Annotated in this window: 48 protein-coding genes (1 of these 48 running past the window's edge); 38 read left to right on the top strand and 10 right to left on the bottom strand. The window is 48.4% G+C overall.

Annotation, left to right across the window (positions count from 1 at the left end):
- From ABNS04_RS03890 to ABNS04_RS03815, 16 genes are all read left to right on the top strand, one after another.
- Positions 1 to 1,326, top strand: partial view of a sodium:proton antiporter gene (locus ABNS04_RS03890; RefSeq protein WP_006955070.1) — the 3' portion only. 483 nt of this gene lie to the left of the window's left edge; 1,326 of the gene's 1,809 nt are visible here — the last part of the coding sequence; its start codon lies beyond the left edge, outside the window; the stop codon is at positions 1,324 to 1,326.
- On the top strand, positions 1,310 to 2,533 hold the full coding sequence (locus ABNS04_RS03885; protein ID WP_272977299.1) for a PqiA/YebS family transporter subunit: 1,224 nt from the start codon (positions 1,310 to 1,312) through the stop codon (positions 2,531 to 2,533). Before ABNS04_RS03890 ends, ABNS04_RS03885 begins: the two co-directional genes overlap by 17 nt.
- Entirely contained in the window at positions 2,530 to 4,149 is a 1,620-nt protein-coding gene (pqiB, locus tag ABNS04_RS03880) for an intermembrane transport protein PqiB (protein WP_272977298.1), read from the top strand. The genes ABNS04_RS03885 and pqiB overlap by 4 nt, the downstream gene beginning before the upstream one ends.
- Entirely contained in the window at positions 4,121 to 4,660 is a 540-nt protein-coding gene (locus ABNS04_RS03875) for an ABC-type transport auxiliary lipoprotein family protein (RefSeq protein ID WP_006955073.1), read from the top strand. Before pqiB ends, ABNS04_RS03875 begins: the two co-directional genes overlap by 29 nt.
- 89 nt (positions 4,661 to 4,749) lie before the next feature.
- Positions 4,750 to 5,244, top strand: a complete 495-nt coding sequence (locus ABNS04_RS03870) for a hypothetical protein (RefSeq protein ID WP_272977297.1) — start codon at positions 4,750 to 4,752, stop codon at positions 5,242 to 5,244.
- Positions 5,244 to 5,558, top strand: coding sequence for a BolA/IbaG family iron-sulfur metabolism protein (locus tag ABNS04_RS03865; RefSeq protein ID WP_006955075.1), 315 nt, complete (start codon positions 5,244 to 5,246; stop codon positions 5,556 to 5,558). The genes ABNS04_RS03870 and ABNS04_RS03865 overlap by 1 nt, the downstream gene beginning before the upstream one ends.
- A 67-nt stretch (positions 5,559 to 5,625) precedes the next feature.
- Complete coding sequence (gene fabV, locus ABNS04_RS03860) at positions 5,626 to 6,804, top strand: enoyl-ACP reductase FabV (protein ID WP_006955076.1); 1,179 nt, start codon at positions 5,626 to 5,628, stop codon at positions 6,802 to 6,804.
- 172 nt (positions 6,805 to 6,976) lie between these two features.
- Entirely contained in the window at positions 6,977 to 8,317 is a 1,341-nt protein-coding gene (locus ABNS04_RS03855; RefSeq protein WP_006955077.1) for a Na(+)-translocating NADH-quinone reductase subunit A, read from the top strand.
- 2 nt (positions 8,318 to 8,319) lie between these two features.
- Positions 8,320 to 9,522 carry an NADH:ubiquinone reductase (Na(+)-transporting) subunit B gene (locus ABNS04_RS03850; RefSeq protein WP_006955078.1) on the top strand — a complete coding sequence of 401 codons (1,203 nt, stop codon included), beginning with the start codon at positions 8,320 to 8,322 and terminating at the stop codon, positions 9,520 to 9,522.
- Positions 9,515 to 10,291: a Na(+)-translocating NADH-quinone reductase subunit C gene (locus ABNS04_RS03845; RefSeq protein ID WP_272977296.1), complete on the top strand. Its 777-nt coding sequence runs from the start codon at positions 9,515 to 9,517 to the stop codon at positions 10,289 to 10,291. The genes ABNS04_RS03850 and ABNS04_RS03845 overlap by 8 nt, the downstream gene beginning before the upstream one ends.
- Positions 10,284 to 10,916, top strand: coding sequence for an NADH:ubiquinone reductase (Na(+)-transporting) subunit D (locus ABNS04_RS03840; protein WP_006955080.1), 633 nt, complete (start codon positions 10,284 to 10,286; stop codon positions 10,914 to 10,916). The genes ABNS04_RS03845 and ABNS04_RS03840 overlap by 8 nt, the downstream gene beginning before the upstream one ends.
- Positions 10,917 to 10,921: 5 nt before the next feature.
- On the top strand, positions 10,922 to 11,530 hold the full coding sequence (gene nqrE, locus ABNS04_RS03835; protein WP_006955081.1) for an NADH:ubiquinone reductase (Na(+)-transporting) subunit E: 609 nt from the start codon (positions 10,922 to 10,924) through the stop codon (positions 11,528 to 11,530).
- Positions 11,531 to 11,575: 45 nt separating this feature from the next.
- A complete protein-coding gene (nqrF, locus tag ABNS04_RS03830) occupies positions 11,576 to 12,802 on the top strand; it encodes an NADH:ubiquinone reductase (Na(+)-transporting) subunit F (protein WP_272977309.1) in 1,227 nt (408 codons plus the stop codon).
- A 3-nt stretch (positions 12,803 to 12,805) separates the two neighbouring features.
- A complete protein-coding gene (locus tag ABNS04_RS03825; RefSeq protein ID WP_272977295.1) occupies positions 12,806 to 13,846 on the top strand; it encodes an FAD:protein FMN transferase in 1,041 nt (346 codons plus the stop codon).
- 19 nt (positions 13,847 to 13,865) lie between these two features.
- Positions 13,866 to 14,078, top strand: a complete 213-nt coding sequence (nqrM, locus tag ABNS04_RS03820; RefSeq protein ID WP_006955084.1) for a (Na+)-NQR maturation NqrM — start codon at positions 13,866 to 13,868, stop codon at positions 14,076 to 14,078.
- A gap of 80 nt (positions 14,079 to 14,158) precedes the next feature.
- Positions 14,159 to 16,246 carry an aminotransferase class V-fold PLP-dependent enzyme gene (locus tag ABNS04_RS03815; protein WP_272977294.1) on the top strand — a complete coding sequence of 696 codons (2,088 nt, stop codon included), beginning with the start codon at positions 14,159 to 14,161 and terminating at the stop codon, positions 16,244 to 16,246.
- Here ABNS04_RS03815 and ABNS04_RS03810 read toward each other — a convergent pair.
- Together ABNS04_RS03810 and ABNS04_RS03805 are read right to left on the bottom strand one after the other, a co-directional pair.
- The gene (locus ABNS04_RS03810; protein WP_242603650.1) at positions 16,194 to 17,285 is read right to left on the bottom strand and encodes a hypothetical protein; all 1,092 of its coding nucleotides are present in this window, start codon (positions 17,283 to 17,285) and stop codon (positions 16,194 to 16,196) included. The two genes, ABNS04_RS03815 and ABNS04_RS03810, sit on opposite strands and share 53 nt — an antisense overlap.
- Complete coding sequence (locus ABNS04_RS03805; RefSeq protein ID WP_006955088.1) at positions 17,285 to 18,037, bottom strand: YciK family oxidoreductase; 753 nt, start codon at positions 18,035 to 18,037, stop codon at positions 17,285 to 17,287. Before ABNS04_RS03805 ends, ABNS04_RS03810 begins: the two co-directional genes overlap by 1 nt.
- Before the next feature lie 182 nt (positions 18,038 to 18,219).
- Here ABNS04_RS03805 and ABNS04_RS03800 point away from each other — a divergent pair, with 182 nt between their 5' ends.
- The 3 genes from ABNS04_RS03800 to ABNS04_RS03790 all read left to right on the top strand — a co-directional run bounded on the left by ABNS04_RS03800 (position 18,220) and on the right by ABNS04_RS03790 (position 23,098).
- Positions 18,220 to 20,613, top strand: coding sequence for a VolA/Pla-1 family phospholipase (locus ABNS04_RS03800; RefSeq protein WP_272977293.1), 2,394 nt, complete (start codon positions 18,220 to 18,222; stop codon positions 20,611 to 20,613).
- 97 nt (positions 20,614 to 20,710) lie between these two features.
- Positions 20,711 to 21,706, top strand: coding sequence for a protease SohB (sohB, locus tag ABNS04_RS03795; RefSeq protein WP_272977292.1), 996 nt, complete (start codon positions 20,711 to 20,713; stop codon positions 21,704 to 21,706).
- Between the two features lie 108 nt (positions 21,707 to 21,814).
- The gene (locus ABNS04_RS03790) at positions 21,815 to 23,098 is read left to right on the top strand and encodes a dicarboxylate/amino acid:cation symporter (RefSeq protein WP_006955091.1); all 1,284 of its coding nucleotides are present in this window, start codon (positions 21,815 to 21,817) and stop codon (positions 23,096 to 23,098) included.
- A 40-nt stretch (positions 23,099 to 23,138) separates the two neighbouring features.
- Here the strand turns inward: ABNS04_RS03790 and miaE are convergent, their stop codons facing one another.
- On the bottom strand, positions 23,139 to 23,912 hold the full coding sequence (miaE, locus tag ABNS04_RS03785) for a tRNA isopentenyl-2-thiomethyl-A-37 hydroxylase MiaE (RefSeq protein WP_348671194.1): 774 nt from the start codon (positions 23,910 to 23,912) through the stop codon (positions 23,139 to 23,141).
- Between the two features lie 287 nt (positions 23,913 to 24,199).
- On the opposite strand from miaE, the gene ABNS04_RS03780 reads away from it, so the two are divergent.
- Entirely contained in the window at positions 24,200 to 24,799 is a 600-nt protein-coding gene (locus ABNS04_RS03780; protein WP_272977290.1) for a Yip1 family protein, read from the top strand.
- A gap of 54 nt (positions 24,800 to 24,853) precedes the next feature.
- Here ABNS04_RS03780 and ABNS04_RS03775 read toward each other — a convergent pair whose 3' ends face one another.
- On the bottom strand, positions 24,854 to 25,573 hold the full coding sequence (locus ABNS04_RS03775) for a UDP-2,3-diacylglucosamine diphosphatase (protein ID WP_272977289.1): 720 nt from the start codon (positions 25,571 to 25,573) through the stop codon (positions 24,854 to 24,856).
- A complete protein-coding gene (locus ABNS04_RS03770; protein ID WP_272977288.1) occupies positions 25,570 to 26,073 on the bottom strand; it encodes a peptidylprolyl isomerase in 504 nt (167 codons plus the stop codon). Before ABNS04_RS03770 ends, ABNS04_RS03775 begins: the two co-directional genes overlap by 4 nt.
- Positions 26,074 to 26,211: 138 nt before the next feature.
- Between ABNS04_RS03770 and cysS the strand changes: the two genes are divergently transcribed.
- The 3 genes from cysS (at position 26,212) to ABNS04_RS03755 (ending at position 30,985) form a co-directional block, all read left to right on the top strand.
- The gene (gene cysS, locus ABNS04_RS03765) at positions 26,212 to 27,594 is read left to right on the top strand and encodes a cysteine--tRNA ligase (RefSeq protein ID WP_272977287.1); all 1,383 of its coding nucleotides are present in this window, start codon (positions 26,212 to 26,214) and stop codon (positions 27,592 to 27,594) included.
- 15 nt (positions 27,595 to 27,609) lie between these two features.
- Positions 27,610 to 29,154 carry a leucyl aminopeptidase family protein gene (locus tag ABNS04_RS03760; RefSeq protein ID WP_272977286.1) on the top strand — a complete coding sequence of 515 codons (1,545 nt, stop codon included), beginning with the start codon at positions 27,610 to 27,612 and terminating at the stop codon, positions 29,152 to 29,154.
- 124 nt (positions 29,155 to 29,278) lie between these two features.
- The gene (locus ABNS04_RS03755; protein ID WP_348671193.1) at positions 29,279 to 30,985 is read left to right on the top strand and encodes a GNAT family N-acyltransferase; all 1,707 of its coding nucleotides are present in this window, start codon (positions 29,279 to 29,281) and stop codon (positions 30,983 to 30,985) included.
- 66 nt (positions 30,986 to 31,051) lie between these two features.
- On the opposite strand, the gene ABNS04_RS03750 is transcribed toward ABNS04_RS03755, so the two are convergent.
- Positions 31,052 to 32,704 carry a M28 family metallopeptidase gene (locus tag ABNS04_RS03750; protein WP_272977283.1) on the bottom strand — a complete coding sequence of 551 codons (1,653 nt, stop codon included), beginning with the start codon at positions 32,702 to 32,704 and terminating at the stop codon, positions 31,052 to 31,054.
- A 181-nt stretch (positions 32,705 to 32,885) separates the two neighbouring features.
- On the opposite strand from ABNS04_RS03750, the gene ABNS04_RS03745 reads away from it, so the two are divergent.
- The 3 genes from ABNS04_RS03745 to ABNS04_RS03735 all read left to right on the top strand — a co-directional run bounded on the left by ABNS04_RS03745 (position 32,886) and on the right by ABNS04_RS03735 (position 37,802).
- Positions 32,886 to 35,033 carry a TonB-dependent receptor gene (locus ABNS04_RS03745; RefSeq protein ID WP_348671192.1) on the top strand — a complete coding sequence of 716 codons (2,148 nt, stop codon included), beginning with the start codon at positions 32,886 to 32,888 and terminating at the stop codon, positions 35,031 to 35,033.
- An 82-nt stretch (positions 35,034 to 35,115) separates the two neighbouring features.
- Positions 35,116 to 37,359 carry a DPP IV N-terminal domain-containing protein gene (locus ABNS04_RS03740; protein WP_272977308.1) on the top strand — a complete coding sequence of 748 codons (2,244 nt, stop codon included), beginning with the start codon at positions 35,116 to 35,118 and terminating at the stop codon, positions 37,357 to 37,359.
- A gap of 50 nt (positions 37,360 to 37,409) precedes the next feature.
- Positions 37,410 to 37,802 carry a hotdog domain-containing protein gene (locus tag ABNS04_RS03735; RefSeq protein WP_006955104.1) on the top strand — a complete coding sequence of 131 codons (393 nt, stop codon included), beginning with the start codon at positions 37,410 to 37,412 and terminating at the stop codon, positions 37,800 to 37,802.
- Positions 37,803 to 37,868: 66 nt separating this feature from the next.
- Here ABNS04_RS03735 and ABNS04_RS03730 read toward each other — a convergent pair whose 3' ends face one another.
- Entirely contained in the window at positions 37,869 to 40,271 is a 2,403-nt protein-coding gene (locus ABNS04_RS03730; RefSeq protein ID WP_272977281.1) for a zinc-dependent metalloprotease, read from the bottom strand.
- A 19-nt stretch (positions 40,272 to 40,290) separates the two neighbouring features.
- Positions 40,291 to 40,815, bottom strand: a complete 525-nt coding sequence (gene fldB, locus ABNS04_RS03725; protein ID WP_207328202.1) for a flavodoxin FldB — start codon at positions 40,813 to 40,815, stop codon at positions 40,291 to 40,293.
- Positions 40,816 to 40,903: 88 nt separating this feature from the next.
- Between fldB and ABNS04_RS03720 the strand changes: the two genes are divergently transcribed.
- Positions 40,904 to 41,179: a YfcL family protein gene (locus ABNS04_RS03720; RefSeq protein ID WP_006955107.1), complete on the top strand. Its 276-nt coding sequence runs from the start codon at positions 40,904 to 40,906 to the stop codon at positions 41,177 to 41,179.
- Between the two features lies 1 nt (position 41,180).
- Here the strand turns inward: ABNS04_RS03720 and mnmC are convergent, their stop codons facing one another.
- Positions 41,181 to 42,998, bottom strand: coding sequence for a bifunctional tRNA (5-methylaminomethyl-2-thiouridine)(34)-methyltransferase MnmD/FAD-dependent 5-carboxymethylaminomethyl-2-thiouridine(34) oxidoreductase MnmC (gene mnmC / locus ABNS04_RS03715; RefSeq protein ID WP_272977280.1), 1,818 nt, complete (start codon positions 42,996 to 42,998; stop codon positions 41,181 to 41,183).
- A 210-nt stretch (positions 42,999 to 43,208) separates the two neighbouring features.
- On the opposite strand from mnmC, the gene fabB reads away from it, so the two are divergent.
- From fabB to purF, 10 genes are all read left to right on the top strand, one after another.
- Complete coding sequence (gene fabB, locus ABNS04_RS03710) at positions 43,209 to 44,423, top strand: beta-ketoacyl-ACP synthase I (RefSeq protein ID WP_272977279.1); 1,215 nt, start codon at positions 43,209 to 43,211, stop codon at positions 44,421 to 44,423.
- A gap of 24 nt (positions 44,424 to 44,447) precedes the next feature.
- Positions 44,448 to 45,593, top strand: a complete 1,146-nt coding sequence (locus tag ABNS04_RS03705) for a 4-phosphoerythronate dehydrogenase (RefSeq protein WP_337877728.1) — start codon at positions 44,448 to 44,450, stop codon at positions 45,591 to 45,593.
- Positions 45,594 to 45,608: 15 nt separating this feature from the next.
- Positions 45,609 to 46,625, top strand: coding sequence for an aspartate-semialdehyde dehydrogenase (locus ABNS04_RS03700; protein ID WP_006955131.1), 1,017 nt, complete (start codon positions 45,609 to 45,611; stop codon positions 46,623 to 46,625).
- Between the two features lie 78 nt (positions 46,626 to 46,703).
- Positions 46,704 to 48,947 carry a FimV/HubP family polar landmark protein gene (locus ABNS04_RS03695; protein WP_348671191.1) on the top strand — a complete coding sequence of 748 codons (2,244 nt, stop codon included), beginning with the start codon at positions 46,704 to 46,706 and terminating at the stop codon, positions 48,945 to 48,947.
- Positions 48,948 to 48,968: 21 nt separating this feature from the next.
- Positions 48,969 to 49,754, top strand: coding sequence for a tRNA pseudouridine(38-40) synthase TruA (gene truA / locus ABNS04_RS03690; protein ID WP_272978107.1), 786 nt, complete (start codon positions 48,969 to 48,971; stop codon positions 49,752 to 49,754).
- Positions 49,755 to 49,852: 98 nt separating this feature from the next.
- Complete coding sequence (gene accD, locus ABNS04_RS03685; protein WP_006955128.1) at positions 49,853 to 50,734, top strand: acetyl-CoA carboxylase, carboxyltransferase subunit beta; 882 nt, start codon at positions 49,853 to 49,855, stop codon at positions 50,732 to 50,734.
- 14 nt (positions 50,735 to 50,748) lie between these two features.
- Positions 50,749 to 52,011: a bifunctional tetrahydrofolate synthase/dihydrofolate synthase gene (folC, locus tag ABNS04_RS03680; protein WP_272978106.1), complete on the top strand. Its 1,263-nt coding sequence runs from the start codon at positions 50,749 to 50,751 to the stop codon at positions 52,009 to 52,011.
- A gap of 9 nt (positions 52,012 to 52,020) precedes the next feature.
- Positions 52,021 to 52,554 carry an SPOR domain-containing protein gene (locus tag ABNS04_RS03675; RefSeq protein WP_272978105.1) on the top strand — a complete coding sequence of 178 codons (534 nt, stop codon included), beginning with the start codon at positions 52,021 to 52,023 and terminating at the stop codon, positions 52,552 to 52,554.
- Between the two features lie 74 nt (positions 52,555 to 52,628).
- A complete protein-coding gene (locus tag ABNS04_RS03670) occupies positions 52,629 to 53,123 on the top strand; it encodes a CvpA family protein (RefSeq protein WP_272978104.1) in 495 nt (164 codons plus the stop codon).
- Positions 53,124 to 53,138: 15 nt separating this feature from the next.
- A complete protein-coding gene (gene purF, locus ABNS04_RS03665; protein WP_272978103.1) occupies positions 53,139 to 54,656 on the top strand; it encodes an amidophosphoribosyltransferase in 1,518 nt (505 codons plus the stop codon).
- 58 nt (positions 54,657 to 54,714) lie between these two features.
- On the opposite strand, the gene astB is transcribed toward purF, so the two are convergent.
- Positions 54,715 to 56,055: an N-succinylarginine dihydrolase gene (gene astB / locus ABNS04_RS03660; protein ID WP_272978109.1), complete on the bottom strand. Its 1,341-nt coding sequence runs from the start codon at positions 56,053 to 56,055 to the stop codon at positions 54,715 to 54,717.
- A 302-nt stretch (positions 56,056 to 56,357) separates the two neighbouring features.
- Between astB and topA the strand changes: the two genes are divergently transcribed.
- A partial coding sequence (topA, locus tag ABNS04_RS03655; protein WP_348671190.1) for a type I DNA topoisomerase occupies positions 56,358 to 57,671 on the top strand: 1,314 nt, incomplete at its 3' end.

The following is a 57,671-nucleotide window of genomic DNA, read 5'->3' as shown; positions in this document are numbered from 1 at the left end:
TTACTCGCAGTATTGGTCTATGAATTTATTATCGCCAGCCAAGATGTCGCAATGCTACACGCGTTGCAGGCTTTTGCGAAAACTATCGGGATCGGTTTCTTCTTTGGTTGGGCGGCGGCTAAGCTGCTAGGCCTCGCGCTAGGTCGAGGTTGGTTCCCGCATTACTTACAGAATGTCGCGACCCTGACCATCGTTTTGGGTGTTTTTGCATTGTCGAATGCCATTCAACATGAATCCGGTCTACTCACCGTCACCGTTATGGGGATGGCGATGGCGAATACCAAAAATCTTAATCTTGATGAGATTTTGGAGTTCAAAGAAACCCTCTCTGTGCTGTTGATATCGGCATTGTTTATTCTACTCGCTGCGCGATTGGATTTTGCTGATTTTGATGCCTTGGGTGTGCCGTCTATTATTTTACTCGCTGTCATTATGTTCCTTGTGCGTCCATTAAGCGTATGGCTGTCAGCTATCGGCACCGAGTTGCGCTTTAAGGATAAGTTGCTACTGTCGTGGATTGCTCCCAGAGGTATTGTTGCCGCAGCGGTATCGGCTTTGTTTGCGTTGAAGATGGAACAGTCGGGATGGACGGATGCATCGGCTATCGTGCCCTTGGTGTTCTTAGTCATCATGACAACGGTGGTGTTACAAAGCTTAACCGCTAAACCGCTAGCGCGACTGCTTGGATTAATTGAACCTCCGGCGCGTGGATTCTTGATTTTTGGTGCCAACCAGATGGCACGTGCGGTGGCATCGGTTCTGAAAGAACATGAAATCCCAGTCCGGTTGGCTGATACCAACTGGGAGAATATCCGTCTTGCGCGGATGGATAACTTACCTGTTTACTTTGGTAATCCCGCTTCGGAACATGCTTCGAATAATATCGACTTAACTGGTATTGGCCGCTTATTGGTGATGTCACCGTATAAGCAGCTCAACCCGCTGGTTTCTGTTTATTACCAGGACTGGTTTGGCAGTTCAAAAGTCCACGGCTTGAATAGTGGCGAGTCGGATTTCAGAGCTAGCCATCAGTTATCCGAAAACTATAAAAATACGCTCAATTTGTTTGGCGATAGCATTACTTACTCTAAATTGGCGAGTTTGCACTTCCAAGGTGCCAAAGTTAAGTCAACGCCGATTACTGAAAACTTTGGTTTTGAAGAGTATCAACAACAGTATGGTGCACGTGCGGTACCGATGTTTGCGTTGGATGATCAGAAAAAGATCCATATCTTTACGACTGAGCGCGAGCTTAAACCAGCACCGGGTTGGGTTGTTATTGCAATGATCACACCGGAGAAAAATACGGATGAGGGAGGCGAGTAACGCCGAGGATGTGCGAGTTTGTCCCGATTGCGATCAGATCAATTGGGTTAGTGGCCGCACATCCATTCGTTGTAAGCGTTGTGGCCACCTTCTTGGTGGTCACCCGCTGAGTGCTCAACACACGCTTGCGCTGATCATCGCTGCACTTATTTTACTCATCCCCGCGACAGAAATGACCTTTGTTGGTTACCGTGTTTCCGGTCAAGGTCAGCAAATCACGCTCCTTGACAGTAGCTTGACGTTATCTGCCTTTCATGAACAGTGGTTAGCGATTGTGGTGCTTCTTTCGGTGGTGATTCTACCGGCGCTTTTTTTGCTTGCTTCTGGCGTCATCCTTATTTGGCATAATCGAACTCACTATAAAATGGGACGCTGGCTGGTGCGAGCGGTTAAGTACATTCGCGTTTGGATGATGGCCGATGTGTTTTTGATTGGTGCGCTGATCAGTTTTATAAAATTAGCGGGCTATGCCACGATCGACTTTGGTTTTGGCGTGATTGCGTTCGCTGGCTTCGTGACGTTGTTGATGATGGTGGTTGATCGTATGAAGCGTCATCCATTATGGCCTGCGGATGAACGGGCGGTTAATTACCGTGCCATCGTCGGTGAAAGTGCGCGACAACATCAGGTGGTGGGATGTCCGGTCTGTTATGCGGCGAACCCAGCGCATCAGACGACATGCTGGCGTTGTCACGAACCCCTTTGGACTGTTCAATTTCGGCGCACCTCGCTGACGTTCGCGTTGTTGCTTGCGGCAGCATTAATGCTTATTCCTGCTCAGGTGTTGCCCATTATGGAGACCGTGGCGCTGGGTTCGACACAACCTCAAACCATCGTAGGAGGCGTATTATCGTTGTGGCAAAGCGGCGATATACCGATTGCGATTATTGTATTTGTCGCGAGCCTGGTCATTCCAATCGCTAAAATCCTTATTTTGGCGACACTCGCTATCTTGGCACGACAGGATACTTCAAAGCGCCCTAAAAGCGCGCTATGGTTGTACCGTATAACCGACTGGATCGGGCGTTGGTCGATGATCGATATCTTTGTTGTCGCAGTACTTGTTGCTTTAGTAAGAAACGGCGCCTTGATGTCGGTTTACCCGGGACATGCCGCAATCGCTTTCGCCAGTACAGTCATACTCACCATGCTGGCTGCGATGAGCTTTGATACCCGACAATTTTGGGTAAGGAAATCAACTGAATGACACATTGGACACGCAAACTTGCTTCACCGATTTGGCTAGTACCGATTCTGGCTGCGTTTATTGCCGGCTGGATGGTGTGGCAAGAGCGTGATCAGAGCGGGCCGGAAATTACTGTCCAGATAAAGGACGCAGAAGGCCTGCAAGCAGGAAAAACAGCGGTGCGAGTGCGTAATGTTGATGTCGGTCAGGTCACTCAGATCACATTATCGGACAATTTTGAGGCCGCTGAATTACATATTGAAATGAACGCCGGCACAGCGGACATGTTAGTCGAGGACTCCCAGTTCTGGGTGGTCAAACCGCGTATCGGGCGGCGTGGCATCTCTGGCCTTAACACCTTGCTGTCGGGCGCTTATGTTCAGCTCGAACCGGGCGAGTCGTCGCAGTCGCGCAATCAGTTTACCGCGCTTGAGCAACCGCCAGTAACGGATGCGGATACGGACGGTAAACGTATTGTATTAGAGAGTGATAGTGCCGCTAATATTGTGGTGGGAGATAGCGTTCAATATCGTGGTGTTACCGTCGGTATTGTTGAACAAGTTGACTTCTCGGTCGAGGCGCGAGCAACGACCTACCATGTGCTCATTAAGTCCCCTTACGATGAGCTGCTAACCGAAAATACCCGTTTTTGGCTACAGCGCGGCGTTTCGTTCCGTTGGAAGCCGGATGGCGTGGATGTCTCCGTGGGATCGATAGAGTCGTTATTGGGGGCCGGCATCAGTTTTGGCGTACCTAATGGTCAGCCGTTAGGAAAACCGTTGCAAGCGATGGCTGTTTTTGAGCTGTTTGCGAGCGAGGAAGAAGCCGAACAACAAGGATACTCACGGGGTATTGATTACGTGTTGTTGTTGGATGAGTCTGTCGATGGTTTGGCGGTCGGCTCGCCGGTCATGTTCAAGGGCATTCGCGTGGGAACTGTGGTCGAAGTACCTTTTCGTTGGCAACCGGATGAGAACTCCGGTCAACCCTTACGTTTGATTCCCGTATTGATACGCTATGAGCCTGATCGTCTAGAGGGCTTGGTCGCTTCAACGGAATTAGAGCAATGGCGACAACATTTGCAGCACTTTTTCGAACAGGGTCTGCGCGCTTCGATTCGCGCCTCGAATATTTTGACCAATACGTTGTACGTGGACTTGCGTTTCTATCCAGATGAGGAAGCGGTAAAGCAAGACACCTTCGCGGGTTACCCTGTGATGCCGACGATAGTAAGCAACTTTAGTAGGCTCGAAGAGAAGCTCAATTCGATTTTGGATACCTTAAATAGTTTACCACTGAATCAAAGTGTTAATCAGTTTACTGAAGCGATGGCATCCACGGATGAAACCGCTGAAGAAATAAAAGTGCTCACCGAGCAATTGAAAAAGATTGTTGCGCAACCAGGTTGGGAAGCGCTACCGCAATCTTTAGCGCAGTCCGTTGAGCGGCTTAACAGTATCCTCGCTGATTTTGATGCCGGCTCAACAAACCGAGATCAGTTAGAGCGAACGCTACAAAATCTTGAGCGTATGTCACGAGACCTCCAGCCATTAGTCGAAACGCTTCGACGTAAGCCCAATGCATTATTGTTTAATACGGAAACAGAAAATGATCCAGAGCCTAAAGCAAAAGATTAATGTGCTATGCATTGCCGTCAGCACGGTGCTGCTTGTCTGCGCTTGCAGTGCGGTACCTGCCGATCAGGTAAAACACTATCGACTGCCTCATTTAAATCAGTCAAGCAACGGCTATTGCGATGCTCAATCGCGTCGTGTGCGTATTGACGCTGGCATTGGACAAGATGGTGTGATGGTTCAAAAATCAGATTTACTGATGGTGGAAGCTAAGAATAATCGTTGGTTAGGTGGCTTGGATTCGCAGTTACAGAATAGTTTGCAGCGGCGATTAACGGAGCAATGTGGGCAGACGCTGCAACTATCGCTCATGCAGTTTTACGGTAATAATCAGGGGGAAGCCGTGGTGGCTGGCTATTGGCATTACCGTGCTGAGTCGAACGATGTTTTGAGTGGTCACTTTGAACAACGAATTCCGCTCTCGAGCGACGGCTACGATGGCTTAGTGCGTGCACTTGATCGTGCATGGTTAGCCAGTTTGGACGAAATCGAGCAAGCCATTAATAACCAGTAACCATTGATATCGGCATCAATGGAATACGGCTGAAGTATATAGGCGTAGTTGCTATACTCCTGTTAGACATATCTGATAGGAGTGTATCTGTGCATCCAGCATTGAGTCGATTAGGGGTTCTCATTTTAGCTATGAACACGGTCGTGCTAACGGCCTGTAGTCCATCCTCTTCACGCACAGTCGCGCAAAATAATCCAATTGCGCAACTCGATTTAAAACAGTTACCCAATGCTGAATGGCGTTTAAGTCGTGCCGTGATTGAGGTAAGCTTCTGCCGCGATCGCACCAATGAGGCGTTATTGGCAAGCGAGTCAGAGCTTAATGGCTGGCGTTTAACGGGCGATATCAGTGCTTTTCCGCCTTACCGACAAGAAGGGTTAAACGCACTGAATGAAGTCATGGGTGAGCAACCCTTTATTCTGTATCAAATTGATGGTTCGGTGAGTGCCTCTCGCTATCGTTTAGCGATGCCAGCATCGAAATCCGCGGGAGCGGTGGCAGAGCAGGTGTTCCCTGCTGTTGCAACCTTAGCCGGATCCGAACGCGTGTGCTTAAGTGCAGTTGACGAAGGAGCGACGTATTAATGAGTCAAATTAAGCCAATGATTGAGAATGCGCTTAAAAGTGCATTTCGACCCAAGTTATTAGATGTTAAAGATGAGAGTTACATGCATGCAGCGGGTGCTGATGCACAGTCACACTTTAAAGTGACTATCGTAAGCGATGAATTTGAGGGTAAGCGACTGATTCAGCGTCATCGTTCAGTGAATCGCGTGTTGGCCGAGGTACTTGGGCAGATACATGCTTTGGCGTTGCATACGTACACCGAGAAAGAGTGGCAAGCGCAGGGGCAAGCGCCTGATTCTCCTCATTGTATGGGCGGAGGCGGTTCAGTTTAAGCAGGTAAGATATGTTCTTTATAGCAGAACCCGTACAATAGCGAAAAATTTAAATTAGGGAATCACTATGATCATTAAACCAAAAATTCGTGGATTTATTTGCACCAACGCACACCCGGTAGGCTGTGCAGAAAACGTTCATCGTCAAGTGGAGTTTGTTAAGCAACAAGGCTCAGTTGCTGGCGGCCCGAAAAATGTTTTGGTCGTGGGTTGCTCAACAGGATATGGGTTGGCATCACGAATCACCGCCGCTTTTGGCAGCGGTGCACATACGTTAGGTGTGTGTTTTGAGAAGGAGCCTACCGAAAAGCGTACGGGTACTGCGGGTTGGTATAACACGGCGGCGTTTCATCAAGAGGCTGAAAACGCCGGCCTGCAATACCACAGTATTAATGGCGACGCGTTTTCTGATGAAATCAAGCAAGAAACAATCGATTACATCAAGCAAAACATGGGCAAAATTGACCTGGTTGTTTACAGTTTGGCGTCGCCAAAACGTAAAGACCCAGAATCAGGTGAGGTGTACAGTTCGACACTGAAACCCGTAGGACAGGCTTATACCACCAAGACTTATCATACCGACAAAGATGAGGTGCATGATATTTCGCTCGAGCCGGCTAACGACGAAGAAATCGCCAACACCGTTAAAGTCATGGGTGGCGAGGACTGGGAACGTTGGATTAAACAATTGCATGATGCCGGTGTACTCGCCGAGGGTTGTCAAACCACCGCTTATACTTATATTGGCAAGAAATTAACGTGGCCGATTTATGGTCATGCCACTATTGGTCGAGCTAAAGAAGATTTAGACCGTGCCGCAGCAGCGCTTCGTGAGCAATACAGTGATATTGACCTGTCTGCCTATGTGTCTTCTTTAAAAGCGTTAGTGACGCAAGCAAGTTCCGCTATCCCTGTGATGCCCCTTTATATTTCGCTTATTTATCGCGTAATGAAAGAAGAGGGGACTCATGAAGGCTGTATTGAGCAGATTTATCGTTTGTTCACCGAAGGCTTGTATCAGGACAACCCAACCTTAGATGAGGCGGGGCGACTGTATATGAATGGTTACGAAACCAACGAAAAGACCCAAGCCAAAGTGGAAGCCTTGTGGGATCAGGTGACACAAGACAATTTCCATGAGCTGGCTGACTATGCGGGCTATCACCAAGACTTCCTGCGCCTGTTTGGCTTTGGTTTTGACAACGTCGATTACGACGCAGATGTAAATCCCAAAGTAAACTGGTAAGCGGAGTGTAAAAAGTGTTAAAATCCAGACGATAAGTGTGGATTACGTTTTCTAGTCACTGGTATCGGTTTTACTAGAAGTGAGCCCTTATCAGTAACTTATTGATTTCTCAGGTTTCCAGTTATTATAGCTGGTTGTGATGAATCTTCCCTAACGAGTAGTGCAAACGCATATGATTACGATCAAAAAAGGGCTGGATATCCCAATTAAGGGTGCTCCCCAGCAGCAACTATCCGACGGTAAGGCCGTGACGACGGTCGCTACCTTGGGTGAAGAGTATGTCGGTATGCGCCCGACCATGCACGTGAAAGTGGACGATCGTGTAAAAAAAGGTCAGGTGATTTTCGAAGATAAAAAGAATCCAGGCGTGAAATACACTGCCCCTGGCGCAGGTAAGGTGAAAGACATCCTTCGTGGTGCTCGCCGTGTGCTGCAGGCAGTTGTAGTTGAGCTTGATGGCGATGAGCAAGTGACCTTTGAGTCGTTTGACAGTGCCAAGCTTGATGGTTTGGGTCGCGAAAAAGTGCAAGAGATTCTAGTCGAATCGGGTCAATGGCCAGCATTGAGAACGCGCCCATTCAGCAAAGCACCTGCTTTAGACGCTGAAGCTACCGCAATCTTCATCAATGCAATGGACACCAATCCATTGTGTGGCGATCCGACTGTTTATATTAATGAGCATAAACAAGCATTCATCGATGGTTTGAAAGTGCTTTCAAACCTGACTGAAGGCAAATTGTTTGTGGTTAAAGCTGCCGATGCAGAAGTGGATATCGGCGACACTAACGCACAGTTAGAGTCGTTCAGTGGTCCACACCCAGCCGGATTGGTGGGTACTCATATGCATTTCTTGAACCCAGTCAGCTTGAAGCGTCCCGCTTGGCATATTGGTTATCAAGACGTGATTGCCTACGGTAAGCTGTTTACAACGGGTGAAATTTTCACCGAGCGCTTCGTTGCGTTAGCGGGTGAAGGTGTTAAAGAGCCTCGGTTGTTACGTACCCGTTTAGGTGCTGATATCGTTGAGTTAACAGACGGTGAGCTTGCCGGTGACAACAACCGCGTTATTTCCGGTTCTGTATTGAACGGTCACACAGCAGATGATGCGCATCGTTGGTTGGGTCGTTTCCACAATCAGGTGAGTGTTATTCCAGAGGGCAATCATAAAGAATTGTTCGGCTGGATCCGCCCTGGTTCAGATTTACACTCGGTCACGCGTGCTTATGCGGGCCACTTCAATCCGAAGAAGCTATTCAGCATGACCACTTCATTGAATGGGTCTGCGCGCTCAATGGTACCGATTGGTAACTACGAACGCGTGATGCCGCTGGATATCGTACCAACGCTATTATTGCGTGACTTATTATCAGGCGATACTGATGAAGGTCAGCAACTTGGCTGCTTGGAGCTGGATGAGGAAGATCTGGCATTGTGTACCTACGTATGCCCTGGAAAGTATGAATACGGACCAGTGTTGCGAGACTGTCTCACTAAGATTGAGAAAGAAGGCTAACCATGAGCTTGAAAGATACACTCGAGCGTATTGAGCCGCAATTTGAAAAAGGCGGCAAATACGAGAAGTGGTACGCGCTTTACGAAGCGGTAGCCACTATTCTTTATACACCAGGTACGGTGACTAAGTCGACGACTCACATTCGTGATCGTATCGACTTAAAACGCATCATGATCTTGGTATGGATGATGACATTCCCAGCGATGTTCTGGGGTATGTATAACGTGGGTAACCAAGCCGCGATGGCGTTGGCTGAAGGTTATCAATTAGGTGACGCATGGCAGGTGGGCTTATTCCACTTGTTGGGTGGCGACTTTGGCGGCGATGCTGGCTGGGGCACTAAGATGTGGTACGGCGCGTGCTGGTACCTACCTATCTATGCTGTTACCTTTATTGTTGGTGGCTTCTGGGAAGTACTATTTGCTTCTGTGCGTAAGCACGAAGTAAACGAAGGCTTCTTCGTCACCTCGGTACTGTTCTCGTTGATCCTGCCTGCGACCACGCCACTTTGGCAAGTTGCACTTGGTATCACCTTTGGTGTTGTCATTGGTAAGGAAATCTTCGGCGGTACGGGCCGTAACTTCTTGAACCCTGCGTTAACAGGTCGTGCATTCTTGTACTTTGCTTATCCAGCAAGTATGTCGGGCGACTCTATCTGGACAGCTGTTGATGGCTTCTCTGGTGCCACTAACCTAGGTAAAGCTGCGATGGGTCAAATCGACTACAGCAACACCGCTCTTTGGTGGGACGCTTTCTTAGGTAACATCCAAGGTTCAGTGGGCGAAGTCTCAACTCTGATGATTTTGATTGGTGGTCTTGCACTGATTTACTTCCGTATCGCCTCTTGGCGCATCGTCTCAGGCGTGTTCCTCGGTATGGTCGTATTCTCAAGCCTGCTTAACCTGATTGGTAGCGATACCAACCCAATGTTTGCAATGCAGTGGTACTGGCACTTAGTACTGGGTGGTTTTGCCTTTGGTATGATGTTTATGGCAACCGATCCGGTTTCAGCGTCATTTACGAATAAGGGTAAGTTTGCCTACGGTTTCTTGATTGGTTTCATGACCGTGATGATTCGTGTCGTCAACCCGGCGTTCCCTGAAGGCATCATGCTGGCAATCTTGTTCTCGAACGTCTTTGCACCATTGTTTGACTACTTCGTAGCACAAGCCAACATTAAACGGAGGTTAGCACGTAATGTCTAAGAAGAATGAAAGTTTAGGCAAAACGGTCGGTGTAGTGCTGGCGCTGTGTTTGGTTTGTTCTATCGTTGTATCAGGTGCGGCGATTGGTCTTAAACCAATGCAAGAGCGCAACGCTGCGCTAGCTATGCAGGAAAACATCCTTGATGCAGCCGGTATTCTAGAAAAAGGTATGGATGTGCCAGCTGTTTATAAAGAGCGCATTCAACCACTGGTTGTGAGTCTGAAAGACTATCAAGTCATGCAGGATGTTAACCCATCAGACTTTGATAACCGTAAAGCGGCGGGCGACCCTGAGCGTAGCACTAAACTACCAAAATCAGATGACCCTGCTGGCTTGGGTACGCGCGAAAATATGACCGAAGTTTACCTTATCAAAGACGGCAACGGTGGCACTAATGGTGCCGTGTTACATATCCGTGGCCAAGGTCTTTGGGGTACTATATACGGCTTAATCGCGCTTGAAGACGACTTTAATACAGTTAAAGGCGTTAAATTTTATGAGCACTCGGAAACACCTGGTCTCGGTGGTGAAATCACCAACCCGGCTTGGGTTAAAACTTGGCAAGGTAAAGAGCTCTATGGCGATGACGGTCAAGTCCAATTCGACTTGGTGAAGGGCGGCGCTTCAGGCGAACACGAAGTCGACGCGCTGTCGGGTGCAACGTTAACCAGTAACGGTGTAGACGCACTGATTCAATTTTGGATGGGCGACGACGCCTACGGTCCGTTACTCGACAAATTGCGCAAAGGAGAGCTGACCAATGGCTAATGCAAAAGAAGTGAAGTCCGTACTCTTTGGACCGATATTTGCAAACAACCCAATTGCGTTACAGATCTTAGGTATCTGTTCAGCATTGGCGGTCACATCAAAAATGAGCAATACACTGGTTATGTGTATTGCTTTGACCGCAGTTGTTGCGTTTTCAAACTTTTTTATCTCGATTATCCGAAACCACATCCCTTCGAGCGTACGTATCATCGTTCAGATGACCATCATCGCGAGTTTGGTTATCGTGGTTGACCAAGTGCTGCGTGCTTACGCATACGAAATCTCGCGCGAGCTTTCGGTATTTGTTGGCTTGATTATTACCAACTGTATCGTTATGGGTCGCGCCGAAGCGTATGCAATGAAAAGCAGTCCAGGCATGTCGTTCTTAGATGGTATCGGCAATGGCTTAGGCTATTCATTAGTATTGCTCGTCGTTGGTTTTGTGCGTGAACTATTTGGTTCAGGTAGCCTGTTTGATGTGCAGATCTTACCTTTGGTTTCAGAAGGCGGTTGGTATGAGCCTGTGGGCTTGTTGTTAATGCCACCGAGCGCGTTCTTTATCATTGGCGGATTTATCTGGGTACTGCGTACCTTCCGCACTGAACAAGTCGAACCTAAGGAGTAAGCACAATGGAACAGTATATTAACCTGTTTATTCGTGCCGTATTCATTGAGAACTTGGCACTGTCATTCTTCTTAGGTATGTGTACCTTTTTGGCGGTATCTAAGAAAGTTAAAACGGCTTTTGGTCTGGGTGTAGCGGTTATTGTTGTATTGGGTATTTCGGTACCTGCTAACAATCTCATCTATCACAACATTCTTGCACCTGGCGCGTTGGGCTGGGCAGGATTTCCTGATGCAGACCTAAGCTTCTTGCGTTTCTTGACCTTTATCGGTGTTATTGCAGCGATTGTTCAGATTCTTGAAATGGCGTTGGACAAATTTGTGCCTGCACTTTACAACGCGCTCGGTATTTTCTTGCCGCTGATCACGGTGAACTGTGCCATCTTTGGTGGCGTATCGTTCATGGTAGAGCGTGATTATAACTTCGGTGAATCGGTTGTTTACGGCATCGGAAGTGGCGTGGGCTGGGCACTTGCAATTGTTGCTTTGGCCGCAGTGCGTGAGAAACTGAAATACGCCGATGTGCCTGATGGCCTACGTGGTCTCGGTGCAACGTTTATGTCAGTGGGTCTGATTGGTTTGGGCTTTATGTCGTTTTCCGGCGTATCTCTATAACCAGTGTGTTGAATCGATAAAAGTTAAAGGTACGAATCGATGGATATTCAACTGATTTCACTCAGTGTAGCGATGTTCACCATCATCGTACTAATTTTGGTCGCGATTATTATGTTTGCGAAATCAAAATTGGTACCTCAGGGTGATGTGGAAATCCTGATTAACGACGACGAAGACAAGAAAATCGTGACCCAGCCTGGCACTAAATTGTTGGGCGCACTCGCCAATGCTGGCATCTTCGTTTCGTCTGCGTGTGGTGGTGGTGGTTCATGTGGCCAGTGTCGCGTAACCATTAAAGACGGCGGTGGCGATATTCTACCGACCGAGCTCGACCACATTACTAAGAAAGAAGCGCGTGAAGGCGTGCGCTTGTCTTGCCAAGTCAATGTTAAGCAAGACATGAAAATTGAATTGCCAGAAGAAGTCTTTGGTATTCGTAAATGGGACTGTGTTGTTAAATCAAATGATAACGTGGCGACCTTTATTAAAGAGTTCGTTGTACAGTTGCCAGAAGGCGAAGAAGTACCGTTCCGTGCCGGTGGTTATATTCAAATCGAATGCCCGCCGCACCACGTGAAGTATAAAGACTTTGATATCGGTCCAGAATACCGTGGCGATTGGGAACGCTTTGGCTTCTTAGATGTTGAGTCTAAAGTCGACGAAGAAGTGGTACGTGCATACTCCATGGCGAACTACCCTGACGAGAAGGGTATCATCATGCTGAACGTACGTTGCGCTACACCGCCACCGAACGATTTGAGCTTGCCAGCAGGTAAGATGTCTTCATACATCTTTAGCTTGAAGCCAGGTGATAAAGTGACAATTTCAGGACCGTTTGGTGAGTTCTTCGCGAAGGAAACTGAAGCGGAAATGGTCTTCGTTGGTGGTGGTGCAGGTATGGCGCCGATGCGTTCGCATATCTTTGACCAACTGCGTCGCTTGAACACCGATCGTAAGATCTCGTTCTGGTACGGTGCACGTTCTAAACGTGAGATGTTCTACACCGAAGACTTTGACATGCTAGAAGAAGAAAATGACAACTTCGAATGGCACGTTGCATTGTCGGATCCGCAGCCTGAGGACGATTGGGATGGCGACACAGGCTTTATCCACAACGTTCTATATGAGCGCTATCTGAAAGATCATGATGCGCCAGAAGACTGTGAATTCTACATGTGTGGTCCACCAGTGATGAACGCTGCGGTCATCAACATGCTCAAAGAGTTGGGCGTCGAAGATGAAAACATTATGTTGGATGATTTCGGTGGCTAATTAATGAACGTTTCTACAGTGAAACATGCATTAGCAAGCAAACTGTGGCTAGCCCTTTTGGGGCTAGCCTTTTTGGTTTCTTGCTCTGATGCGCCGCGTGTTATCAAAATGCAGGGCGCGACCATGGGAACCAGCTATCACATTACTGTGTTTAGTAAGGATCCTCGCTATGGTAAAGAAGAGATTCAGCGTCGTGTGGATACGGTGTTGGAGCAGGTCAATGCTCAGATGTCGACTTATGATCCTACATCAGAGTTGTCGCTATTTAACCAGCACCAGTCGACTGACCCTGTTGTGATTTCTCGCGCGCTGGAAAAAGTCGTTTCTCGCGCCATTGAGATTGCCGATGAAACGGATGGAGTGCTTGATGTAACTGTCGGACCTTTGGTGAACCTGTGGGGGTTCGGTCCGCAGAATCGTCCCGAGCAAACGCCAACAGCGGCACAGCTGGAACAAATCGAAGCTTATGTGGGCTATAAAAAACTCGCGATTGAGAACCATCAGTTGAGTAAGTCGCATCCTAAGGTTTATGTCGACTTATCGACTATTGCCAAAGGCTACGGCGTTGATAGGGTCGCGAGTTTGCTAGAAGACCTTGGGATCAGTCAGTACCTGGTTGAAATCGGTGGCGAAATCGTCGCTTCGGGTGGTAAGCCTGATAATGAGCCTTGGCGCCTCGCAATAGAAAAACCGGTTTCTACGGAACGTGCGGTGCAAGAAGTTGTCTCATTTAAAGAGGGCGCGTTAGCTACCTCCGGTGACTACCGAAATTTTTATGTTGAAGATGGACGTCGGTACTCGCATATTATTGACCCAAGAACTGGCGAGCCGATTCAACATAAACTGGTTTCAGTGAGCGTTTATGCTGATGATTGTATGTCTGCAGACGCCTATGCGACCGCACTTATGGTCATGGGACCCGAGCGCGCCAAAGCGTTTGCTCAGCAACATAAGCTGGCGGTGATGCTCGTATTTAAAACCGATGACGGTTTTCAGGAGTTTGTCAGTCCACAGTTTGAGCCTTTGCTGCAAAAAACGCATTAAGGACTGAGAAGGAGTACTCATGCAAACATTTTTACTTGTATTTGTTCTATTTGTGGTTGTCGTATTGGCAATGGCAGTCGGTTATATCATGCAGAAGAAGTCCATTTCGGGAAGTTGTGGTGGTATCGGCGCACTCGGGATGGAGAAAGCCTGCGACTGTGACGAACCGTGCGATAAGCGAAAAGATCGTATGCGTAAAGAAGCGCAATGGAAAGAAAACGAAATTCGTTGACCCTCAACAGTTATATCGTTATAACATTATGTGATTAGGGGCGCGGCAAGCGCCCTTGTTGTTTCGAAGGAGGGCTCTCAGTGAAACCGTTTGCACTAAATAGCGACAGTAAAGAAATTTATCTCGATTGCAATGCCACCACTCCTGTACTTCCGCAAATTGCGGATGCGGTGTCGCATACGATGGAGACGATATTTGGCAACCCCAGCAGCAGCCATGTGACCGGCCTCAAAGCGCGCTATATCCTCGATACAACTCGTCAGCTTGCCCGTAGTGTCGTCGGCGCGTCTTCTGGTAAACTGATTTTTACGAGTGGTGCAACAGAGGGTATTCAAACGGCCGTCGTATCGGCGATTCGAGCGGCTGTCGATAACCCACAATCGCCACGTCGTTACCTCCTGTATGGCGCTACCGAACATAAAGCCGTGCCGCAGGCGCTGCAACATTGGAACCAGTTGCTCGGTCTTAATGCCGAGCTGAAAGCGATACCTGTGAATGAGCAGGGTATTCTTGACCATGAATTTATTGCGGAACATGTTGGACAGGCTGCAATGATATGCACCATGGCGGCTAATAATGAAACCGGTGTAAAGCAGGATCTGAGCGCACTTGAGCAGACTATTCGAACTCATGCGCCCGAAGTTCCTTGGATGGTCGATTGCGTACAGGCGCTCGGTAAGTTACCCCTTGCGCTCGACGATATCTCGATAGACTATGCACCATTTAGCGGACATAAACTGTATGGCCCTAAAGGTATCGGTTTCATGGCGGTGCGCGAAAGTGCGCCGTTTACACCGCTTATTATCGGTGGTGGTCAGGAGTCAGGTTATCGCTCGGGTACAGAAAACTTGCCTGGTATCGCGGCGCTTCATGCACTGTTTGAATTGATGCTGGACCCGACGCAAACCACGTTTGTTGATCCGACAACGCTGGAGCACTATCGAGAGCAATTAGCGCGTACTTTGCGACGAGCTTTCCCGAGTATCGTATTTAACCATGACTTTTCGGTGTCGGTACCGACAACCCTTAATTTTTCGGTAAAAGGTGTGTCATCTAAAGATATTATGGATGTCTTGGATGCCAGCCATATCCGAGTGAGCTCTGGCTCCGCGTGTAGCTCGAAAGTGACGCGCAGTTTTGTGTTAGATGCGATGGGCTTAAGTGATTGGCAGAGTGAGTCTGCGATTCGCATGTCATTTGGCCCAGCGACAACTCAAGCAACCGTTGATAAGGCGTGTGAGCGTATTCAATTGGTTGCTCAAGCGCTTCAACAATCTTGTTTGATCGTGGCTGATACTAATAATGATCACGATGCGCAATTGGACGGTGTGGTTCAATTGAAGTATGACGATCATTGTTGTTATGTATTGATTGATCGAGAAGCCCGAGAAGTGGCTATTATTGATCCGCATCCCGCCTTAGCGGGCCGGTTAGAAAACCTTGTACGGTGTCAGAACTATGATGTACAAGGTGTATTGGTTAGCTCTGATGACAGCGATGTTCAACAAGCAGCATCGATGCTCCGGGCGATGTTGATCGGTGCTGAGCCGAACACCGATATGTGGGGTTGGCCTGAACATGCCATTGCAGGATGCGACGCGGTGCCGGCGGAGTGTGACTGCGGTGTTCAGGGTTGCTTGTCGGTCGGTCAACGACGTTTATTTAAACTCGGTGATGAATTGCCGACATTTTTACTGAGTGAGCCCGTCAAAGCCGCTGAGAGTTTGCGTGTTGATTTTGCGTTCTTAGGTGGACATCAAGCTATCCGTGATATTCAGCATTGTATTAGCGATACGACTTTGGTGTGTCCGCGCAAAGATGGCGAGCATCAATTGGTGTTAGCAAAGTCAATGCAAAGCGGTGCGGCGAGTATAGTAGAGGATACCCAAGCGTTATGGGAACGAGATGACATCACGATTATTGATGTACGTGAACGGCAAGAGCACGTTGTCGATGACTTACCGGCGCACGCGAGCGTCGTTAATGTTCCACTCACCGAAGCGATTCAGTTTATTCATGAGCATCCGCAGCTAAAATCGTCGCCTTTAGTGTGTGTTTGCCGCTCAGGTCAGCGCAGCGGCGTGATGGCCGATGCGCTTACGCGATTAGGTTTTACTAAGGTACAACATTTGTCGGGGGGGCTTGCGCTGGCTTCCACACCAGTTTAGCAATGTAGCCTTCTTTACCCGCGAGCCAACATGCGGCATCACCGTGACACTGGATGTTCCAAATGTTGGCATCGCTGAGTTTATGCCATGTTTTACTTTGTAGATGAAATGCGGCAGCGCCCGAGGGGTTTGATGTGAGTAACCACTCTCCGTTATGGTCGACCTTATCAAGGCTGTATAACGTCCCGTCTAACGGCGGCTCTGGTAAAGCAGTAAACTTTCCTGACTGATAATGCCACAAGCGAGGCTGGTCATTTTGCTCTGCTTGCAGATGCCCACCAGCGATATAAAAGTTATCTTTACTTTCGGGATATACTGCAAAAATGCCAGCGCCAGGTCCTGATTGCATCGGCGTCTCGATAACATCAAAACGAATACCAAAACGGGCTTTAATGAGCACTCTTGCCACATCGGCATTGCCCGTCCCGATCATCCAAGTATCGTTGTGATAACGCACACAACTGCCGCTTGAGGCAAAGCCACCCTCGTTACTTTGCGGTTTTGCGCTCACTGCGCTGTTGGTTTTGATCCAGTTGCGGCCACTTGGACTGCGTACCATCCGCCATTCATCTCCTACGCTGTCCCCGGTAACCCAAGCTTCGCCCTGCGGTGAAATAGCCATGCAGTTTAAAAATGTATCGTTAGCGGCACCATAACGTAGGCGCCAATCGGCACCACCATTTTCCGTGAAGTAGATACGCGACTGACCATTGTCACCGATGCTGAGCGCGTAAGCACGTCGGTCGTCGATGGCTTCAATATCACGAAACTGCAAATCGCCGGGGCCCGGTTGTGAGTAGTCCCAACTGAAGCCCGCATCAGTTGAACGGGCGACACGGCCATCGACTCCGGATACCCAAATCGTGTTGCGACTTATCGGGCTGATGCCTATCCATTGTTGCGATTCAATCGATGTGACGACTTCAACTTTGGGCGGCTCCGGCGCATTAGACTGCGCGAAAACGGTCGTAGTAACAAAGGCGAAGGGCAACATTGATTTCTTGGCTATCGAAGCAATCATACTAACCTCAGGTTGCATTACTGTGCGTCAAAGCACAGATTATTCTCATTTTTACTATCATCGCCCATGAGATACAAATAAGTTGGCATAATATCTAACGCTGTCTTTAACGTTTTTGGATCTTCAGCCGGATACGCTTTAGAGCGCATCTTTGTACGGGTCGCTCCGGGATTTATGACGTTGGTGCGTACCGATGTGGTTTCATATTCATCCGCTATCACCTGTGCTAAGCCTTCAGTCGCAAACTTTGATACCGCATAGCTGCCCCAATAAGCGCGACCTTTACGACCTACACCCGATGACGTAAATACCACTGACGCAAATGGTGCTTTTTCTAATACCGGCATTAACGCCTGAGTCATTAGCATTGGGCCGGTGACATTGATTTGCAGCGCGTCATTCCAATCGTTTTCGTCAATATGAGTAAAGGGTGACAGAATCGAAAGAATACCTGCGTTGTGCAACACGCCGTCGAGATGGCCAAACTGCTGTTCGATGGTAGACGCCATGTCTTTATAGTGCTGTGCGGTAGCTCCTTTCAAATCGAGCGGCACAATCGCGGCCTGCGCATAACCGGCGGCTTCAATTTCGTCATAGACAGCTTCAAGCTTGGCGGTGGTGCGGCCTAGTAGAATGACAGTCGCCCCATGTTGGGCAAAACTTAATGCGGCCTGGCGACCAATACCTTCACCTGCACCTGTGACCAATATCGTTTTGTTCGCCAGTAGATCAGCCGGCGCCTGATAGTCGTGTACCGTTTTGATTTGCATATTTACTTGATTCCATTGGACTGTTTGTAGATCGTTAAGCTATTGTACGTATATTCGAGTAACTTCTCAGCAAACGAATAGAATTTCTGGAAAAAACCTTTCATATTGATTCATACAGGTGTATAAAAATCGTTAAGCTGAAAGCGAATAACAATAATGCAAAAAAGGACTGGGGAATCCACATGAAAAAATTATTACTCCCATTGGCGATAGGCAGTGCCTTAGCACTTGTCGGCTGTGGTAGCGGTGACAGTGCACCGGTTTCTGAACAAGAAGTCAGTGTCGCAGCGACGCGTGTCGCTTTTGATCCGTCTAACAGTGTTATCCCTGTACCAACAAATATCCTATTGAGTGGTACAGTTGACGGCACCTTGAACATTCCAGTTGCCGATCCATCCGACATCAGTAATCCGCAAGTTGCTTTAAATGGTCTCGATGGTTGGGGCACTCACTCAACACTCACGTTTGATTTTTCTTTGCCGGTTGACGAAAACGGCGATTCTGTCACTGTGACGCCTGCTAGTTTGGAAGCGCAGGGTTCCATTCGTATTTTTGAAACGGTGCAGGGTGGAAGCGCAGTATCAGAAGCTTGTGCGGCGGCAAGCCCTGCGGCGGCATGTGCCGTTGTTGGAGAGCTTGAACACGGCACCGACTTTACCGTAAAAGCCGTTGATAGCAATACCGTGGCTATTGTTCCATTGCGTCCACTGAAGCCTAAAACCGGTTACATTGTCGCGTTAACAAATAATATCCAAGATTCTTTAGGTCGTGATGTAAAAGCCTCACAGACCTATACGCTGATGAAGCGTAATGCTGACGAGAACCCGGTGTCTGGTGATGCGTCGGCAGTGTCACTGCAACGTCTGATCAATAGCTATGAAGGCGCGCTTGGTCAATATGGTGTCGATACCGACGGCGTTATTTATACGTCGAACTTCACCACTCAATCCGTTGGGGACGTGCTAAACGTCACTAAACAGTTGCTTGCACAACAAATCGCAGCACAGAATCCACCTGCGTTGGTTGCGCAAAATCAGGGCGTTTCGCTTGCTCAGGTATTGCAAGGGAACGGTGTGACTGATCCGCAAACCCTACAAATTGCTGCAGCTGCGCGCGTTTACGGTGGTCAGGTTACATTACCTTACTACTCGCCACTGCCTTCTCAATCGAATCCTCAGGCACCCGTTAATGGACGCTGGCGCGCGCAGTGCGATAGCCCCGCTTCAATTTTAGGTGCGATTCAACAGGGTGTGATTGACCCCGCTGGTGCGGGTATTCCAGCCGGCGCTATTGAAGATCCCAGTTTGTTGTTGCCACCCAACGCTTGCTTTGATTTCCCTGGGGTTGATGAAGAGCGCCACTTAACTAAGTTTAACCCCGTACCAGAAAAGCAGGATGATGTTGATGTACCGGCATTTGTGACTATTCCAGACCTCGCCGTTGTTAATCAAATTCGTCAGGCACGCGGTATGCCAACGCTTGATGGGGTGCCAGCGGGCGGCTGGCCTGTGGTCATCTTCCAACACGGTATTACAGGTAATAAGTCGAACGCAGCGGGTATCGCCGGTTCGCTAGCTGCTGCCGGTTTCGCGACGGTAGCGATTGATCATCCGTTACATGGTGACCGTGGCTTTGATTTGAACAATGATGGTACCGATGAAATCAATGCATCGGACAACGTGACTGCGTACATGAATCTGTCTAACTTATTAGCGGCTCGTGACAACGTTCGTCAGTCGATTGCTGATTTGATGGGTCTTCGTGTCAGCTTGAATTATTTCCAAGCAAGCGATGGCGCGCAGATAAACGGTCAAAAAGTGTTCTTCGTTGGTCACTCGCTAGGTGCTATCGCTGGTGTTGGCTTTACGGGTATCACTAATACACCGTTCCCTGAACAGTCGCCTCTCAGCGCACTGAATGGTCAATTTGCTGTACAAGCCACCTCACTGGCTATGCCAGGTGGCAGTGTTGCTAACTTCTTGCTTGCATCTCCGGCGTTTGAGAAAACAATTAAGAGCCAGTTGCTTTACTCAGGTAGCGAAGAGTTTGCCGCTGCGGTAAACGCTCAAGCAGAGCAGGCGGGTATTATTCCTGGCGGCGAAGGCTTCGACGCATTATTAGCGCAAGTTTATGATGGCTTTATTGCGCAAGCCTCTGAAGCTCAATTGGCGCAGATTAACTCAACCTTTGAACAGTTTGCTTTTGCAGCGCAGTCGGTATTGGATTCTGCAGATCCGGTCAACTACTCAGCAGCGGTTGTCGCGAATGACTCACCTGTTCACCTGATTGAGGCGGTCGGTGATAGCGTAATTCCGAATAATGTAGCTGGTAAGCCGTTAGCAGGTACTGAGCCACTGATTCGTTTGATGGGCTTGCCGAGTGTATCAGCGACAGTGACTTCAAGCGATGGAACGCCTGTATCCGGCGCGGTTCGTTTCCCAGAGGCGACTCATGGTTCAATTGTTGACCCATCTGCTTCACCTGCTTCAACGCAAGAAATGCAAACGCAGATCTTTAGCTGGTTTGGTTCGGGAATGTTACAACTTCCTGTAACCAACGAAGAAGTGGTACAGTAAGCGACTGGTAATGAGTCGACTAAACTGAACGCAGACATTTGCGTATAATAAAGGCCAGCAACTTTGCTGGCCTTTTGTTTTGGAAATAGGAGAAGTTATGGAGTTTCTCGCCGATATTGGTGGCTTTATTATAAAAGCAGGTGTCATCGTTGTCGCACTTGTAATTATTTTAGGTGTTGTGGCACAGACTGCACAAAAGCAAAAGCGCGGTAAGGGTGAGCTTGATGTCACTGACGTGTCGAAAGAACTTAATGAAATGCGAGATAGCTTGCGTATTGAGCTTCTTGACGGTAAGGCGCAGAAAAAAGCACAAAAGGCGCTGAAGAAGGCCCGTAAAGGCGAGCACAGTCCGCAGTCAAAACTGTTTGTTATTGACTTTAAAGGCTCGGTTGATGCCAAAGAAGTTGATAGCCTCAAGCGTGAAGTAAATGCGATCGTTAGTATCGCGACTGATCAGGATGAAGTGCTTGTTCGCTTAGAGAGCGGTGGTGGTGTTGTCCACGGCTACGGTTTGGGGGCTGCACAGCTACAACGACTGATTGACCATGGTTTAAAGGTGACTATCGCGGTTGATAAAGTCGCTGCTAGCGGTGGTTATATGATGGCCTGTGTGGGCAATAACATTCTATCGGCGCCGTTTGCGTTCATCGGTTCGATTGGTGTAGTTGCGCAACTACCGAATGTTAACAAGTGGCTTAAAAATCATGATATCGACATTGAGCAGATCACGGCTGGTGAATATAAGCGAACATTAACGGTACTGGGTGAGAACACCGAAGAAGGACGTCGTAAATTCAAGCAAGACTTGGAGTCGATCCATCACCAGTTCAAAGAGCATGTCCAGCGTCACCGTCCTGAATTAGATATAGAAAAAGTGGCCACGGGAGAAGTTTGGACAGGTACTGAAGCGCTTGAATTGGGTCTGGTTGATGAAGTGATTACCAGCGATGCGTGGATGTTGAAGCAATTGGACACACACCGTATTCTTAAAGTGGAATACAGTATTAAGAAACCGCTCAGCGAACGTTTTGCAAAAGGCGCCGCGACGTTGGTCAATACGCTGAAATCTTCGTTTACACGCAGCGACGTGTAACCACTCGGCAGTTGCTGTGCGTTTAACGCATGGCAACTACCCCTTGATTTGCTTTTCTGCTAGGCTATGGCGGTTTTTTTAGTCCGATAGACAACAAAAAGGACGCTTATGAGCGATAATAAAAAATTAAGTCTGACGACCCGCATTGTCATCGGTATGGTGGCAGGTATCGTGCTGGGTATGGCGCTACGCTATTTTGCAGGTGATTCGGCATGGGTCGATAGTTATTTGACCAATGGTTTGTTTAATGTCATTGGTCAAATATTTATCACATCATTGAAGATGCTAGTGGTACCACTTGTGTTGGTGTCCTTGGTAGTGGGCACGTGCTCGTTAAGTGATCCAAGCAAATTGGGACGTTTAGGCGGTAAAGCGGTCGGTATGTATTTAATAACCACCGCTATTGCGATTTCGATTGCTATTTTCTCGGCGATTTTGATTCAACCCGGTAGTGGTGTCGAACGTGCAAGTGACGCGACCTTTGAGCCCTCTGAGGCGCCTTCGTTGTCGCAAGTGATTATTGATCTATTCCCGGATAACCCAATTACTGCGATGGCAGAAGGCAATATGCTGCAGATTATCGTGTTTGCCTTATTACTGGGTATCGCGATGGCATTGGTAGGGAAGCCTGGGGAGCGCATCAAGGGACTGTTTGAGGACTTTAATGAAGTCATCATGAAGCTAGTGGTGATTTTGATGAGCATTGCGCCTTATGGTGTTTTCGCTTTGATGGCTAAGCTCTTCACCGAAACCGGACTGGGCATGATATCCAGTCTGGCGAAGTACTTCTTCTTAGTGCTCATCGTGCTACTGATTCATGGGTTTATTATTCATCCATTCTTATTAGGCGTGCTGGCGCGTGTTAAACCGGGCATCTTTATTCGGAAAATGCGTGATGCACAACTCTTTGGTTTTAGCACTGCCAGTAGTAATGCAACCATGCCGATTACGCTTGAAACCGTGACTAAGCGTTTAGGCGTGAGTAACTCTGTCGGTTCGTTTACCGTGCCGCTTGGAGCAACCATTAATATGGATGGCACTGCCATCATGCAGGGCGTGGCGACGGTATTCATCGCCCAAGTGTATGGACTGGATCTGTCAGTCGCTGATTATCTCATGGTGATTCTCACCGCAACACTCGCATCGGTGGGTACGGCGGGGGTGCCTGGGGTCGGCTTAATCATGCTCGCGATGGTTTTACAGCAGGTGGGTCTGCCCGTCGAGGGGATCGGCTTAATCATCGGTGTTGACCGGTTATTGGATATGACTCGTACCGCAGTCAATGTGACCGGCGATGCCATGGTCAGTTGTGTGGTTGCTAAGTCGGAAGGCGACTTCGACGAAGAAGTCTTCTACGACAAAGAAGCTGGCAAAAAATTGGAAGAACTGTAGGTCGCGCCTTAGGCGCGACAATCCGGTTCATTTGAATCGATTAAACGGGCATACCACTATGAAACTTAAAGTCGCCATCCGGCGACTTTATTAATTCCGCCTCAATATTTGCGAAGAAAGCAATTCGCTCACTGATATCCTCTCCGGCAATTTGCTGTGCCAAGGTTAGATAGTCTTGATAATGACGTGCTTCAGAACGCAACAGTGAAATATAGAACTGCCCTAAGCGCTCGTCTACGTGGGGTGCGATGGCGGCAAAGCGCTCGCAGGAACGCGCTTCGATGTAGGCACCACAAATTAACTTATCGATCAGTGCGGCAGGTTCGTATGTCCGTACGTGTGTCAGCAGGCCACGCGCATAACGACTCGAAGTAAGCTTGTCGTATTCGATGCCCAGTTCCTGTGTTATCTCCAATACTTGGTAAAAATGATGCAACTCCTCCTTGATCAACATGACCATTTTGTCGATCAACTCCTGACTGTATGGACGGTCTGATTTTGGCACCATACGCTTATTGAGTTTGTTATGGTCAGCCAGTGCTCGCCAGTCACCTACAAGACGATAGGTGTAGTCTTCATAAGGTTTAAGCCATGCCAATAGCGCTTGACCACTGGCTTCATCAACCGCGTAGCGGCGGATCAACAACATGGCACTTTGGGCCGCTTTCAACTCGCACACCATGTGATCACGCAGTAGCACAGGGAGTTGTTCAGGAGCCTTTGCTTTTTCTATCCATGCTTGCGGTGTGGCGCAAGGCAGGAAAGCGTGAATCGGTTCGAGTAACTGGGCAATATCGGGACTCATGTGAGACATGTTAAAGGCTATACTTCGTTTCTAAATAAAGGGATATTTTACGTGCTTACGAGGAAAACGAAAACCTCAACTTGAGCTGGATCGGGTTTTGTTAAGAAAACGTATTAAAAAATATCAGTGCGATCTTGACAGTATGAGAAATGTTCTTGATATTAGTGTAAAGCGTTGAATTTTTAGCCATATCAGACGGTCTTATAAGTGGCCTTAACAATGAAAAGTTAGCCGACAATAACAACAAGGTATGGTGCGTTTTCGAGGCCAACGCCTTAACACAAGGGGAAGCGATTATGTTACTTAATCATATTTGGGGCTTGTATGCTCACCCAATGGAAGAGTGGAAAACAATCGATGCACGTCATGAGAGCTTGAGTCACTCATTCACACACTTATTGTTTGTTGCACTACTGCCGTGCTTAGCAGCTTATTATTCCTCAGTCCACGTGGGATGGAGTATCGGTGCACGCGAGTCGATATCACTGACGCAAAGCAGCGGTGTGATGCTCGCTGTCGCGATGTATGTTGGCATTCTCGCAGCAGCGTTTGCATTAGCTTATTTAGTCTTTTGGATGGCAAAAACCTTTGGTGCGGATCCGAGCTTTACGCAGTCGCTTGAGCTCGCCGCGTATACGGCGACACCCGTCATTATGTCCGGTGTTGCCGCGCTTTATCCAGAGCTATGGTTCGTTTCGTTGGTCTTTTTGGCGGGCGTGGGCTATTCGGTATATCTTTTGTATGCGGGCATTCCCGTTCTCATGCATATTCCTGAAGAACGCGGCTTTCTATACGCAAGTTCGGTTGTAACCGCCGGTCTTATCTTAATGGTCATTTTGATGGTTGCAACGGCGATTCTTTGGACTAATGGCTTTGGTCCTCGCTTTATGTCTTGATGGCGATGCGACGGAAGCGTTGAATCATAAAAAAAGAGCCTGCGGGCTCTTTTTTTATTCCATATAAATACCGACGTACGTGTTTTGTTGCTGAATTTTTTGTGCGTCGTACCAGTCGCCCAGCACAATACGTTTGGCAGGACGTTCGGGTGCGAGTTCAAAACAGTGTATTGCCGCGCGGTGTGTATGACCATGAATAAGCTGTTGAACTTGGTGATTATTCATCGCCTTAACGACAGCAGCGTGCTGAGCATCCATCTGCTGTAAACGTTGATGGGACAGCGCTCGTTGAGTCCCCGAATTGGCGCGCAGTTTCTTGGCAATACTCATGCGCGTTTTAAGCGGTAAACGTGCCAGTAAAAATCGCGTGATAGGGTGTTGAATGACGGCGCGGTAGCGTAAGTAGCTTTGATCCGCCGTACAGAGCGTGTCACCGTGCATCAACAAAGTGCGTACACCATTGAGCTCGATAACCGTTTCATCTTTGAGCAGCGTCAGTCCCACTTCCCGTGCGAATTTTTTACCCAGCATAAAATCGCGGTTGCCGGGCATAAAATACACTTGCACACCGTGGTCTACCAGTTGTTTGAGTAACGACTTAATGTGCACAGCAAACTCACTGGGGTCGTCGTCACCTAACCAAGCCTCAAACAGATCACCGAGGATATAGAGCTTATCTAGACAGGCATTGCGCTCACAAAAAGCCTCGAACGCCGCGGTGATATCCGGGCGTTCAGGGCTCAAATGAAGGTCAGCAATAAACGCTGTGGTCATGCGTCCTCTTGGACGGTAACGCTTGTAATAACGACGTCTTCAACTGGAACGTCGGCGTGGAAGCCAGCCGTTGAAGTTTTGACACCTTTGATATTGTTAACTACGTCCATGCCTTCAACCACTTCAGCAAATACACAATAACCAAAGCCGTTAGGTGTTTCGTTTTGGAAATTAAGGAAGTGGTTGTCGTTCACATTGATAAAGAACTGTGACGAGGCTGAATGTGGAGCCGGGGTGCGTGCCATAGCGACCGTACCAGTCAGGTTCGGCTTTGCTGTTTTGGCTTCGTTTTCGATAGTGCCACGGGTGTCTTTTTGTGACATGCCGGGCTCAAAACCGCCACCTTGCACCATGAAGTTATCGATAACACGATGAAATAGCGTGTTTTCATAAAAACCGTCGCGTGCATACTGAAGAAAGTTTTCGACCGTTTTAGGAGCGGTCTCAGTGTGCATGGCTAAGGTGATGTCACCATAATTGGTATGTAAAACAACCTGCATTTTGGGTTCCTTAATACTACGACTAATCGGTCGCTAGTGTACCAGAGCCGACCGTTCAGTGGTATCATTAGTGGTTGAATCATAAAAACTGAATCGGTTTGTTCGTTTTGTCGACTAAAGCCAAATTACGGAGATACTATGGCACTGACACTGTTTAATACCCTGACCCGCGAGAAAGAAACCTTTACACCAAGAGAAGCAGGCCGTGTGGGTATGTACGTGTGTGGCGTGACCACATACGATTTGTGTCATATTGGTCATGCACGCACCTATGTAGCATTTGACGTGGTGGTCCGTTATTTAAGAAAAATTGGTTACGACGTGACTTATGTTCGCAATATTACCGATTTGGATGACAAAATTATTAAGCGAGCAGCTGAAAACGGTGAGCCTTTTGATGCATTGACCCAACGTTATATTGATGAGATGCATCGTGACTTTGCCGCCTTAAATTTGCTGGAACCCGATGTTGAGCCGCGTGTTACACAGCATATGGATGACATTATTCGTATGATTGAATCGTTGGTAACACAAGGCTACGCTTATCAAGCAGACAATGGCGATGTGTTGTTTGATGTATCAACCTTTGACGATTACGGTCGTTTAAGCCGCCAAAACTTGGAACAGTTGCAGGCAGGCGCGCGTGTTGACGTGGAAGCCAGCAAACTGGACCCGCTGGACTTTGTGTTATGGAAAAAGGCGAAGGCGGGCGAGCCGAGCTGGGATTCACCTTGGGGTGAGGGACGTCCAGGTTGGCACATTGAGTGCTCAGCGATGAATAAGGCACACTTAGGTGAAACCTTTGATATCCACGGTGGTGGGTCGGATTTAACGTTTCCACACCATGAAAATGAAATCGCCCAAAGTTGCTGCGCGAATCAAACCAACTATGTAAATTATTGGATGCACAGCGGTATGGTGCAGGTGGATGATGTGAAGATGTCGAAGTCATTGGGCAACTTCTTTACCATACGTGATGTATTAAACGCGTACGATGCTGAAACGGTGCGCTACTTCTTGCTATCAAGCCACTATCGTTCGCAACTGAACTACACGCAAGATAACCTAGAGCAGGCGCATGCGGCACTTGAACGACTCTACACTTCGTTGCGCGGGCTTACACCAGAGCAGCCCGACGAGAATCTGCGTTTACCTTACTGGAATCAGTTTACCGATGCGATGAATGATGACTTCAACGCGCCCGAAGCCATGAGTGTGCTATTTGAATTGGTGCGTGAAATTAACAAGGCGCGTGATAATGATGTTGTGCGTGCTGCACAGCTGGCTCATGTACTGGTTGAGCTTGCTGATGTATTGGGACTTTTACAGCAGTCACCGGAGAGTTTCCTGCAAGGTGGCGCTGATGATGAAGTTGCGTTGATCGAGGCATTGATTGCCCAGCGTAATAAAGCAAGAGCCGAGAAAGATTGGGCCGCTGCCGATGAAGCCCGTGACCGTCTTACTGAGATGGGGATTGTGCTTGAAGATGGTGCAAACGGCACGCAGTGGCGACGTTCATAAAAAAGAGAGGAAATTATGGCATTTGCAACCTTGCATTGTGTTGATGAACTTCAGCAAGCCATTGATAACGAACAGACCGATGCACTGATTGTTATCGGTCATTTTGCACATATTGAAAACACGCAGTTGAGCGAAACGATTCGTGCTGCTCAGGGCACAGACCAACGCGTGGGTAAAGAGGCACTGCTTATCAGTGCAAATGATGTGCCTGGCAACCGCATGGTAGTTGCACCAACAGGACCTTTAAACCGAGACTATGACGATGTTCGTCAAGTCTTTGATGCCGCGCATAAAGCTGCAAAAATCGCGCAAGATGCAGGCGCACGTCATCCGGTCATTTTGCTCAACGGTGTTAACGTTGAAGACGAACGTTATCAGCAGGCTTTTCTCGCCGCTTATTTAGGCTTCTGCCAAGCACTTTATCAACCGCTCGAAGCGCGCGAGTATCATGGCGAGGATGAAATCGAGCCAACGCGTGATGTGACTTTAGTGGGCGCATTAGATGCCGAGTGGGCAATGGCGATTGAAGCGGGCAAGCGTGTGGCGCGTGATTTGGCTGGCACTGAACCCGAGCGCATGGCGCCACCGCGTTTTGCCGAGTACTGCCGCAATGCGTTTGCGCACACGGCGGTTAAAGTGACTGTAATCGATGATTTTCAGCAGCTCGAACACGAGTATCCACTTGCAGCCGCTGTAGGACGCGCATCGGTGAGTGTTGAACGTCATCGTCCGTGTGTTATCCGTTTAGAATACAAAGGCAGCCAGCCAGAACGTCAAGTGATGTTCGCGGGTAAAGGGATTGTTTACGATACCGGTGGCGCCGACCTTAAAGTCGGTGGACACATGGCGGGCATGAGTCGTGATAAAGGTGGTGCGGCTGCAGTCGCTGGGTTTGTGAAAACCGTCGCTGAACTTGAACCGGCTAACTTACATGTGATCGCTGAAATTGGGGCGGTCCGTAACAGCATCGGCTCAGATGCTTTTGTTGCCGACGAAATCATTACTGGGCATAGCGGCAAACGAGTACGTATTGGTAACACCGATGCCGAAGGGCGCCTAGTGATGGCCGATTTACTCTCGCACTTGCGTGAGGAAGCGGCGGCAAGTGATTTACCAAGTGAGCTATACACTGTAGCGACGTTAACGGGCCACGCTGCGTTAGCAAAAGGGCCATACACAGCGTTAGTACCGAATGGTCCTGCGCGCCGTGGTCAACTTGCGCAGCAACTGTTTGATGTGGGCGAAGTCTATGGCGATCCAGCAGAGATTTCATGGTCACGTCGTGAAGACTTTGATTTTGTGAAGGGACACACCCTGTGCGATGACCTTTTATCGTCTAACAATGGGCCTTCGGCGACCACTGCACGCGGACACCAGTTCCCAATGGCGTTCTTAGTCGGTGTGTCGGGATTGGATGCACACGGTATCGATAGCGATAAACCGCTCAGCTATGTGCATGTTGATATCGCTGGTAGCGGTGTTGAGGGAGGCGATTGGCAGCATGGTAAGCCCACCGCTGCGCCTGTGACCTGCTTATCTGCGCATTACTTAAAACGTTAAGTGTGAAGCGCTAACGCGTTAGTTTGAGGGTGGGCTACAGCCCACCTTTTTGTGTCCATTAATTCATCAATTCGTCACAATTCAACGTTAGCCTCTAACCATGTTGCACATGGAGGCACCTGTAATGTTAAACGTTGAACAAGTTGTTAAAGAACGACTTCCCAAGCTAGAAAACAAACCTTGGCTCTACAAGCCGACCACCTGGCTACTTAAAAATTTACTCCACGAAAGCGATATCAAAGATTTCAGTCAGCGTTATCCCAACCTACAAGGCATTGATTTTGTCGAGCAAGTTCTCGACTACTTCAACTTTACTTACTCTTACCGTAGTGCAGAGCTCGATAATATTCCGACCACGGGACGGGTGGTGATCATTGCCAACCATCCGATTGGCTCGCTCGATGGTCTCGCCTTATTAAAAATGGTCAGTGAAGTGCGTAGTGACGTGAAAATCGTTGCCAATGACTTGCTGATGAAACTGCCGCCACTGCAGAGTATGTTGTTACCGGTGCGGGTGTTTAACGGGCGTACGAGCCGAGACGATGTTAAAGCCATTCATCAGCACCTACATGACGAGGGTGTGGTGATTGTTTTTCCTTCGGGTGAGGTGTCTCGATTGCGCCCTCAAGGCGTGCGCGATACACAGTGGCAAGCGGGGTTTTTAAAGTTAGCTAAAGCCACACAGTCGGATATATTGCCGATCCGCCTGGAAGCACACAACTCGGCACTATTTTATACGGCATCAATGGTGTACAAGCCGTTAGCGACGCTATTGTTGGTGAAGGAGATGTTTCGCCAGCAAACCAAACAGGTCAGTTGTCGTATTGGTCAGTTGATTCCTCATAAGACTATTACGCAACATCAACACCTTGCCATGAAACAGCAAGTGAAGCTGTTTAAGAAGCACTTGTATCGTGTGGGTACGGCTAAACCGACTATCTTGCCGACCTTGACACCGATTGCGCGGCCTGAGCCTAGACAAGCGCTCAAGCAAGCGATAGAGGCATGTGAACATTTAGGCAACACGCCTTGTGGTAAAGCGATTTATTGCTACCGCTTTGATGGCAGTTCACCATTATTGCGCGAAATTGGGCGTTTGCGAGAAGTGGCGTTTCGTGCGGTAGGAGAGGGTACATGGCAGCGCCGCGATTTGGATGACCATGACTTATACTATATGCACCTTATTGTTTGGGACGCAGAAGACCTGGAAATTGCTGGTGCTTACAGACTCGGTGAGTGTGCAAAAATCATTCAGAAAGTGGGTCCCAAGGGACTTTATAGCCGTCATTTTTACCAATTTGAACGGGGCATGGATGATATTTTTGCTGAGGGATTAGAGTTGGGCCGTTCGTTTGTGCAGCCGCGCTATTGGGGGAAACGGAGCCTGGAGTATCTTTGGATGGGGATCGGAGCACTACTGAACCAGCACCCTGAGTACCGTTATCTATTTGGTTCGGTCAGTATTAGCAATACCTTGCCCGAGCCGGCTAAGCAGGCATTGGTGGCGTTTTACCGTCATTATTTCCCGGCTCAACAGCGCTTGGCCGTTGCTAATCATGCGTTTCGGGTGACTGAACATCCGGGCTTTGAGCTCAAAGGTGATCATTATGATGATGACTTTAAAGCGTTAAAGTCGTATTTGAGTAGCTTGGGGGCGAGTGTACCGACGCTCTATAAGCAGTATTCTGAGTTATGCGAGCAAGGCGGTGTGCAGTTCTTAGAGTTTGGTGTGGACCCTGATTTTAGTGACTCAATCGACGGTTTGGTGTTAGTGGACATCCACCGTTTAAAAGCGCGCAAACGTAAACGCTATTTGGGCGTGGGCGCATAACTCGTCGATTATTAGACACAAAAAAAGGCCTCGCATTAGCGAGGCCTTTTCATTTAGGCGACTATTTTAGTCTTTAAACTGCTTACCGAAGTAAGAGTCTTTTAACCAATGTGGACGCTGCGGATCGTTAGCGATTTCTTTACCGATTTCGTAGTTAATATCAGTAAAGCGCGTTGCTGATTCGTAGTTCACTTCTAAATTGTGAAGGTCATCACTTGGACGGTGATAGTTTTCAGCGAAGAATTTACCCCACACTTCGCCACCATCTTCACCTTCGGTGCGTGACGTAAATCCGGTCATTAAGAATACCGCAGGGATACCTTTCTTAACCAGCGTGTAGTGATCTGAACGAGTAAAGATCGCCTGCTCTGGCATTGGATCAGGGCTTTGCTCAATATTGAACTTAGCCGCTGCTTTTGAAACCGTCTCACCTAACGTTGAGTGTGATGCACCAAACGCAATGACGTCTGCAAAATCATACAGCAGTACCGGCATATCTAGGTTCACGTTAGCGACGATGCTATTAAGGGGAACTGTTGGGTTATTAGCGAAGTAATCAGCACCCAATAGGCCTTTTTCTTCTGCCGTTACTGCCAAGAACATGATAGAACGTTTGTTGTCTAAACCTGAGTCAACAAACATACGTGCTGTTTCTAGCATGACGGAGACACCCGATGCGTTATCCATCAAACCGTTATTGATGGTGTCATCGCTACTCAAGTCTTTAACAACGCCGATATGGTCAGCGTGTGCGGTGTATACCACATACTCGTCTTTCAGCTTCGGATCGGTCCCCGGTAAGACAGCTGCCACGTTAGGGCTGGTGGTTTCTTCGTGGTTAGATTCTTTCGCCAAAGAAACTGAGCCGTTAAGCGCAAAACCTTTTGGTGAAGCGTTTGGATCTTCTTCGATCTGCTTAAAGATATCTTCCAGCGGTTTCTCAGCACCTTCAAACATCGCTTTTGCGGCATCGATATTGACGTAGGCAGAACCCATTAATTGCTGTTCTTCACCTTGTGGCAGACCGTTTGGACCAATCCACGTCATACGAGGGGTTTTAGTGTAGTAGACACTGGTTTCAAACTTGCGTACTTTTTCGCGCTCTGGCGTGTGCAAGGTGATAATACCTACAGCCCCTTTTTCACGCGCGATATCGCCTTTAATGTTAGCTAAGTGAGCGCCTTCTTCACTTGGTAGATCAGCTGGACGACCTGTTAGCATAACCACGATTTTGCCTTCAACATCAAGGCCCGCATAATCGTCTAAGCCAAATTCAGGCGCTTCCATGCCATAGCCAACGAAGACCAAGGGTGCAGTGACTTCGCTACGTTGACTATAGTGACTTGGACCTGTGATAAATTGTTTACCAAAAGTGAACTCAGTGGTTTCGCCATCAACTGAGTATGACATTTTCGCACTGTTAGGTACCAAGGTACTAATTCTAAACGGAATACGTTGGAAATAGGTTCCGTCGTCGCCGGCTGGTTGTAAGCCCATTTGCTTAAACTCAGAAGCGATGTATTTTGCCGCGATTTCATGACCACGACTTCCTGTTTCGCGACCGCGTAGGTCGTCACTTGCCAAGAACTCAAGGTGCGCTTTGATGTTTTGTTTTTGCGCACTGACTTCAGGTGCTTGAGAAGTGGTTGTATCCTGACCACCACATGCCGCTAGCGACGCAGCTAACAGCGTGGGGATGAGCAAGCGTGTTACTTTCATCAGTTAGGTTCCCATAGTTGTCTTCGTTGTTACATCAGCCACAGTGTACCCCACGTTATACAGAATCACTACCACGTCAACAAACAAGAGTGTTGCAAAACGTAAACCAGACATGTAATGTTATATTATAACATTAACCGGTTAGAGCTCTCCTTGAGTAACAATAAGAGTAGGTATATTTATGAAGTCGTTAAATGCAATCACCCTTGCTGTGTTAGCTGCTTTGCCAGCCAGCGCCCTCGCTCAAGCACAACAGCAATCGAAAGAAGATAGTCGCTCAAATAAGGTGGACGAAACTCTCGTGATCCAAGCGAGTCCGTTGAATAAGACACCGCTTGAAAGCGCTCAACCTGTGAATATTATTTCTGGTGACGAATTAAAACTCAAACAAGCACATAGTCTGGGTGAAACGCTCGCACTAGAGCCTGGTATTAATAACACGCATTTTGCCAGCGTCGCTGGTAGTCCAATTATTCGGGGTCTCGGTGGACCGCGAGTGAAAGTGACACAGAATGGTTTGGATACCGGGGATGTATCTCGAGGTAGCCCCGATCATGCGGTAACAACCGAAACTAGCACTGCGGAACAAATTGAGGTCTTACGGGGGCCTGCGACTTTACTCTACGGTAGTGGTGCTATTGGTGGCGTGGTGAATGTAGTCGACGAACGTATCCCCTCGGCACCCGTCTATGGCCTTGAGGGCAGTGTTAATGTGAACTACGACAGTGTAAACAACGGCCGTGGTGGTTCATATGATATGACGGTGGGTAATGGCGACTGGGCGCTTTATGTCGATGCGCATCGCCGTTTGTCGGATAACTACGATACACCTGACTTTATCAATGATGAAGGCGAAGTATTAGACCACGTCGAAAATAGTTTTGTTGATTCGAAAGGCGGTACTGTAGGTGCTTCTTATCAGTTCGATAACGGTTATTTTGGTATCTCTTATCAAGGTCTTTATCAAGAATATGGAATTCCGGGCCATGAACATCATCATCATGACGAAGCTGGGCATGAAGAGGAGCCCGCGCACGCTGAGGCTGCAGGACCTTTTGCCGACTTAGAACAGAAACGCTGGCAAATTGCCGGTGAGCTCCGTGACCCCTTTAGCGGTTTCGAGGTAATTGAAATGCGCGCTGCGCTGACTGATTACCAACATAGCGAAATTGAGGGCGACACCGTAGGCACTCAATTTAAAAACCAGCAAAAAGAAGTTCGACTGACCGCGCGTCATGCGCCTATTGCAGGCTGGAGTGGCGCTATTGGTTTTCAGTGGGACTCTGCCGATAAAACAGCGCGTGGTGAAGAAGCCTTTACGCCAGATGCCAAGCGTCGGAGCCAAGGTGTTTTCTGGGTGGTTGAGCGTGAAATAGACAATCATCATGTCGACTTGGGCATTCGCCAAGAGCGGACCGATCTGAGTAGCACTGAGCTGGCGCTTAATACGTTTAATGCCACCTCATTATCGGCGGGCTACATGTATCATATTGATGATGCAAGCTCATTTTCAGTGAATCTCTCTCATTCAGAGCGTGCGCCTAGCGCGACTGAGGTATTCTCCAACGGTGAACATTTCGCTACACGCACCTACGAACTAGGTACGCTTTACGAATTGCATGATGAAGGCAATGGTGAATACCATTTGCATCAAGAAAACACGGACATCAAACTCGAGACGTCCAACAATATTGATGTAGGTTATCACTTTGAAACCGATCGCGTTCACGTGCAAGCGAACGTTTTCTACAATCGCGTCGATGACTTTATTTACGAGCGTTTTACCGGCATTAACTCGACCGCGATTCACACCGATGAGCACCATGATGAGCATGCGGGCGAAGCCGCCCATGATCATGCGCATGATGGCGATGGCTTGATGGTGGTGCAATTTTCTCAAGCCGATGTCAACCTCTACGGCTACGAGTTAGAGGCCGATTATCGATTAACGGATGCGTGGTCGGTCCATGGTTTCAGTGACTATACGCGTGCGGAATTGCGCGATGGTGGCGATTTGCCACGCATCCCCGCGCAACGTGTAGGTACTGAAGTGCGTTATCAAGCGACTCATTGGGACGGCGCGATTGGCTATACGCGTTATTTAACGCAGGATAAAATTGCCGCTAATGAGACAGAGACGGATGGTTTTGGTCTACTCAATGCACACGCGAGCTTTTATCCGAACTGGCTAGCACAATATGGTGCGACGGTTTATTTGAAGGGCGAGAATCTGACCAACCAATTGGGTCGTGTGCATAGTTCGTTCTTAAAAGATGATGCACCGATGGCAGGGCGTAACTTTAAAATTGGTGTGTCAGTGACCTTTTAACATTGTTTATTGAACGCATCGACTGAACATTACGCAGCATCTTTGGTATTCTCTCGCTGTTAAAAAAAACAGGGAACCCATGATGCTGCGTTTTTCATTATTATCAGCCAGTGTGATTCTGGCCTCAGTGGTGATGCAACCACAAGTTGAAAGCAAAGAACTATCTATTGAGCGAATTTTTAGCTCCCCATCACTTTCCGGCGACTCGATGCGAGCGCTGCGTTTCTCACCCGACGGTCAACGTTTGACCTACTTAAAAGGTCGCGCTGATGATGCCAGTCATTATGACCTTTGGTCTTACAATTTAGCCACCGAAAAGCATCAGCGTTTAGTGAATGCGGATGACGTGTTTGCCGGTGAGGAAGTCTTATCCGATGAGGAAAAGGCGCGTCGTGAACGCTTAAGGTTGAGTGGCTCCGGCATTGTGAGTTATCAGTGGTCAGCACAGTCCGATGCGTTGCTATTTCCGTTAGCCGGTGATGTTTATTACTATTCACTTGAAACTGGCAAGGCACGCCAAATTACCCATACCGAAGCGTTTGAAACCGACGCAAAGTTGTCGCCTCAAGGACATTATGTTTCTTATATCCGTGAGCAAAACCTGTATGTTTACTCTTTGGAAACGGGTACCGAACAGGCAATCACGCGCTCGGGCAAAGACACCATTAAATATGGTATGGCAGAGTTTGTCGCGCAAGAAGAAATCGATCGTATGACCGGATATTGGTGGTCACCGAACGAACGTAAAATTGCCTTAACACGGGTCGACGAGTCTCCCGTTGATATCGCGGTACGGAGTGAGATTTATGCTGATCACATTGATATGATCGAGCAGCGCTACCCGTTTGCTGGTACACCGAATGTTGATATTGACTTAGGTGTGGTGGATGTTGATTTCAGTGGTGCGGATAACCTTGAATCTGGAATCAAATGGCTTGGACTCGACGAATTAGGTGACGGCTACTTAGCACGTGTTAAATGGCTCAAAGACAGTCAACGTTTCAGTTATCAGTGGCAAAGTCGCGACCAGCAACGACTCGACCTGCATATGGTTGATGTGAATGATACGGCCGACAATGTGATTTTAACTGAAACGAGCGATAGCTGGGTTAATCTAAACGACGATCTCTATTTTCTTGATGACAACAAGCATTTTATTTGGGCATCAGAGCGCAGCGGTTACAAGCACCTTTACCTGTATCGTGTTGATGGTGGGTTGATTCGTCAATTAACCTCGGGGGACTGGCAGGTCGATGAACTTGCAGCCATTGATGAGAAAACCGGGGTGTTTTATTTTACTGGACGCGAGAAGTCACCGCTTGAGCTGCACTTGTATCGAAATCAGCTAAATACCACATCACCTGCAACACCGAGTCGCATTACCGAGCAAGAGGGGATGCACCATATACAGTTTGCGGCCGACGGAAGCTCGTATGTGGATACTTTTGAGTCTTATAAACAGCCGCCGCAGATCAGTTTAAATGGTCCGACCGGTAAACGTCTGACTTGGCTAAAAGAAAACAAAATCGACGACCAACATCCGTTAAAGCCGTATTGGCGGGATTGGTTGTATCCCGAATTTGGGACCTTGGAAGCTGAAGATGGGCAAACACTCTATTACCAGCTCACCAAGCCTGCTAATTTTGATTCTAGCAAACAATACCCTGTCATGGTCTATGTTTACGGTGGACCGGGCGCTCAAGTCGTCACTAAAGGCTGGGGCAATTACTTAGTTCAATACATGGCTCAGCAAGGCTATGTTGTATTCAGTGTCGACAACCGAGGTTCGTTCAATCGTGGTAAGGCATTTGAGGCACCGATCTATAAGAATATGGGGACGCCTGAAATCGCTGATCAAATTCGTGGTGTTGAGTTCTTACGCACGCTCGATTATGTCGATCCTGAACGTATCGGGATTCACGGTCACAGCTATGGTGGCTATATGACGTTAATGGCGATGTTTAAGGCGTCAAACTACTTTGCCGCCGGCGTTTCTGGTGCACCGGTAACCGATTGGCGCTTGTATGATACGCATTATACTGAGCGTTATATGGGGATGCCACAGCAGGGTGATGCGTATGAGAAAGCGTCGGTATTTCCTTATACGGACGGGTTAAGCGGTGACTTGATGATTTATCACGGTATGGCCGATGACAACGTGTTATTTACGCACAGTACGAAGCTCTATAAGCAGTTGCAGGATAATGCACAGCCATTCCAAATGATGAATTACCCGGGTAAGAAGCACTCGCTTAATGGTAAGAATACGCGTATTCATCGTTACCAATTAATTGCCAACTTTTTTCAACAAACGTTGAAGCAATAATAGGTTATACTAGCGACTCTGAAACGAATTTAAACTGTTGAGGAGTCGCTATGCGCTTTTTATCTCGCCGTTTGGTCATGCCCAATGACCTCAATTTTGCAGGTTCTCTATTCGGTGGTCGTATCCTCGAGTGGATTGATGAAGAAGCCTATATTTTTGCGAGTTGCCAGCTTGGTGCTAAGAGTTTGGTGACCAAGCACATTGGCGCTATTACCTTCGAAACCTCAGCGTTTCAAGGCGATGTGGTTGAGTTTGGTTTACAGGTTAAGTCAGCCGGTCGTACTTCATTGAATATTACTTGTGTGGTTCGTAATAAGCATACTAAGCAAAATATTTGTACGGCTGATGATATTGTCTTTGTACACATCGATCCAGAGACCCGTCAACCGACGCCTCACGGCAAAACAAAAGAAGAGCTGGATGAATTTAACTTCGATAGTTAATAATGACTGAGTTTAAAAAACGGCGCATTTTCATGCGCCGTTTTTTTATGCTCATCCGTTTAGTGATTAAATTGGCGAACCAGGAGGCAGTGCCGCGGGCGCATAACCTGCAGGCCATTCTCCGTCGGTGAGGTAGTTGTTGAGCTGTTCAGCAAGCGCTTCGACAACACTGTGACCTTTAAGCTTATTGGTGAGCCTTACGGTCGCTTTGCGTAACGCAAGGCGAACTTCGGGGGCGACAACTTCATCCTGCATGGTGTTCACGAGCGCATTCGCGGCGGTAACTAAGACACGTTGATTAACAGGATCCTCGGGTTGTGACTGCCAATCGTTAATCAATGTGCTGAACAGTTGATTGACCACCGCAACAGGTGATGGGACGTCAGAGTTCGAAGCATGTTGTTGACTCAGACGGTTAAGTCGTTCCGGATTTAAAATCAGTGACAAGCTAAAACCAGAGGCACTTGCAGCCATGCTTACCGGATCTGGAATGAGTCCTGTGCGCCCCTCAAAGCGCTCACGGTTGTCCTCGTGGCCATAAGCGAGCGGAACGAGTAATTGCTGAATGTGCTTCGGAACGCGAACTGTGCCAGCACGTGTCGTCTCGATAAGCAGATTCAGAGCACGTTTCTGTGATGCAGGACTCACCGCGGTAAAATCGTTAGGCGAATGGTCATTGATATAGTATCGATAATTGACTCCCCCTAACCATTTAGCCGCAGCTTCAGTTTGGTAGCGATGGAGTAAGTAAATAGGAACAAATACTTCTTGCAAGTCGCTGAGCGCCGCAGTCGCGGGGAGTTGGTGTTGACCAAACTGAGCAAGTACTTGCTTACGTACATTGAGGAGTCGCTCGAGTTCAGTGACTGTATCACTGCCATTATCCCATAAATGAGCGGTAGGATGTGCGCCGCCAGTAGGGCGAGCGTCGCGGTCAGAGATAAACGTTAAGCCCAAGGATTGATTCTCTTTGAGAATTCGGTCGAGTTGCTCGCGCTCACTGGGCATGCCACCAAAATCGCTGTAACCATAGGCGATGACTTGCTTATCCCACTCGCCAATACCTGTATCATAAGCATCATTGAGACTGATTACGCCCTCGGTTGTCAGCGTAACAAGCGGGTGAGGGTAGTCCATTACAGACGCGCGATTTTCAGTGCTCGCGGCAAAATTATGGGCAATGCCGAGTGTGTGTCCGACTTCGTGGGCGCTTAATTGGCGAATACGTGCCAGTGCCATTTGCTCGATTTTTTCTTTTAGTTGTTCGCTATTTTCTTTATTGAAAGGACCTATTAGCCCTTCAGCGATTTTCATATCTTGACGCACACGTAACGAACCGAGCGTTACATGGCCTTTGATAATTTCACCTGTGCGCGGATCGATAACCGATGAACCATAAGACCAACCGCGGGTCGCACGGTGGACCCACTGAATCACATTATAACGGACATCCATAGGATCTGCGTCGGCCGGTAACATTTTCACTTGAAACGCATTTTCATAGCCGGCCGCGGCAAATGCTTGCGCCCACCATGACGCGCCCTCAAGTAAGGCAGACTTAACGGGTTCTGGCGCCCCGGGGTCAAGGTAGTATGTGATGGGCTGTTGTGCCTCACTGCTCGAAGCAATGGGATCTTTTTTGGCTAGACGGTGGCGTGGGATAACGCGCTGAACAATGGGCTCACCTAAGGGCGCTGAATAGTCGTAATAGGTTTGCGCCCAAAAGCCACTGTTGGGCGAAAATTGACGAGGGCGATAGTTATCATCCGGTAAACGAATAAACGAGTGGTGCAAATGTAAAGTGAGCGCATCAGCATTGGGTAAAATGGCATTAACGTAGTGTCCCTTGCCCTTGCCGACGAATGTCACCGTTGCCTCGAACTCGGTATTGTCCGGGAAGCTTTTAGTCCGAGCGGGATAAACAACTGAGCGGTCATTATCGATGCTGTACTGGCCTTGCCCCGTCTGTTGCAAGCGCTCACTCACACCATGAACATCGGTCATTAGAAAGGGTGTGTAATCAACGAGCACACCGCTCTCGTTTGCGGCAACCACATTAAAGCCAAACAGTGTGCTATCGGCGAATGCCTGTTGGACACTGGCGTGTTCGGCTGGATTTTTATCGTCGGCACGATATTGCGTATTTTCGGCAACCAGCAAAACCCGTTGACCTTGCACGGTAAAATGGGCAAGTTGTGTTTGTCCTAGCTGCCCTCGATCTAGGCCGACATCATTTGAACCGAGCCCCCAAGGTAAACTGGTCTGGAAGATAAATGAACCTTGGTTGCTGGGCACATACAAATAGTATTTACCGCGATTGGTATCATGATAGAAATCAAAAAAGCCCTCGGCTTTTTGCATTGATTGTGTGAACTCAGCAACACGGGGTATCGGTTCAGGCGCTGCGATTACAAGGCTGGTTTGCAGCAACGCAATACTAATCCATACAACGCGAATTAAGTTTCGCATGTTGGCTTCCTTCTTGTTGTTATAGTTGTTCAGCTATTTCTTCGAGAATTTGTGTTGTCCATTGCTCGATGCGCTCTTCAGATAAGTCGTACTGAGTGTCCTCGTCAAGTGATAATCCGACGAAGTACTGCTGATCCTCGGTGAGCGCCTTAGACGCAGCAAATTCGTAACCTTGGTTCGGCCAAAAGCCGATGCGCTTACAGTCTTTATCGGCAATGGCGTCGTGCAACATGCCGAGCGCATCCTGAAACCAATCAGTATAGCCTTGCTGGTCGCCCATGCCATAAAGAGCAACGATTTTGCCTTGTAAGTTGAGCGGCGTAATATCGTCCCAATGACTTTCCCAGTCTTCTTGAAGCTCGCCAAAGTCCCATGTCGATATACCCAAAATGAGGATATCAAACTGTTCAGCTTCTTTTAGCGGCGTGTCTTTAATATCAAATATCGAGACAATGTCTTCGCCAATGGCTTGCTGAATTTTTTCAGCGGCAATTTCGGTATAGCAGGTAGTTGAGCCATAAAACAGGCCAATTTGCAACGACATAACAACCTCGTTGGATAGTTTCGATGGGTGCATTGTAGCAAAAACCTCGTTAAAATAACGTCTCAGTAATATGAAAAAAGGTGATTAGATGTCGTTTAATGCGGTTATTGAGCAGTTAGAAAGTGTCTTCGATCAGGTTTACGTTGATGGTTCCGATGATGAGTTGTTTGCGAGCGGTTATCTCCGTGGCCATTTTGACCTAGTCGTTGCCCGCATGGAAATGAACGACGAAACGGATGCCCAAGCGATCATTCCCAACCTTAAAGCGGCGGTCGAGCAGGCAAAGCATGAACTTGCACCGGCCGACCAAACGCATGTGAATAACTTAGTTGAACAGCTCGACATCGTGGTTCGTAGCGTTTAACTCACTTAATCAGACGTTGTGGTTGCAAGCGCGATCGCGCGTCTTTTGTTAACGGAACCACACCGCCACTGAGTTGCTCGGCTAACAGCTCTGCTAAGATGGGTGCTGCGGTTAAACCGCGTGAGCCAAGTCCGCTCAACAGCATAAGACCCGTGTCTAGGGCACCGGCTGCGGGCATGTGATCGGGTGTCGTGGCTCTTATACTGACACGATGCCCTGTGACCTCAAGGTGTTGGCTCCAAGTTTGCTGAGCGCAACGCGCAAGCGAATCGCAGTTCGCTGTATCGGCCTCGACGGAAGCATTCAGGTCGGATTGGCCACGTTCAAAGGTCGCACCGATACAGTGTTCGCCATTTTGTGCCGGTACCATGTAACCCTTGTAGCAAAGCACCTTGTTCAATGCTTCTGTTTCCGCGGTCGCCCGAATAGTCGAGATCTGACCTTTTACGGGTATCATCTTCAGATTGGACTCAAAGAGTGTCGCTGAGGCGTGGCCGCATGCGATCACGACGCGCGCTGCCGAGTAACGGGCGCGAGTACCGACCAGTGTCCAGGCTAGTGTGGGGCTGTCTAAGTTACTTGGAAAAATGCGTTCAACGGTGTCGGTCATCCAGTCGGAATCCGACTCGTTGAACATGGCCCGAACCAGTTTTGATGGATTTAACCAGCCTGCATTAGGATAATATAAACTCGGTTGCTCGATGGGGAGTCGAGCAAGCGTCGAACTCTGCTCGCTGGCGAGCGCCGTGACCGTCGCGGATGAGTAATCGCACGCGGTAACCTTCTCTATCCTATCGATGCGGCTGGCATTAAATGCCGGTTGAATCACACCAGACACGAACCAATAGCGATCACGCCAAGGGGTGTAATAGCTGATTGCGGTCGAGCTGGCTTGCAAATAGAACCGAGTTAACGGTGTGAGTTCAGCGTGCAACAGCGGATAAACTGCGCCTTGCGGGTTACCCGATGCGCCGTCGGCTAAGCCCTGACTTATGACACGACAGGGGATTTGCCGTTGCTGTAAAGCGCGCGCTAAGCAAGCGCTGGCAATGCCCCCGCCGACCAAGGTAACGGGTGCACGACAGCGGCTACTTTTTATTTTCTGACCCGGGAAGTGACCACATAACATTTCGCGTTTACGACCAAAGCCTTTGACTTTATTGACCTGGAAACCGGCTTCATTAAGTCCGCGCTTGACCAAGCCCGCTGCGGTAAATGTGGCAAAAGTGGTGTCTCGATGCGCCGAATTTGCCATGGTGTTGAATAGCGCCGACTGCCACATCGCTGGATTTTTTGCCGGCGCAAAGCCGTCCAGAAACCAAGCATCGACTTGATGAGCCAGACTTGTCTGCCACTCGGCTAGGGTTTCGATAATATCGCCAATCCACAAATCCAGCACAACCCGCCCTTGGTCAAAAACTAAACGGTGACAACCCGGTTCTGTTGCGGGATATTGTTCGAGTAATGGTTCGGCCACAGCAGCGACCGCGGGTAGTGTGGCTAATGCCTGTGCTAGCTGAGACTTGGAAAGAGGGTACTTTTCAACGCTGATAAAGTGTAACCGTGTACAGGACCGAGCATGTTGACGATAGTCGAGCCATGTGAGCAAAAAGTTTAGCCCTGTCCCAAAGCCCGTTTCTGTCACAACAAAGTCATACTGAGCTGGCAAGCTGACCCAACGTTCGGGTAAACCATTGTGCTTAAGAAAAACGTATTGGCTTTCGTCAATACCGCTGTCTATAGAGAAATAGATATCATCAAATGTTTGTGAGATGGGCACGCCCGACTCGTTAAAATCGATTTTTGCATGATTTGACATGCTGAACACCATGAATTCTTGCGCAATGCTCGCTATAATAACAACTTTGCAAACAATAGTTGATGACTTTGTACTTGATGGTAAGACAACAGGCAGGGTAAAGAGAAAAAATTTTATACAAAGCAGACCACCTGTTGACCCGTTGTTCGTTACCATACAACATAAGAAAATTTTTAATTTATCGGCCCATCGCCAATACAGGAATAAGTAATGAGAAGAGCTGTGATTACCGGACTCGGTATTGTATCGAGTATCGGAACCAATCAAAAAGAAGTCCTTAAATCGCTACGTACCGGTAAGTCGGGCATAGAGCGTTCTGAATCCTTTGCCGAAATGGGGTTGCGTTGCCAAGTTTGGGGCCCAGTTCGGTTAGACGTCAAAGACCATATTGATCGTAAAGCCTTACGCTTCATGGGTGATTCAGCAGCCTATGCGTATATTGCGATGCAACAAGCGATTGAAGACGCTGGCTTAAGCGAAGAGGAAGTATCTAATCCGCGTACTGGTCTCGTAGTGGGTTCAGGCGGAGCGTCAGGTGAACATCAAGTGGCGGCTGCTGATATTCTTCGCGAGCGTGGTGTTAAGCGTGTAGGGCCCTACATGGTTCCGCGATGCATGGCATCAACCACATCCGCTTGTTTGGCAACGCCATTTAAGATTAAAGGCATTAATTACTCAATTAGTTCTGCGTGTGCAACATCGGCACACTGCATTGGTCATGCGTTGGAACTAATTCAATTTGGCAAGCAAGATCGCGTATTTGCTGGCGGTGGTGAAGAGTTGCACTGGACGCTCGGTATGGAATTTGACGCGATGGGCGCTCTAAGCACCAAATACAATGATACGCCAGAAAAAGCATCGCGTACCTATGACCGCGATCGTGATGGCTTTGTCCCTGCAGGTGGCGGCGGCATTTTGGTCATTGAAGAACTTGAGGCTGCGAAGGCTCGCGGTGCAACAATCTATGCCGAGATCGTTGGCTATGGTGCGACATCTGATGGCTACGATATGGTAGCGCCGTCGGGTGAAGGCGCAATTCGCTGCATGAAGATGGCGATGGAAACCGTTGACACGCCAATCGACTACTTAAACACGCACGGTACCAGTACGCCTGTGGGTGATGTTAAGGAATTAGAGGCGATTCGTGAGGTGTTCCCGGAGAAGACGCCATTTATTAGCGCAACTAAAGCAATGACAGGTCACGCGTTAGGGGCCGCAGGTGTACACGAGGCAATCTACTCGTTATTGATGATGAAAAATGGCTTTGTGACGCCGAGCATCAATATTGATAACTTAGATGAGGCTGCTGAGGGTATGAACATCGTGCGCGAACCTACGGAAGCTAAGTTACGCACTGTGATGTCTAACAGCTTTGGTTTTGGTGGCACCAATGCATCATTGGTACTGCGCGAATATCAAGACTAAGTTATTTTGAATCGGTCTAAACGTATTCACATCGTTGCCGACCAGAATATTCCTGCGTTGCCTGAGTTATTAGGCAACGTAGGTCACCTCTCATCTTATGTTGGCCGAACGCCCCCTCCCGAGCTACTCGAAACGGCCGACGCGTTGTTAGTTCGGTCAATTACGCAAGTCGACGCGGCGTTATTAAAGCAAGCGCCACAACTAAAATTTGTTGCGACGGCAACCATCGGTAAAGAACATTTAGCGATTGATGCGCTTGATGCGCGTGCGATTCAGTGGGCCAATGCACCGGGTTGCAATGCAGACTCAGTCGGTGAGTATGTGCTTACGGCGGTGCTTAAGGTACTGCAACAGCAACACCGGCTCGACGAGGTATTCGATTTAGACGTCGCTATTGTCGGAGCGGGCCATACCGGCACGGCTGCCGGTCAACGCTTAGCGGCGTTGGGCATGAACGTGCATTACTATGATCCGCCGCTCGCAGAACAAGGTGATAGCCGAGCTCATTCACATTGGCAGCGGGTGCTAACTTCGGACATTATTAGTTTACACGTGCCGTTAACGCGTAAGGGGTTGTACCCAACGCATCATCTCATTGATATTGAAGCGCTGCAGTCATTGCACTCTGGTCAACTACTCATTAATGCGTGTCGAGGTGCCGTGATCGATAACCATGCGGTCATTGCGCGATGCGAGCAAGGCGAATGCCCGACATTGGTGTTTGATGTATTTGAGGGTGAGCCTGAGGTTAACAAGGCTATTTTACCTTACCTTGCCATTGCGACGCCGCATATTGCTGGGCATAGTTTAGAAGGCAAAGTCGGTGGCGCATATCAAGTCGCTACTGCCTTATGCAAACACTTTGATATTCCCTTGCCGGTCAAATTAGCCGATGTTCTACCCGAGGTTAATTGGCGGACTTTAGGTGCCGTCAGTATTCAACGACTCCCTGACTTAGCCAAACTCGTTTTGGCACTGTACCCTATCGATGAAGATGATCGCATGATGCGTAGCCACGGGCTGACAGCATCGGGTTTTGATCAACTACGCAAGAATTATCGTAAAGATAATCCTCGTCGACAACTCAACAATCAAAGTATTGCATGTCATAATGCAGCACAGGTTATTCGATTCAAGCAGCTTGGTTTTAATGCATACCAAGTTTGTTAGGCTTTAGGAGTGATTATGGCAGAAGGTTTTCGTGTCGCGGTATTGGGTGCGACAGGGCTTGTTGGTCAGCAAATGATCGAGATTTTACAGCAACGTGACTTTCCCGTTGCGCAATTGTATCCGTTAGCCAGCGCGCGTTCGGTAGGTGCGACGGTAAGCTTTAAAGGGGAAGATGTCGAAGTCATTGATGCGGAGACTTTCGACTGGAGCGAAGCTGATATCGGCTTTTTCTCTGCCGGTGGTGAGATTTCAAAAGTATTTGCTCCAAAGGCTGCTGAGGCCGGTTGTGTGGTTATTGATAATACCTCCGAGTTTCGTTATCAACCGGATATTCCTCTGGTTGTGCCTGAGGTTAATGGTTGGGCGCTAGCAGACTTTAGAAACCGTAACATTATTGCCAACCCTAATTGCTCAACCATTCAAATGATGGTTGCGTTAAAGCCATTGCATGATGCGGTCGGTATAGAACGGATTAATGTCGCTACGTATCAGTCTGTTTCAGGCGCGGGAAAAGAGGCGATGGAAGAGTTGGCTAAGCAGACGGCCGAGCTATTGAACGCCAAGGAGCCAACCGTTAGCCAGTTTAGCCGTCAGATCGCCTTTAACTGCATTCCGCAAATTGATGTTTTTCAGGATAATGACTACACCAAAGAAGAAATGAAAATGGTGTGGGAAACACAAAAAATACTTAACGACCAGAGCATTCGAGTGAACCCAACGGCGGTTCGCGTACCTGTTTTCTTTGGGCATGCTGAAGCCATCCATATCGAGACACGACAACCGATAACCGCTGAGTACGCTAAAGACTTGTTACGTGAAGCGCCGGGTGTCACGTTGTGTGAAGACCGCCAAGATTTTCCGACTCAGGTTGGCGATGCCGCGGGTAAGGATGATGTTTTTGTAGGGCGTATTCGAGAAGATATTAGTCATCCGCAAGGTCTAAATTTGTGGGTTGTTTCAGATAATATCCGTAAGGGCGCTGCAACTAACTCGATCCAAATCGCGGAGTTGTTGATTAAAGAATACTGGTAATAACGAAGTGGCTTAAAATAAAGTTTTTATGTTTATAGCCGTTAAATATTATAGGAAATCGTGGGCAAGAGAACGAACATGAGTGATTCCCAATCAAATCACAATAAAGGGATTAAGCAGTTGATAAAACACTTAACAATGAGTGTCGTTACATCAGTAGCGATGGCTGTATTCTTATGCATTCCACTTTCTGCCCACGCGTTTTACCAGGACGGAACGATTATCAAGGGGCCGAAAGGTGCCGAGGCATCCGATGTGCGTTCTGGCGAAGAGCGTTATGGCCCGATTAAGTCGTCTGATACGCTGTGGTCTATCGCATCACGCTATCGGCCGCACTCGAGTGTGACGGTCTACCAAACGATGGCGGCTATTGTTCAAGCAAATCCACGCGCGTTCGTGGATGGCAACATGAATCGAATGCTTGATGGTTTTTACTTGCGTATACCCAGCTTGCAAGAAATTAAGATGATTAACCCAGAGGCTGCACGGCGACAGGTCTTGGCCGATGAGTCTTTACAGGATAAACAGCAGCAACTCGCTGCAATTGAGCAGCAGGCAAAGCAAACACGAACTGAGCAGCAGCAGTTATTAGAGCAAGCCAAAGCGCGCGCCGAAGAAGCCATTCAACAAGTGGAATCACGTCAGCAGTCCAACTTTGCTGAGTTACAGTCGCAAGTCAATGATTCAATGAACGCGGTTAAAAAGGTCTATGCGGAAAATGAGTCAATTCAGAAGCGGCTCGATGATTTAGCCGACCGAATCGCCACTATCTCCGAGCAGCTAAAAGAGTCTGATGATCTAGAGGGCCAGTTCAATCAGCTATTAGAGCAACAAAGAGCCCTCATTAATCAACAGCAGCAACAACAAAGTGCGGATGGACTGTCGTGGTTGCAAAGTCCGCTTAATATCGCTTTGTTATCGATTTTACCTGCACTGCTCATTTTAGGATTAATTTATTGGTTTTTCTTCCGTCGCAATAAGACGGTCGCTGAGTCGAGCCAGACTGGTGCGTCAGAGCAAGAGCTTACTGAAGAGCAAGCGGCTGAGCAACTTGACCGTGAGTTAATGGGTGGCGCCTCAACTCACGCTGATGATGGTCTATTCGATTTTGATGGTAATACGGCACTTGATGATGAAGAAGAAGAGGGTAACGATTTAAGTGACCTAGAAGCCGAATTAGAAAACTCGCCTGTTGATCAAGACGATGATTTTAGTATTCAGCTTGATGGTGATGATGATGAAGAAGACCCGTTGTTCCCTAACAATAACGGTGATAGCGAAGGTAGTGATGTTGATGATATCGATCAACATGTACTTCCCGAAGAAGATGATGAGTCGTTGGTGGCGGAACCGGATACTGACAAGACTGAGCCTGAAGACAGCGATGAATCCTCTGAATTGTCTCAAGATGAACTGGACAAGCTATTTGGCGAAGCCGAAGATGACGAAGTGCCAGCACTGGATCTCGATCTGGATGAGCAAGCAAATGAGGGTGCAAACGAGAGCGAGGATGCAGACGTTACAGGTGAAGACCAGGAAAGTAACGAATCGGCTGAACAGCCAAGTGCGGAGAGTGAAGACTCCAATGACGAATTAGTCAGTGATGATATTTTTGATGAAGAAGCGGCCGCTGAAGCATCGAAAGACGAACCGGAACAAGAGCCAGAGCCAGAAGCAGAACCAGAGCAAGAAGCAGAAGAAACGCTGGATCAAGAGTCAGAAGCGGACGCGCAACAGACACCTTCATCAGATGATTCCGCCGAAGATACCGAGTTTGATGATGGGGAGCATGATAACCCGTTGGATGATGCGCTGGCGCAACTGGGAATAGAGACTGACGAAGTCGACGAAGAAGAGCCGTCCGATGAAGTGTCTGATGAACAGTTGGACGACCTGTTAAATGAAGCTGCTGAAGTGGAAAGTTCGCTGACCGAGCTGACAAAAGACAGTGATACTGAGGCCGATAAGGAAACAGAGCACGTATCAACGGACCAAGCGGGGAACGCTGACACGTCGTCCTCGGTAGATGAGTACGTGGATATAGACGAGTTGATGGAACAGGCCGATAGCGAAGAGGAGACCGACAACTATACGTCGGATAACGTCGGTCGTGTGCTGGGTGACGAAGAAAGCGAGAGTTCGCCGCAGGATGAGTTGGATACTGCGGATGAGGAGCGACTCGGTCAGCTTGATCTTGCTCGTGCGTACCTCGATATGGATGAGAAGGAAGATGCCGAGGACATTTTGGTCACTTTATCTGAAGGCGAGGATGAGGTTGCCGAAGAAGCACGCGTCTTATTGCAACGTTTGCAGTCGGAATAATTGAATTCGTAAGGGAGTTGTATGCGAATTGCGTTAGGGCTTGAGTATGATGGTCGAGCTTACTATGGTTGGCAACGCCAGCGTGAAGTGGACTCAGTTCAACAAAGGCTGGAAAACGCCTTAAGTAAGGTCGCCGATCAGGCGGTAGAAACCGTGTGTGCCGGCAGAACCGATGCGGGCGTTCATGCAACCAACCAGGTCGTGCATTTTGATGTCTCTACGCCACGACGCGCAGCCGCCTGGACCTTAGGGGTTAATAGCCATCTACCACCTGATATCGCAGTGCGCTGGGCACAACCGGTTGATGATAGTTTTAGCGCACGGTTTAGTGCGACTGCGCGTCGCTATCGTTACATCATTGCTAACCACGCTCTAAGACCGGGTATTCATAGTCACGGCGTCAGTCACTATCATCACCCACTCGATGTTGATGCGATGCAGGCGGCGACTCCGGCTTTATTAGGGGAACATGATTTTAGTGCTTTTCGCGCGGCGCAATGCCAATCGCACTCTGCCCATCGTGAGATAACCCACCTCAATGTTCATCGCCGTGGCGATTTTATTATTGTCGATATCAAAGCCAACGCTTTCTTGCATCATATGGTGCGTAATATTGTTGGTAGCCTCATTGTTATCGGTCGCCATCAGCAAGATCCCAGTTGGCTCGGCGAGCTGTTAGCAGGAAAAGACCGCACCAAAGCAGCGGCGACCGCCAAGCCAGGCGGTTTGTACTTAGTCGAAGTGGATTACCCGAAAGACTGGCAACTACCTAAAGCTGAACCGGGTCCGCTTTGGTTTACAGAGTGATAAAAAACCGCGACTGTTACGACCTCTTTGCTTGACCCATTTGTGCTACCATGTAATCTAATCAAAATTTTTTATTAAAGCTGAGTAAGCGGACCATTATGAGCTGGATTGAACGTATTCTTGCTAAACCTAAAGTCAACAAACGTCGCAATGTTCCAGAAGGCGTTTGGAGCAAATGTGCTGCGTGTGATGCCATTTTGTATCGTAACGATTTAGACCGTAGTTTAAATGTTTGTCCTAAATGTGGGCACCACATGCGTTTGACAGGCCGCGAACGATTACGCATTTTTTTAGATGAGACTGGCGTCTCAGAAATTGCTGCGGATTTGGAACCTAAAGATATCCTTAAGTTTAAGGATTCGAAGAAGTACAAAGATAGAATTGCCGCAGCTCAAAAAAGCAGTGGCGAAAAAGATGCCTTGATTGCACAGCGTGGAACGGTATTAGGCGTTCCCGTGGTCGCTGTAGCCTTTGATTTTAACTTTATGGGTGGCTCGATGGCATCCGTAGTCGGCGCTAAGTTCGTGCAAGCTGCTGAGCTTTGTTTGGAACATAACCTACCACTGGTGTGCTTCTCAGCATCTGGCGGAGCGCGTATGCAAGAGGCTTTGATGTCGTTGATGCAAATGGCGAAAACCTCTGCCGCGTTGGCTAAGATGAGCGAAGCGGGTCTGCCCTATATCTCGATTTTAACCGATCCGACGATGGGTGGTGTGAGTGCGAGTTTGGCGATGTTGGGTGACATCCACATTGCTGAACCTAAGGCATTGATAGGCTTTGCAGGGCCTCGTGTTATCGAACAGACGGTACGCCAAACCTTACCGGAAGGTTTTCAGCGTGCTGAGTTTCTACTAGAACATGGCGCGATCGATATGATTGTTGATCGTCGCGAGATGCGCTCAACTGTGGCACGTCTGTTAGCTAAATTCCAAAATCTAGAAAGCCCGGCACAAAGTGAAATGGAAGCCGCTGACTTGTGATGAACGAGCAAATAATGACGCCGACAGCGACTAGCTCGCTGTCGGATTGGCTGACTTACCTTGAACGAATCCATCCTACAGAAATTGACCTTGGGTTAGAACGCTCGCATCAAGTGCGTGAGCGCGCTGCAATTACTCAGCCCGCTCGTTTCACTATTACTGTCGCGGGTACTAACGGCAAAGGCAGCAGCGTGGCGATGTTGTCGTCAATACTTCAACAAGCGGGCTACAAAGTCGGTGTGTATACATCACCGCATTTAGTGGATTACCGAGAGCGCGTACAAATCAACGGTGCCCTGTTATCTGAAGCCGAGCATTCTGCGGCCTTTGCAGCTATCAACGACGCCCGTCAAGACACCTCATTAACCTATTTTGAAATGGGAACGCTCGCTGCATTGTGGTTAATGCAACGCGCTGAACTCGATGTCGCTATTTTGGAGGTCGGTTTAGGTGGTCGGTTGGATGCTGTGAATGTGGTTGATCCTGATGTCGCAATAGTCACCAGTATTGGTATTGATCATGTTCAATTTCTTGGTGATAACCGTGAAAAAATAGGCTTTGAAAAGGCTGGGATTGCGCGTCGAAACCGTCCGCTCATCTGCGGCGACAGCTACCCACCGAAGAGTATTGCTGCCCAGGCTTCATCAATCGGTGCCGATCTTAAACAAGTGGGACGTGATTTTTCAAGTAAACGGTATGACGACTATTGGCATTATTACGGGCTTAACGTTAACTTGTTTAATTTACCGTCGCCTCAGCTTCCATTAGTGAATGCTGTGACCACATTAGCGGCGCTTGAATGCCTCCCATTGGCGGTCAGCGAAGATGCCATAAAGGCAGGATTGGTAAAGGCATCATTGATGGGGCGTATGCAGCGACTGTACTACCAGCAGGTGGAGGTATTACTAGATGTCGCGCATAACGGTCATGCGGCACAGTATGTTGCCCAGCAACTAAAGCGCATGCCACATCAAGAAATTATCGCGGTAGTGGGTATGCTGAAAGATAAAGATGCCAACGCCGTGTTTGAAGCATTAAGCCCCCACATTACTGAATGGGCGCTAGGCACCTTACATGAACCGCGCGGTAATACAGCTGAACAACTGGCTGCTTGTGAAGCGCTCAATAGTGCACAGGCCAGTTGTTTTGATAGTGTCGAAGCTGCTTTTGATTTTGCTGTAGAGCGGGCACAACAAAAAAACGCTCTGGTGTTCGCGTTTGGCTCGTTTTACACTGTAGGTCACATTTACGCACAAATTAATTCGGGTAACGAATAGGAGTTCAATGTGGCAAGTCGGTTGCAAAACAGAATTGTTGGCTCCCTTATACTGGTTGCACTCGCGGTTATCATCTTACCGGATGTTCTGGATGGTAAAAAAACGGAAGCGGTTGAAGACTTCGAAACGATCCCCCTGAAACCCGAACAGAGTGCTTCGCTGCAGGCACCGACCGAGTTTGAGCCAGCCCCGGTGGAAGTCGCTGCCGAGCAAAGTGATGAGGTCACCGCCGATGAAGCACCAACGATGGATGCACAAAAGCAAGTGCAAGCACCGGAGCGGGAAATGAAGTCGGTGACCGTGACGGGCGAGGCTTTCGTTATTCAATTGGGTGCCTTTAGCAATCGTGACAGTGTGTTGGCTTTGCAAAAGCAATTGCAAGAGAAGGGTTTTGCGGTATTTATTGAGTCAGGTGGAAGCCAAGGACAGCTAACTAAGTTAATGGTCGGTCCGGATACTTCAAAGCACGCATTAGAACAACAGCTAGCGGCGCTCAAAGAGCTCACGGGGCTGCAGGGCAAAGTATTAAACTATAAACCGTAAAGAAATAAAAAAAGCCGCATTTTTTATTGGATTCTGTTAAAATCTGCTCACTTTTTCAGTGCGACTGAGTGCTTATGCTCTGGATAGATTACGCAATCATTATCATCATCACCATTTCTACCTTGGTGAGTTTGATTCGAGGCTTCGTCAAAGAAGCGGTATCACTCGTAATATGGGTAGCCGCTTTTGTTATCTCGAGTCAGTTCTACAAAGATCTAGCCGTATATTTTACTGAAATCCAAGATCCGCTTGTCCGAAATGCGGCTGCTATCGCTGCGTTGTTTGTTGCCACGTTGATTATCGGCGCCATTCTCAACTATATCCTCTCGAAACTTGTTCAGCACACGGGCCTCTCCGGGACCGACCGTGTACTTGGATTAGTGTTTGGTGCGCTGCGTGGTGTGCTTATCGTGAGCGCTTTGCTGTTCTTTATGGACTCGTTTACCACCCTGTCAAACAGCGAGTGGTGGCGGGAGTCAGTATTGATACCGCATTTCGGTGTATTTATTCAGTGGTTTTTTGAATATCTAGAAAGCAGTTCAAGTTTTTTAGTCCCGCAATCAGTTTAAGAGGGTCGTAAAGTTATGTGTGGTATTGTTGGTATCGTCGGCAAGCAGCCGGTTAATCAAGCGCTGTATGACGGCTTAACCATGCTCCAACATCGTGGACAGGATGCTGCCGGCATCATGACGGTGGATGAGTACAATACGTTGCGCTTACGCAAAGCCAATGGCTTGGTGCGTGATGTATTTCATACGCGTCATATGCATCGCCTTGCCGGAAACATCGGTATTGGTCACGTACGCTATCCTACGGCGGGCAGTTCAAGTTCAGCTGAGGCTCAGCCATTTTATGTCAATTCGCCGTTTGGCATTGCGATGGCGCACAACGGGAACCTAACGAACGCAGCCGATGTTCATGCACATCTGTTCAAAACCGCGCGTCGTCATATTAATACCACCTCCGATTCGGAAATATTACTGAACGTTTTCGCTAATGAACTGGACAAAAATGACAGCTTAGAACTTAACGCTGATGATGTGTTTAGAACCATCACAGCGGTGCATCGTAAGGTACGCGGTGCTTATGCTGTGGTGTCAATGATTCTTGGTCATGGTTTGGTTGCATTCCGTGACCCGTGGGGCATCCGTCCGCTTGCGCTCGGAAAGCGTGAGACGGCTGAAGGCGATGAATATATTGTTGCTTCGGAAAGCGTGGCGATCGATGGTACGGGTTTTAAGTACGTGCGCGACGTAGAGCCAGGTGAGGCGATTTATATCACCAACGATGGGCAACTGTTTTCGCGTCAATGTGCAGACAAGCCGAAGCACTGTCCTTGTATTTTTGAGTATGTCTATTTTGCACGGCCTGACTCGTTTATTGATGGTATTTCCGTGTATGCATCACGCGTCAACATGGGGCGTAAGTTGGGTGAGAAGCTCAAACGCGATTATGCCGACTTGGATATCGATGTGGTCATTCCAATCCCCGAGACGAGTTGTGATATCGCACTTGAAATTGCGAGCGTGCTGGATCTTCCGTATCGCCAAGGCTTTGTTAAAAACCGCTATATTGGCCGTACCTTTATCATGCCGGGACAAACGCAGCGCCGTAAGTCAGTGCGCCGTAAGTTGAACGCCATTAGCGCGGAATTCAAAGGCAAGAACGTGTTATTGGTCGATGACTCGATAGTTCGCGGAACGACCTCTGAGCAGATTATTGAAATGGCACGAGAAGCAGGGGCTAAGCGAGTCTATTTTGCTTCGGCTGCACCTGAAATTCGTTTCCCTAACGTTTATGGTATCGATATGCCAAGTGCCAACGAGCTCATTGGTCATGGTCGCGAAAGTAGCGAAATATGCGACATGATTGGCGCCGATGGACTCATTTATCAAGATTTAGACGATCTTGTAGGCGCGGTCGGTGAAGAGAATCCGAATGTTCAGCGCTTTGAAACGTCAGTATTTAGTGGTGAGTATATTACTGGGGATATTAATCAGGATTATCTCGACGAACTTGATGCCGCGCGCAATGATATGGCAAAAGCGCAACGCGATGGCGGCGAAGATGCTAATTTAGAACTGCATAACGACAATGATTAATGTCGTTATCAAATGACAAGGGGCGCTTAAAGCGCCCCTTTTTTATACTATTTTGAACTTAGTCCTGCTGGAAAGGATAAACTGAACCGAGCTTCAAAATTTGCGTTAATTCATCAAGCGCTGAACGTGATTCTTCGAGTAGCGCAGGGTCACGTAGGTCGTCAACGGCAAGCTTTTCGCGATAGTGTTTATCGACCCACTGAGTTAAGCGTTGATACAAGTCATCGCTCATCAAACAGTTTGGGTTAGCGGCTTTAAGCTCTTCGTCGTTAAGCGCTACGCGTAAACGCAAACACGCGGGACCGCCGCCATTTCGCATACTTTGTTTAACGTCAAAGAACTCAACGCGCTTGATAGGATTATCGCGCTGCACCAATGACTCAAGGTAGGCTTTTACACGAGGGTTCTCTTCACACTCAGTCGGTGCAATGAGAGTCATGATGCCATCTGGTGGAGTAATTAGCTGGGTATTAAACAAATAGGTTGATACCGCGTCCTGTACGCTCACCTCATCGGTTTTAACTTCGATAAAGTGCACTGGGGTATCACCAAACTTTTGTTGAATTTCAGCGAATTTCTGTTCGGTATCACGGAATGCCTGTTCGTGGTAGAACAATACGTTTTGATTACCTACTGCAATAACGTCGTTATGAAACACGCCTTGGTCGATAACATCGGGGTTTTGCTGCAGATAAACGGTGTTATCGTCAGTAAGACCATGCAAGCGAGCGATGGCTTGAGATGCTTCCAAAGTTTGTCGTGCAGGGAACTTCCGCGGTGCAGGTTGTGTACTATCAAATGCACAACGGCCGTAAGTAAAGATCTCAACACCGGCATGACCGTATTGTTCACATAAACGCGTGTGGTTTGCTGCGCCTTCGTCGCCAAAGTGCTCGTTATCAGGCAGGTGAGTGTGGTGCTCGAAATAACGTTCATGCGCAAACATGGCTTTAAGAATATTGCCACTGGTCACAGGCTCGAGTGAGCGGTGAAACTTATTCGTTAAGTTAGCCGGTGTAAAATGCACTTTGCCATTTGCCGTATCGGCGCTGGGTGATACAGTCGCCGCGTTGGCGGTCCACATGCTTGATGCTGAGCACACGGCTTGGAAAATAGCTGGCGCTTCGGTTGCCGCTTTATATAATACTTCGCCATCGGTGCCGGTGAAGCCGAGGCGTCGCAACGCATAAATATCTGGACGTTCTTGTGGCGCCAAAACGCCTTGCTTCATGCCCATGTCGTGCAGCGCTTTCATCTTCATTAACCCTTGTAGGGCGGCGCTTTTAGGGCTAGAGGTAGCCTTTGCGTTGGCTAACGAGGCAACGTTGCCGAATGACAAACCAGCGTAATTGTGAGTCGGACCGACAAGGCCGTCATAATTCACTTCAAAGTGTTGCATAGTCACGTATTCGCGCTCCTTTCGGGGGGCTACTGTTTAGCCTGATATGATCGAATTAGAATTATTATACGTTGTTAATAACGGCTTGTAAGCCTTTATTTTCGTGGGCTTACCGAAAATTCGCCGAGTCTGACTGTTTATCTAAATTGTGCGAATTTTTATCAAATACACAGGTTATGGTTGTTTCTTAAGAAAATAACCGATATATCTTAAAAAAGGCAGAATCATCGGGTTGCCACTTGTATTTTTGTGGTTATGAACCTATATCGTCTGACAGTTAAAGAAAAGAGAAGCTAAACTCTATGGCGAAATCGCTCGTTATTGTCGAGTCCCCGGCAAAAGCCAAAACAATTAATAAATACCTGGGTAACGATTTTATCGTGAAGTCCAGTGTAGGGCACGTGCGCGACCTTCCTACCAAGGCGGTAGAAAAGGTACCCAGTAAATCGGCGGCCGAAGTCCGCAAAATGTCGCCGGAGGATAAGGCGGCTTACCAACAGCAACGTGATTTTAAACGTTTGGTAGCGCGGATGGGAATCGACCCTGAGCATGACTGGGATGCGCACTACGAGGTATTACCCGGTAAGGAAAAAGTAGTCAAGGAACTTACCCAACTGGCGAAAAAGTCAGATAAAGTTATTCTCGCGACGGATTTGGACCGCGAGGGGGAAGCTATCGCGTGGCATTTACGCGAACTGATGGGGGGGGACAACGACCGTTATCAACGGGTGGTCTTTAACGAAATCACCAAAAATGCGATCCAAGATGCTTTCTCGCATCCAGCCCAGCTCAATTTGGATCGCGTTAACGCACAACAAACGCGTCGATTCTTAGACCGTGTTGTGGGCTTCATGGTATCGCCTCTGTTATGGAAGAAAATTGCCCGCGGGCTATCCGCCGGTCGTGTGCAGTCGGTCGCTGTCCGCTTGGTAGTCGAACGCGAACGAGAGATTAAAGCGTTTGTTCCGGAAGAGTACTGGGACGTACACGCTGATTTAGCGACACAAGCCAAAGATGACTTGCGTATGCAGGTTGTGAAGCAAGCCGGTGAAAACTTCAGGCCGGCGAACAAAGAACAGACCGATGCGGCATTGGCACAGTTAAAAGATGCCGACTATGAAATTATTTCTCGTGAAGACAAGCCAACGTCGAGCAAGCCATCGGCGCCGTTTATCACGTCGACGCTGCAGCAGTCAGCCAGTACGCGTTTAGGTTTTGGTGTGAAGAAAACCATGACTCTAGCACAGCGCTTGTATGAAGCGGGTCACATTACCTACATGCGTACCGACTCAACCAATTTGAGTGCTGATGCAGTCAGCGCGTGTCGTGATTACATTGAGCAGAGCTTCGGAGCTAATTATCTGCCCAAACAACCTAATCGTTACGGTTCCAAAGAGGGCGCACAAGAAGCGCACGAAGCGATTCGTCCGTCGGATGTGAACGTTAAGGCTGATAAATTGGGAAGCATGGATCGTGATGCGCAACGGCTGTATGAGTTGATTTGGCGTCAGTTCGTTGCTTGTCAAATGGTGCCAGCAAAATACGACAGTACAACACTAACCGCACAGGCGGGCGACTTCGAACTCAAAGCGCGCGGTCGTGTGATGCGTTTCGCG

Origin of the sequence: uncultured Idiomarina sp., assembly GCF_964010655.1 — a bacterium.
Taxonomy (GTDB): Bacteria; Pseudomonadota; Gammaproteobacteria; order Enterobacterales; family Alteromonadaceae; genus Idiomarina; species Idiomarina baltica.
This window is presented reverse-complemented; position numbering and strand designations above follow the sequence as displayed.

Bases quoted from the DNA above. Each gene is read 5' to 3' on its own strand.
- ABNS04_RS03670 (WP_272978104.1), top strand. From the start codon at position 52,629: ATGCTCTGGATAGATTACGCAATCATTATCATCATCACCATTTCTACC.
- ABNS04_RS03760 (WP_272977286.1), top strand. From the start codon at position 27,610: ATGGCATTTGCAACCTTGCATTGTGTTGATGAACTTCAGCAAGCCATT.
- ABNS04_RS03755 (WP_348671193.1), top strand. From the start codon at position 29,279: ATGTTAAACGTTGAACAAGTTGTTAAAGAACGACTTCCCAAGCTAGAA.
- cysS (WP_272977287.1), top strand. From the start codon at position 26,212: ATGGCACTGACACTGTTTAATACCCTGACCCGCGAGAAAGAAACCTTT.
- ABNS04_RS03775 (WP_272977289.1), bottom strand. From the start codon at position 25,573: ATGACCACAGCGTTTATTGCTGACCTTCATTTGAGCCCTGAACGCCCG.
- purF (WP_272978103.1), top strand. From the start codon at position 53,139: ATGTGTGGTATTGTTGGTATCGTCGGCAAGCAGCCGGTTAATCAAGCG.
- ABNS04_RS03735 (WP_006955104.1), top strand. From the start codon at position 37,410: ATGCGCTTTTTATCTCGCCGTTTGGTCATGCCCAATGACCTCAATTTT.
- nqrM (WP_006955084.1), top strand. From the start codon at position 13,866: ATGCAAACATTTTTACTTGTATTTGTTCTATTTGTGGTTGTCGTATTG.
- fabV (WP_006955076.1), top strand. From the start codon at position 5,626: ATGATCATTAAACCAAAAATTCGTGGATTTATTTGCACCAACGCACAC.
- miaE (WP_348671194.1), bottom strand. From the start codon at position 23,912: ATGTCTCACATGAGTCCCGATATTGCCCAGTTACTCGAACCGATTCAC.
- ABNS04_RS03720 (WP_006955107.1), top strand. From the start codon at position 40,904: ATGTCGTTTAATGCGGTTATTGAGCAGTTAGAAAGTGTCTTCGATCAG.
- ABNS04_RS03740 (WP_272977308.1), top strand. From the start codon at position 35,116: ATGCTGCGTTTTTCATTATTATCAGCCAGTGTGATTCTGGCCTCAGTG.
- ABNS04_RS03885 (WP_272977299.1), top strand. From the start codon at position 1,310: ATGAGGGAGGCGAGTAACGCCGAGGATGTGCGAGTTTGTCCCGATTGC.
- ABNS04_RS03805 (WP_006955088.1), bottom strand. From the start codon at position 18,037: ATGCAAATCAAAACGGTACACGACTATCAGGCGCCGGCTGATCTACTG.
- pqiB (WP_272977298.1), top strand. From the start codon at position 2,530: ATGACACATTGGACACGCAAACTTGCTTCACCGATTTGGCTAGTACCG.
- ABNS04_RS03780 (WP_272977290.1), top strand. From the start codon at position 24,200: ATGTTACTTAATCATATTTGGGGCTTGTATGCTCACCCAATGGAAGAG.
- ABNS04_RS03790 (WP_006955091.1), top strand. From the start codon at position 21,815: ATGAGCGATAATAAAAAATTAAGTCTGACGACCCGCATTGTCATCGGT.
- ABNS04_RS03810 (WP_242603650.1), bottom strand. From the start codon at position 17,285: ATGCAACCTGAGGTTAGTATGATTGCTTCGATAGCCAAGAAATCAATG.
- ABNS04_RS03770 (WP_272977288.1), bottom strand. From the start codon at position 26,073: ATGCAGGTTGTTTTACATACCAATTATGGTGACATCACCTTAGCCATG.
- ABNS04_RS03845 (WP_272977296.1), top strand. From the start codon at position 9,515: ATGTCTAAGAAGAATGAAAGTTTAGGCAAAACGGTCGGTGTAGTGCTG.
- ABNS04_RS03745 (WP_348671192.1), top strand. From the start codon at position 32,886: ATGAAGTCGTTAAATGCAATCACCCTTGCTGTGTTAGCTGCTTTGCCA.
- ABNS04_RS03700 (WP_006955131.1), top strand. From the start codon at position 45,609: ATGGCAGAAGGTTTTCGTGTCGCGGTATTGGGTGCGACAGGGCTTGTT.
- truA (WP_272978107.1), top strand. From the start codon at position 48,969: ATGCGAATTGCGTTAGGGCTTGAGTATGATGGTCGAGCTTACTATGGT.
- ABNS04_RS03750 (WP_272977283.1), bottom strand. From the start codon at position 32,704: ATGAAAGTAACACGCTTGCTCATCCCCACGCTGTTAGCTGCGTCGCTA.
- folC (WP_272978106.1), top strand. From the start codon at position 50,749: ATGACGCCGACAGCGACTAGCTCGCTGTCGGATTGGCTGACTTACCTT.
- ABNS04_RS03855 (WP_006955077.1), top strand. From the start codon at position 6,977: ATGATTACGATCAAAAAAGGGCTGGATATCCCAATTAAGGGTGCTCCC.
- ABNS04_RS03825 (WP_272977295.1), top strand. From the start codon at position 12,806: ATGAACGTTTCTACAGTGAAACATGCATTAGCAAGCAAACTGTGGCTA.
- mnmC (WP_272977280.1), bottom strand. From the start codon at position 42,998: ATGTCAAATCATGCAAAAATCGATTTTAACGAGTCGGGCGTGCCCATC.
- ABNS04_RS03840 (WP_006955080.1), top strand. From the start codon at position 10,284: ATGGCTAATGCAAAAGAAGTGAAGTCCGTACTCTTTGGACCGATATTT.
- ABNS04_RS03865 (WP_006955075.1), top strand. From the start codon at position 5,244: ATGAGTCAAATTAAGCCAATGATTGAGAATGCGCTTAAAAGTGCATTT.
- fabB (WP_272977279.1), top strand. From the start codon at position 43,209: ATGAGAAGAGCTGTGATTACCGGACTCGGTATTGTATCGAGTATCGGA.
- sohB (WP_272977292.1), top strand. From the start codon at position 20,711: ATGGAGTTTCTCGCCGATATTGGTGGCTTTATTATAAAAGCAGGTGTC.
- accD (WP_006955128.1), top strand. From the start codon at position 49,853: ATGAGCTGGATTGAACGTATTCTTGCTAAACCTAAAGTCAACAAACGT.
- ABNS04_RS03850 (WP_006955078.1), top strand. From the start codon at position 8,320: ATGAGCTTGAAAGATACACTCGAGCGTATTGAGCCGCAATTTGAAAAA.
- ABNS04_RS03695 (WP_348671191.1), top strand. From the start codon at position 46,704: ATGAGTGATTCCCAATCAAATCACAATAAAGGGATTAAGCAGTTGATA.
- fldB (WP_207328202.1), bottom strand. From the start codon at position 40,815: ATGTCGTTGCAAATTGGCCTGTTTTATGGCTCAACTACCTGCTATACC.
- ABNS04_RS03730 (WP_272977281.1), bottom strand. From the start codon at position 40,271: ATGCGAAACTTAATTCGCGTTGTATGGATTAGTATTGCGTTGCTGCAA.
- astB (WP_272978109.1), bottom strand. From the start codon at position 56,055: ATGCAACACTTTGAAGTGAATTATGACGGCCTTGTCGGTCCGACTCAC.
- ABNS04_RS03800 (WP_272977293.1), top strand. From the start codon at position 18,220: ATGAAAAAATTATTACTCCCATTGGCGATAGGCAGTGCCTTAGCACTT.
- ABNS04_RS03875 (WP_006955073.1), top strand. From the start codon at position 4,121: ATGATCCAGAGCCTAAAGCAAAAGATTAATGTGCTATGCATTGCCGTC.
- nqrE (WP_006955081.1), top strand. From the start codon at position 10,922: ATGGAACAGTATATTAACCTGTTTATTCGTGCCGTATTCATTGAGAAC.